General features: G+C 68.5%; 37 protein-coding genes (1 of these 37 only partly in view). 17 read left to right on the top strand and 20 right to left on the bottom strand.

Annotated elements, in window-relative coordinates; translation table 11 throughout:
• Positions 1 to 235: the 3' portion of an FAD-dependent oxidoreductase gene (locus tag BLU09_RS34665; RefSeq protein ID WP_090495347.1), read on the top strand. It extends 1,283 nt beyond the left edge of the window; the window shows 235 of its 1,518 coding nt (coding positions 1,284-1,518); its start codon lies beyond the left edge, outside the window; the stop codon is at positions 233 to 235.
• Positions 236 to 584: 349 nt separating this feature from the next.
• Positions 585 to 1,379: a trypsin-like serine peptidase gene (locus tag BLU09_RS34670; RefSeq protein WP_090495349.1), complete on the top strand. Its 795-nt coding sequence runs from the start codon at positions 585 to 587 to the stop codon at positions 1,377 to 1,379.
• A 15-nt stretch (positions 1,380 to 1,394) separates the two neighbouring features.
• Here the strand turns inward: BLU09_RS34670 and BLU09_RS34675 are convergent, their stop codons facing one another.
• The gene (locus BLU09_RS34675; RefSeq protein WP_090495351.1) at positions 1,395 to 2,255 is read right to left on the bottom strand and encodes an SDR family NAD(P)-dependent oxidoreductase; all 861 of its coding nucleotides are present in this window, start codon (positions 2,253 to 2,255) and stop codon (positions 1,395 to 1,397) included.
• Between the two features lie 155 nt (positions 2,256 to 2,410).
• Between BLU09_RS34675 and BLU09_RS34680 the strand changes: the two genes are divergently transcribed.
• On the top strand, positions 2,411 to 2,872 hold the full coding sequence (locus BLU09_RS34680) for a universal stress protein (protein ID WP_090495356.1): 462 nt from the start codon (positions 2,411 to 2,413) through the stop codon (positions 2,870 to 2,872).
• Between the two features lie 12 nt (positions 2,873 to 2,884).
• Here the strand turns inward: BLU09_RS34680 and BLU09_RS34685 are convergent, their stop codons facing one another.
• Complete coding sequence (locus BLU09_RS34685; protein ID WP_244172288.1) at positions 2,885 to 4,030, bottom strand: hypothetical protein; 1,146 nt, start codon at positions 4,028 to 4,030, stop codon at positions 2,885 to 2,887.
• A 59-nt stretch (positions 4,031 to 4,089) separates the two neighbouring features.
• Here BLU09_RS34685 and BLU09_RS34690 point away from each other — a divergent pair, with 59 nt between their 5' ends.
• The gene (locus tag BLU09_RS34690) at positions 4,090 to 4,614 is read left to right on the top strand and encodes a hypothetical protein (RefSeq protein WP_090495359.1); all 525 of its coding nucleotides are present in this window, start codon (positions 4,090 to 4,092) and stop codon (positions 4,612 to 4,614) included.
• 1 nt (position 4,615) lies between these two features.
• Here the strand turns inward: BLU09_RS34690 and BLU09_RS34695 are convergent, their stop codons facing one another.
• The 4 genes from BLU09_RS34695 to BLU09_RS34710 all read right to left on the bottom strand — a co-directional run bounded on the left by BLU09_RS34695 (position 4,616) and on the right by BLU09_RS34710 (position 9,106).
• Complete coding sequence (locus tag BLU09_RS34695; protein ID WP_186817926.1) at positions 4,616 to 5,398, bottom strand: lysophospholipid acyltransferase family protein; 783 nt, start codon at positions 5,396 to 5,398, stop codon at positions 4,616 to 4,618.
• 18 nt (positions 5,399 to 5,416) lie between these two features.
• Entirely contained in the window at positions 5,417 to 6,199 is a 783-nt protein-coding gene (locus BLU09_RS34700; protein ID WP_090495363.1) for an exodeoxyribonuclease III, read from the bottom strand.
• Between the two features lie 81 nt (positions 6,200 to 6,280).
• The gene (locus BLU09_RS34705; RefSeq protein WP_090495366.1) at positions 6,281 to 8,005 is read right to left on the bottom strand and encodes a lamin tail domain-containing protein; all 1,725 of its coding nucleotides are present in this window, start codon (positions 8,003 to 8,005) and stop codon (positions 6,281 to 6,283) included.
• A 132-nt stretch (positions 8,006 to 8,137) separates the two neighbouring features.
• Positions 8,138 to 9,106 carry an alpha/beta fold hydrolase gene (locus tag BLU09_RS34710; RefSeq protein WP_090495370.1) on the bottom strand — a complete coding sequence of 323 codons (969 nt, stop codon included), beginning with the start codon at positions 9,104 to 9,106 and terminating at the stop codon, positions 8,138 to 8,140.
• A gap of 87 nt (positions 9,107 to 9,193) precedes the next feature.
• Between BLU09_RS34710 and BLU09_RS34715 the strand changes: the two genes are divergently transcribed.
• Complete coding sequence (locus BLU09_RS34715) at positions 9,194 to 9,976, top strand: phytanoyl-CoA dioxygenase family protein (RefSeq protein ID WP_090495374.1); 783 nt, start codon at positions 9,194 to 9,196, stop codon at positions 9,974 to 9,976.
• A gap of 2 nt (positions 9,977 to 9,978) precedes the next feature.
• On the opposite strand, the gene BLU09_RS34720 is transcribed toward BLU09_RS34715, so the two are convergent.
• Positions 9,979 to 12,051: an ATP-binding protein gene (locus BLU09_RS34720; RefSeq protein WP_244172289.1), complete on the bottom strand. Its 2,073-nt coding sequence runs from the start codon at positions 12,049 to 12,051 to the stop codon at positions 9,979 to 9,981.
• 186 nt (positions 12,052 to 12,237) lie between these two features.
• Between BLU09_RS34720 and BLU09_RS34725 the strand changes: the two genes are divergently transcribed.
• Positions 12,238 to 13,026 (top strand): WbqC family protein, encoded by a 789-nt coding sequence (locus BLU09_RS34725; RefSeq protein WP_244172295.1) that lies wholly within the window; start codon positions 12,238 to 12,240, stop codon positions 13,024 to 13,026.
• 7 nt (positions 13,027 to 13,033) lie between these two features.
• On the opposite strand, the gene BLU09_RS34730 is transcribed toward BLU09_RS34725, so the two are convergent.
• Entirely contained in the window at positions 13,034 to 14,797 is a 1,764-nt protein-coding gene (locus BLU09_RS34730; protein ID WP_090495384.1) for an ATP-binding protein, read from the bottom strand.
• A 193-nt stretch (positions 14,798 to 14,990) separates the two neighbouring features.
• On the opposite strand from BLU09_RS34730, the gene BLU09_RS34735 reads away from it, so the two are divergent.
• From BLU09_RS34735 to BLU09_RS34750, 4 genes are all read left to right on the top strand, one after another.
• Positions 14,991 to 15,767, top strand: a complete 777-nt coding sequence (locus BLU09_RS34735) for a DUF6209 family protein (protein WP_244172290.1) — start codon at positions 14,991 to 14,993, stop codon at positions 15,765 to 15,767.
• Positions 15,768 to 15,857: 90 nt separating this feature from the next.
• Positions 15,858 to 17,519 carry an acyl-CoA dehydrogenase family protein gene (locus BLU09_RS34740; RefSeq protein WP_090495386.1) on the top strand — a complete coding sequence of 554 codons (1,662 nt, stop codon included), beginning with the start codon at positions 15,858 to 15,860 and terminating at the stop codon, positions 17,517 to 17,519.
• Positions 17,520 to 17,825: 306 nt separating this feature from the next.
• Positions 17,826 to 18,584 (top strand): hypothetical protein, encoded by a 759-nt coding sequence (locus tag BLU09_RS34745; protein ID WP_090495389.1) that lies wholly within the window; start codon positions 17,826 to 17,828, stop codon positions 18,582 to 18,584.
• Positions 18,577 to 19,626 carry a GNAT family N-acetyltransferase gene (locus BLU09_RS34750; RefSeq protein WP_090495391.1) on the top strand — a complete coding sequence of 350 codons (1,050 nt, stop codon included), beginning with the start codon at positions 18,577 to 18,579 and terminating at the stop codon, positions 19,624 to 19,626. The genes BLU09_RS34745 and BLU09_RS34750 overlap by 8 nt, the downstream gene beginning before the upstream one ends.
• A 31-nt stretch (positions 19,627 to 19,657) precedes the next feature.
• Here BLU09_RS34750 and BLU09_RS34755 read toward each other — a convergent pair whose 3' ends face one another.
• On the bottom strand, positions 19,658 to 20,422 hold the full coding sequence (locus BLU09_RS34755; RefSeq protein WP_090495394.1) for a DUF4336 domain-containing protein: 765 nt from the start codon (positions 20,420 to 20,422) through the stop codon (positions 19,658 to 19,660).
• Positions 20,419 to 23,463 (bottom strand): error-prone DNA polymerase, encoded by a 3,045-nt coding sequence (locus tag BLU09_RS34760; RefSeq protein WP_090495397.1) that lies wholly within the window; start codon positions 23,461 to 23,463, stop codon positions 20,419 to 20,421. The genes BLU09_RS34755 and BLU09_RS34760 overlap by 4 nt, the downstream gene beginning before the upstream one ends.
• 372 nt (positions 23,464 to 23,835) lie before the next feature.
• Between BLU09_RS34760 and BLU09_RS34765 the strand changes: the two genes are divergently transcribed.
• From BLU09_RS34765 to BLU09_RS34780, 4 genes are all read left to right on the top strand, one after another.
• Entirely contained in the window at positions 23,836 to 24,318 is a 483-nt protein-coding gene (locus tag BLU09_RS34765; RefSeq protein ID WP_090495399.1) for an NfeD family protein, read from the top strand.
• A gap of 5 nt (positions 24,319 to 24,323) precedes the next feature.
• Positions 24,324 to 25,430 (top strand): SPFH domain-containing protein, encoded by a 1,107-nt coding sequence (locus BLU09_RS34770; RefSeq protein WP_090495401.1) that lies wholly within the window; start codon positions 24,324 to 24,326, stop codon positions 25,428 to 25,430.
• A 214-nt stretch (positions 25,431 to 25,644) separates the two neighbouring features.
• Entirely contained in the window at positions 25,645 to 26,019 is a 375-nt protein-coding gene (locus BLU09_RS34775; protein WP_228565250.1) for a hypothetical protein, read from the top strand.
• A gap of 239 nt (positions 26,020 to 26,258) precedes the next feature.
• The gene (locus tag BLU09_RS34780) at positions 26,259 to 27,761 is read left to right on the top strand and encodes an ATP-binding cassette domain-containing protein (protein WP_090495403.1); all 1,503 of its coding nucleotides are present in this window, start codon (positions 26,259 to 26,261) and stop codon (positions 27,759 to 27,761) included.
• Between the two features lie 63 nt (positions 27,762 to 27,824).
• Here the strand turns inward: BLU09_RS34780 and BLU09_RS34785 are convergent, their stop codons facing one another.
• Positions 27,825 to 28,799, bottom strand: a complete 975-nt coding sequence (locus tag BLU09_RS34785) for an NAD-dependent epimerase/dehydratase family protein (protein ID WP_090495406.1) — start codon at positions 28,797 to 28,799, stop codon at positions 27,825 to 27,827.
• 100 nt (positions 28,800 to 28,899) lie between these two features.
• On the opposite strand from BLU09_RS34785, the gene BLU09_RS34790 reads away from it, so the two are divergent.
• Complete coding sequence (locus BLU09_RS34790) at positions 28,900 to 29,430, top strand: FHA domain-containing protein (RefSeq protein WP_186817925.1); 531 nt, start codon at positions 28,900 to 28,902, stop codon at positions 29,428 to 29,430.
• 19 nt (positions 29,431 to 29,449) lie between these two features.
• On the opposite strand, the gene BLU09_RS34795 is transcribed toward BLU09_RS34790, so the two are convergent.
• From BLU09_RS34795 to BLU09_RS34810, 4 genes are all read right to left on the bottom strand, one after another.
• Positions 29,450 to 29,980, bottom strand: coding sequence for a hypothetical protein (locus tag BLU09_RS34795; protein WP_228558444.1), 531 nt, complete (start codon positions 29,978 to 29,980; stop codon positions 29,450 to 29,452).
• Positions 29,981 to 30,032: 52 nt separating this feature from the next.
• Positions 30,033 to 31,544, bottom strand: coding sequence for a Y-family DNA polymerase (locus BLU09_RS34800; protein ID WP_090495414.1), 1,512 nt, complete (start codon positions 31,542 to 31,544; stop codon positions 30,033 to 30,035).
• Positions 31,545 to 31,552: 8 nt separating this feature from the next.
• The gene (locus tag BLU09_RS34805) at positions 31,553 to 32,425 is read right to left on the bottom strand and encodes an ImuA family protein (protein WP_090495417.1); all 873 of its coding nucleotides are present in this window, start codon (positions 32,423 to 32,425) and stop codon (positions 31,553 to 31,555) included.
• A 142-nt stretch (positions 32,426 to 32,567) separates the two neighbouring features.
• Positions 32,568 to 33,782, bottom strand: a complete 1,215-nt coding sequence (locus BLU09_RS34810; protein ID WP_167371223.1) for a vWA domain-containing protein — start codon at positions 33,780 to 33,782, stop codon at positions 32,568 to 32,570.
• A 236-nt stretch (positions 33,783 to 34,018) separates the two neighbouring features.
• Between BLU09_RS34810 and lon the strand changes: the two genes are divergently transcribed.
• The gene (gene lon, locus BLU09_RS34815; RefSeq protein ID WP_090495423.1) at positions 34,019 to 36,502 is read left to right on the top strand and encodes an endopeptidase La; all 2,484 of its coding nucleotides are present in this window, start codon (positions 34,019 to 34,021) and stop codon (positions 36,500 to 36,502) included.
• An 87-nt stretch (positions 36,503 to 36,589) separates the two neighbouring features.
• Here the strand turns inward: lon and BLU09_RS34820 are convergent, their stop codons facing one another.
• From BLU09_RS34820 to BLU09_RS34835, 4 genes are all read right to left on the bottom strand, one after another.
• Positions 36,590 to 37,528 (bottom strand): LysM peptidoglycan-binding domain-containing protein, encoded by a 939-nt coding sequence (locus BLU09_RS34820; protein WP_244172292.1) that lies wholly within the window; start codon positions 37,526 to 37,528, stop codon positions 36,590 to 36,592.
• 53 nt (positions 37,529 to 37,581) lie between these two features.
• Positions 37,582 to 40,131 carry a hypothetical protein gene (locus tag BLU09_RS34825; RefSeq protein WP_090495430.1) on the bottom strand — a complete coding sequence of 850 codons (2,550 nt, stop codon included), beginning with the start codon at positions 40,129 to 40,131 and terminating at the stop codon, positions 37,582 to 37,584.
• Complete coding sequence (locus BLU09_RS34830; RefSeq protein WP_244172293.1) at positions 40,131 to 44,804, bottom strand: hypothetical protein; 4,674 nt, start codon at positions 44,802 to 44,804, stop codon at positions 40,131 to 40,133. The genes BLU09_RS34825 and BLU09_RS34830 overlap by 1 nt, the downstream gene beginning before the upstream one ends.
• A 275-nt stretch (positions 44,805 to 45,079) precedes the next feature.
• A complete protein-coding gene (locus BLU09_RS34835) occupies positions 45,080 to 46,231 on the bottom strand; it encodes an SH3 domain-containing protein (protein WP_244172294.1) in 1,152 nt (383 codons plus the stop codon).
• 171 nt (positions 46,232 to 46,402) lie between these two features.
• Between BLU09_RS34835 and BLU09_RS34840 the strand changes: the two genes are divergently transcribed.
• Positions 46,403 to 47,266, top strand: a complete 864-nt coding sequence (locus BLU09_RS34840; protein WP_090495436.1) for an N-acetylmuramoyl-L-alanine amidase family protein — start codon at positions 46,403 to 46,405, stop codon at positions 47,264 to 47,266.
• A 118-nt stretch (positions 47,267 to 47,384) separates the two neighbouring features.
• Here BLU09_RS34840 and BLU09_RS39965 read toward each other — a convergent pair.
• A partial coding sequence (locus tag BLU09_RS39965) for a non-ribosomal peptide synthetase (RefSeq protein WP_143043252.1) occupies positions 47,385 to 49,925 on the bottom strand: 2,541 nt, incomplete at its 5' end.

The following is a 49,925-nucleotide window of genomic DNA, read 5'->3' on the forward strand; positions in this document are numbered from 1 at the left end:
CCCGATTCTGGGACGCACCCCGGGCCTGGACAACCTGCTCCAGATGTCCGGCTTCGTGGGCCACGGCTTCATGATGGCCCCCGCCGTCGCGGAGCGGATGGCGAAGTGGATGGCCACCGGCGAGTCCGACGAGCTCTTCACCCGCTTCAACCTCCGGCGCTATTCTGACGCGGCGGGCCATTCGCGTGACTTCGGCACCGGAACGCTGGAGCGCGAGGACATGGTCATCGGCTGAGCCCCTGGCCGCGCCGCTCCCGGGCCGCGCCTGGACCCCGTCTCCACCGGGTCCGGACGCGGCCCTTGTATTTTTCCGGAGCCTGTCCTGACCGGAGACAACGGCCGGGGAGCGAATTGACCCGGAGCGCACCAGCTCAGGATAATCTCGCAAATCACGAAAACCACTGGCGACCGTCAGTGGAGTTGTGAAGCGCCTTTACATCAACAACTGAGTTACCTGGACAGGGACGCACCAGTCGCGCGTGTCGGCGCGGTGCCCGCTTCGAGTGGCGACGCTCGGAGTGGAGGCATGGCACGGCGCGTGCCTTGGCGCCTCGCCGCGCAATCCAGCGCGAGGAGGTGTTCCGATGTTCCCGAAGAGCGTTCGTGCGCTGTTCCTGGTGGGAGCCCTGTCTGCCTGCGGTACCGAAGCACCTCCCGACGTTCCCAACGCGGACGGCCAGGAGCCACTGCAGTCGCAGGAGTCCAACGTCATCGTGGGCTCGGTGAACTGGGTGAGCGCCACGACGCTGTCCGGCACGCAGCGCACGCGCTCGCGCGCGGTGGGCTACCTGTCCATTCCGGCGGTGGGCTCGCGTTGCACGGCGTGGCTGGTGTCGCGGGATGTCATCATCACCAACAACCACTGCGTCGGCAGCAGCTCCGAGGCCTCCGGTGCGCGCGTGTCCTTCAACTATGAGGACGGCGTCAGCTCCACCGCTCGCGTCTGGTACAACTGCGGCACGATGATCCGCACCTGGGCCAGCGACGACATGACGGCGCTGCGCTGCACGGCCACCAACGGCCAGCTCCCAGGTGACGTGTACGGCTGGCTGACGGTGGCCAGCGCCAACGCCGCCACCAACGCCAGCATCTACGTGGTCCACCAGAACTGCGACTACTACACGACGAGCGGCTGCACGCCGACGAAGAAGTCCTCGCCGGGCGTGGTGCGCAATGCCAACTACAGCACCACGGACCTGTCCTATGACGCGGACACGCTGGGCGGCTCGTCCGGCTCGCCCGTGCTGTCCTCGTCTTCGCACCAGGTGGTGGGCCTGCACCACATCGGCCTGGGCGGCAACTCGCAGGGCCGCGGCACGGCCAACACCGGCGTGAAGGCCACGCGCGTGAAGGCGCGCCTGGCCGAGATTGGCCTCTAGAGCCGAGCCTCCGCGTCACGCGGGTGATGGCTCGCCCGCCAGCGGCAGCGTCTGGGGGGCCTGCCGGGGAGGGAGCAGCAACGCCTCCCGCCGCAGGCCCCGCAGCGCCATCCGCCCCAGGCTCCGCTTGAGCCCGCGAGGCAGCAGTGGCAGCAGCCGCATCACCCACCGGTGCCCCAGGCCCGGGTACACCAGGGCCTGGCCGCGCTCGAAGCCGGCGAGCGCCTCGCGGGCGCAGCGCTCCAGCGACAGATGGAAGAAGGGCGCCAGCGACTCCGCGCCCTCCACCCCCGCCTCCCACAGCGGCCCCGGCGCCACGCGCGTCACCGTGACGCCCTGCCCCTCCACCTCCAGGCGCAGCGCCTCCGTGAAGCCGTCCAGGAAGCGCTGGGTGGCGGAGAAGGTGGCCGAGCCCGGCAGGATGAGCTGCGCCGCGCCGGAGCCGATGTTGAGGATGCCGCCCCGTCCACGCTCCAACATGGGCTTGAGCAGCCGGTGCGTCAGCAGCGCGGGCACCCAGACGTTGGCGCGCAACATGGCTTCCACACGCCCCCAGCCCTCCTGGGCATAGAGCGCCTGGTCGCCCTCCGCGGCGTTGTTCACCAACACGTCCACGCGGACGAACTGCGACTCCAGCGAAGCGAGCAGCGCGTCCACCTGCTGGGGATCGCACACGTCGCAGGATTCGACGAGCACGCCCAGCGTCGGGTAGTTCAGCAGGAGTTCCTCGCGCAGGGGCTCCAGGACCTGGGCCTGATGGTCCACGAGCACCAGGGTCCGAACGCGACGCGCAAGCAGCCGGGCAAGCTCCCGGCCAATCCCCCGGGCCGCGCCGATGATCAGCACGGTTCCTTGGTCGATGGGGAGAGGACGCATGACAAAATCCTCCGTTCGTTGAGGTGCCCATCGTGCGCATGCCTTGCGCGGTCTGCCGCTCCCCCCGCAGGGTTTGCACGCCTGGACAGCAGACGACCGGCGCGGCGCTGGCACGGCTCTTCCATCTGGGGCGTGCCATGCCCAGAAAAGAAGACATGGCGACTGTTTCCCGAATCCTCGTTCCCGTGGACCTGTCGGACGGCTCCCGGGAGGTCATCGACTACGCGGTGAAGCTCGCTCGGCCTTTCAAGGCATCGGTCGAGGTGGTCCACGCCTGGGAGCCCCCCCAGTACGTGGCGCCCGACCTGCTGGTGGCCGCGCCGGGGTGGAACTCCCAATCCCTGGAGCACGTCGCCGTGGAGGCAGCGACGAAGGAGCTGACGGCCCAGATGAACCAGGGGGAGCCCCCGGGCGTCCCGGTGAGCCAGAAAATCGTCGTGGGTGAGGCGGCGTCCACCATCCTCGACCTCGCCGAGCAGGACCAATGCGACCTCATCGTCATGGGCACTCACGGCCGGCGCGGCCTTCCCCGCCTGCTCCTGGGAAGCGTGGCGCAGAAGGTCGTCGCCCGCGCGTCCTGCCCGGTGCTCACCATCCACCTGTCCGAGCGGAAGTAGCGCGGACGCGCCTCACGGCCCTGGGGCGGGAGCCACCGGGGGAGCGGCCTGCTCCCCCGCTTTCCGCCGCGCGGCCAGCACCGTGGGCACGGCCAGCACCGCCATGGCGGCGACAACGAGCGCGGCGCCCACCAACTCCAGGGCCCCCGCGCCCGGCTGGCCCAGGGTGACGGACATCACTACGGTCGCGACCACTCCGGCGAGCACGCTGGACGCGCGATTCACCGGCACGCAGAAGGCATTCTCCCGCCCGTCCAGGAGGATGAGGCCGCCGAAGATGCCGGTGGCCTGCGACAGCAGTCCCACGGCGAGCTCGGAGACCAGGTGGCCTCGCGACAGGGCCCCGGTGAAGCCGTCGCGGATGTCACCGAGCACGCCCTCACCGCCGATGAGGGCCAGCACCGCCAGGGTGCCCACCAGCACGGGCGTGGCCACCATCTGCTCCTCCACGAAGTAGCGGATGGAGACCTCACGCGCGCCGGACTTGGCCAGCCGGCTCATTGCGCGCAGCCGGAAGAAATAGGCCGCCAGGTACACGCCCACGTCCACCGTGGCCAGGAGCGTCAGCGTGGGGCTGACCGACGAGCCCGCGGCCACCGCCACCGCCGAGAAGCTCAAGCCCAAGGCCACCCATGAGGGCCAGCGCACCCGCCGTCCACTGAGGACGTCCACCAGCGGCGCCAGGACGAGCACGCCGCCGCGCATCAACAGCATCATGAAGACGATGGACGCCCCCGGCAGGGTGTACGCCAGCGTCGTGGTGCCAATGATGGCCGCCGAGCAGAGCCCCGACAGCAGCGTCCATCGCCCTGGCGCCGGCACCTGGATGCCCCACACCTGGCGGTGCCCCGCGTAACGCCACCAGCGCATCCACGTGAGGAAGGCGAACATTCCCACCAGCGAGGCCGAGGTGCTCACCGGCAGGAGCGTGAAGCCGGAGATGCCCTCCCGCATGCCGGGCAAGGCGCCTCCGGACAGCGCCTTCGTCAGCGCGCTGTAGGGGGCATAGGCCACGAAGTAGCCCAGGGCGTACCCCCAGATGCTCAGGTCACGGACGTCATCATTTCGAAGGGGCGTGGCGGACAGGACGTGTTCCTGGGTGGGGTGTGGAGACAGGGTTGTGCAAGCCGCACGCCGGGGAGGTAACGGCGTGGGCACGCAATCGCCTCCGTGCAGGCGCGTATCCAGCGGTGTCACGGCTTTCACAGGAGCCTCGCATGCGCTCGTCCTCCATTGCCACTTTGGCCCTCGGGCTCGCCCTCGCCACCCCTGCCTTCGCCGAGGACGGCGCGAAGCCGCCCCAGAAGTGGAAGGTGGTGTGCGCCACGCAGTCGAAGGACGGAAGCCGCGCCGTCCAGGGCACGGACCTGATCATCGAAGCCGGTGAGAAGGTGAAGGACGGCGTCGCCGTGGAGGGCAACGTCATCATCCGCAAGGGCGCGGTGGTGGAGGACGTCGTCGCCATCCGGGGCCGCGTCATCGTCGAAGCCGGAGCCCGGGTGACGGGCAGCGCGGTGTCCCTGGGCGGAGAGGTCCGCGTCCACAAGGGCGCCGCTGTCGACGGGGACGCCATCGCCCTGGGAGGAAAGCTGAAGGTGGATCAGGACGAGGCGGTGAAGGGCGACAAGGTCAGCCTGTCCTTCGAGATTGGCGGCCGGGACATCGTACGCGGCTTCATTGAAGACGCGCTCGATGAGGAGACCGGCTGCCACATCGTCGACGAGAGCGACAAGGACGTCTGAGTCACGCGGCGCTGGCTGGCCCCGGCGGCACCGCCGGCTCGGTGCCGGTGCGCGTCAACGGCATCAGCGAAGCCCGCAGCGACAGGATCTGCTCGCGGGCCAGGTTCTTCAGCGTCTCCACGTCCGCCAGCGTCATCCCCTTGGTGGAGATGGGCGTGCCCACCGTCACCAAACCGCGCGAGGTGGCGAAGCGCCAGGAGTGCTTCGGCAGCGCCCGCCGCGTCCCGCTCACCGCCAGGGGCAGCACGTCCGCCTGCGCCTCGATGGCCAGCCGGAACGCGCCGTCCTTGAAGGGCAGCAGGTCATCCGTCTTCGAGCGCGTCCCTTCCGGGAAGATCATCACCGGCATGCCCTTGGCCAGCCACTGGCGGCACTTCGCCATGGCGCCCGTCGCCGAGTCGCGATCGCCGCGGTGCACGGGGACGTCCCCCGCCATCCACATGCTCCAGCCCACCACGGGAATCTTGAAGAGGCTGGCCTTGCCCAGCCACTTCATCTCCCACGGCAGGTGCGAGATGAGGAACGGGTCCGCGTTGGACTCGTGGTTGCTCACGACCACCGTGTTCGGCGCGAGCTTGTCCGGCACCGGGCCGTGCACGCCGAAGCGCCAGAACGGCGTCAGCTTCGCCGCGGTGACGCCGATGAGCCGGAAGCAGCGCCCCGTCACGTGACGCTTGCGGTCGAAGGCCCAGGTCAGGATGGCCAGCGACAGCTGCACACAGAAGCCAACCAGCGCCACCAGGCCAATCTCGATCCACGTCCAGATGGAGAGCAGTGCGTTCATGAGAGCCTCGAACAAGCGTCAGCGAACCGCGGGGTCCAGGTCCACGCTCACCGGACAGTGGTCCGAGCCGAGCACGTCCGGGTGGATGCCAGCCTTGCGCACGTAGGCCATGGCCGCTGGCGAAGCCAGGACATAGTCGATTCTCCAGCCGATATTCTTCTCCCGAACGCCGGCCCGCTGACTCCACCACGAATAGTTCCCCCCACCCTTGTTGAAGTGGCGGAAGGTGTCCACCCAGCCGGCGCGAATCCACCGGTCGAACTCCTCGCGCTCCTCGGGCCGGAAGCCGCTCGTCTCCCGGTTCTCCTTGGGCCGCGCCAGGTCGATGTCTTGATGCGCTGTGTTGAAGTCCCCCATCACCAGCACCCGGCCACCATCGCGCAGGGGCTTCTCCAGCCGCTCGAAGAGGCGCCGGTAGAAGGTCAGCTTGTAGGGGATGCGGCTCAGGTCCCGGTCCTTCCCGTTGCCGTTGGGAAAGTAGCCGTTCACCACGGTGAGCTTGCCGAAGCGGGCAATCTGCAGGCGCCCTTCGACGTCCAGCTCCCCCACGCCGAGCACCGTCACGACTTCATCGGGCTCCAGGCGGCTGTACAGTCCGACGCCGCTGTAGCCCGGCCGCTCCGCCGCCACGAAGTGCGTCTTCCACCGGGACGGTGAGCGCACCTCGTCGGGAAGCTGGTCGGCGCGCGCGCGGACCTCCTGCAGACCAACGACTTGCGCCCGGCACCCCGCGAGCCAGGGCAGGAAGCCCTTGCGGTGCACCGAGCGAAGTCCGTTCACGTTCCACGAAACGACTCGCACGGGGAAGGCTTATGGCCCGCCCCGTGCGGCATTACCAGCCCCTACCGCACACACGGGCGGTAGGGGCGAACAGGAGACCTGCTACGGCTCCGCCGCGCTCGACGCGTTCTGCGGCTGACGCGTCGGACGGAGGATGAAGTCCGCCGAGTTGTCGTTGGAGTCGTGACCGTTGCCCAGCAGCGCGTCCGCGCCGGTGGTCATGGACTCCACCGTCGACGCGGCCGAGGCCTTGCGCTCGTAGCTGCCCGCGACGGGCGGCACGGTGGCGATGCGCGTGCCCTCCGGCTGGTTGGCGTTGCTGCCGTAGCCCACCGTGTCCACCACCAGCGGCGAGGTGATGGCGTCGGTCAGCGCCATCTCCGGGTAGCCCAGGCGCACATGGCCCGCGGAGCCACCCATCTGGATGGTGCTCCCCCAGTTCGCGTTGCCCGTCACGGTGTTGCCCGACGTGCTCGCGTAGGCCGACGACACCGCCAGGAAGTAGCTGCGCGGCGCGATGACCGAGCCGGCGGGCAGCGCGTAGCTGCTGTTGTAGCCGGTGGTGCTCGTGGCGGACTTGTACTGGAGCTTCCAGCCAGAGATGTCCACCGCGCTCGACGTCGGGTTGTAGAGCTCAATGAACTCGTCGCCGGCGCCACCGGGGCCCGCGGGGGCGAACTCGCTGATGACGACGTGGCCCGTGCTGCTGCCCGCGGTCACCTGCACCGCCGCCGCGATGGACTGACCGTTCAGCGCGGCCACCAGCTGACCCTCGCCGCCCGTGCTGCCCGCGGTGAAGTCGAACTTGGCGGACAGGCTGTTGGCCGGCACCGTCACCGTCGCCGGCACCGTGCCGAGCGACGCGGGCTCCAGCGCGAGCTGGATGACCGTGTCCTGCGCCGGGGGAACGTCCAGCGCCACCGTGAAGCCCTGCGTCTGGCCAGCGCTCGCCGAGATGACCTCGGGCGACAGCGTGGCCAGCTCAGCGGCCTGATCCGCCGCCAGCACCCGGACCGTGGCCGCACGCGTGTCGTTGCCCAGCGTGGCCGTCAGCGTCGCCTTGTCCGTCTCCGGATCCGCCGCCAGGTTCGCCGTCACCTGCACCGTGGCGGAGCGCTCACCCGGGGCGATGCGCACCAGCCCCCCCTGCACGCTCAGCACGGCGCTGGACGAAGCAACCTCCACCCAGACCTCCGCCGGAGCGTCCTCACGCAGACGCACCGTCAGCGCCTCGGGGAACGTCGCCCCCGTGGTGCCGGTGCGCGCGAAGGTGCCCGTCGGACCGAAGCTGTCCAGCGAGACCTGGACCGTGCCCGCGTCGGTGCCGGCGTCGTCCTCGCCCGTGCCCGCGTCGGTGCCGGAATCCGGCTCGCCCGAACCACCGTCTTCATCCGAACCCGCGTCCGGCTCGCCCGAACCACCATCCTCGGCGGTTCCAGCGTCGTCCTCACCGGTGCCCGCGTCCTCGGTGGTGCCAGCGTCGTCCTCACCGGTGCCCGCGTCCTCGGTGGTGCCGGCGTCCTCTTCACCGGTGCCCGCGTCCTCGGTGGTGCCAGCGTCCTCTTCACCGGTGCCCGCATCCTCTTCACCGGTGCCGGCGTCGTCCTCGGTGCCGGCATCCTCCCCGGTGCCCGCATCGGGCGCGGGGCGACGGCAGCTGTTGTCACAGCTGTCGTTGTTGTTTCGATTGCCGTCGTCGCACGTCTCGCCAGCCTCGACGATGCCATTTCCGCAAACGGGCCTGACCTCAGGGTCATCGCCACATGCGGACATGAAAAGGAGCAGTGCGGACAGCGGCGCCAGCATCTGCCGGAAGGACCAGGGCATGGGTAAAGAGTCTCCGTTGAAACTTGAAGAACCCCCTGCATCCCATATCTGTCACCCACGACGCAATCCGGGCGGCAGTTTCCGATTTCACTGGACTCAAGCCCGGGCTTTGATCCTCCCCGGCCTCCCCTCTCAGGACGGAGGCACCGGAGCGTGCTCCCCGACCTCATGGGGCGGCTCCAGGCCATGGTCCACGAGGAAGACACGCACGGCCTCGGCGATCTCCGACCCGGCCTCCAGCAGGCCGGCGTGCCCCGCGTCATCCACCCGCATCCAATGTGCGTGCGGCATTGCGTCACGCATTCGTTCCATCTCCCTCAGCGGAACGAGCAAATCGTTGCTGGCGGCGACGATGAGCGTGGGCACCTGCACCGTCCTGGCCACGTCCCAGGCATGGCCCTCCACCATGCCCCGGAGGGTGTACCAGTAGGCCCTGGGGCTCATCCGGCGCAGGGCGAGCATGAACTCGTCGATGTCCGCCCGAGGCGCCCGGGCCCGGAGCGCCCCCACCATCCGCGCCAGGGGATAGGCGAAGCGGCTGGCCATCACCGCGTGCGCCATGGGCGCCGCCAGCGGCAGCGTGGGCGTGGCCAGCTTGAGCATGCCCCGGGTGGCGGACAGGAACGCGCGGGCCCCCGTCGAGTCCACCCCCGAGCCGAACGCCCCCGGCGCCCCGGCGATGAGCGTCATGGACGGAACCAGGTCCGGCCGCCGCCGATACAGGTCCAGCAGGACGCGCACGCCCATGGAGAACGCCACATGGTGCGGCGGGCGCCCATCCCCCCGGGCCATCACCGCCTCGGTGATGCGCTCCAGGTCATCCACGTGCACGCGAATCTGGTACCCGTCCCCCAGGGATTCATCGCTGCTGCCATGGCCCCGGTAGTTCCAGTGCACCACCCGGTGGTCCTGCTCCAGGTTTCCCACCAGGTAACGCCAGAAGTTCTCCGAGGAGCCAATCCCGTTCGTCAGCAGCACCGTGGGGCGGGCCACCAGCTCTGCGTCGGCGGTGGCCTCCCGGAGGTTGCCGAAGTGGGTATGCCAGGCGACCCGGGTACCATCCGGGGCAGTCACAAAGCGCGTGGTGCGACGGTAGGGCATGCCACTTCCCACGATGCGGCGCCCGGGCCGGGGGCGCAAGCATCAACCTGCCCTGACGGGCGCGTCCCGGGGTATGAGGGGGGCGCCATGCTTTGCGTCGACGTGGAACGGTTCGATATCCGCCCTGCCCTGGCCCACTACGCCGAGCACGGCTACGCGAAGCTGGGCCGGGTGCTGGGTGACGAGGGCCTGGACGCGCTCCGCGAGCGGGCCGACGACCTGATGCTGGGCCGGGTCGTCCACCCGGGCCTCTTCTTCCAGCCGGACGCCACCACCGGCCGCTACGAGGACGCCCCCCTCGGACTGGGCTGGCAGGGCCCCTCCCTGGACTACCGCAAGCTGGAGAAGCTGGAGAAGGACCCGCGCTTCCTGGCGTGGATGGAGAACCCGCTGTTCGAACGCATCGCCCGGGCGCTCATCCCCGGCGACATCGTCCTCTACCGCGCCATCCTCTTCCACAAGGGGCAGGCCGGCGGCAGCAACCTGCCCTGGCACCAGGATGGCGGCCGGCTGTGGGGGCTCACCCACGAACCGGAGCTGCAGATCTGGACCGCGCTGGATGACGCCCCCGAGGACGGCGGCTGTCTGGAAGTCGTCCCGGGCAGCCACCGCGGCGGCCTGGTGACGCCCCTGGGCGGGGTGATTCCTCCGGACGCGGTGGCGGCGGCCGACGCGGACTCCCGCGTCCTGTCCCTGCCGGCGCGCGCCGGCGAGGCCATCCTGGTCCACAACCACCTCTGGCACCGCTCCGGACGTGGGCGCCCCGGCCTGCGCCGCCGCGCCTTCTCCGCCTGCTACATGGACGCGGCCGTGCGCTGCCTGCGCAAGAAGAAGGCCCCCCGCGTCTTCCCGCCCATGTTCCGCCGCTGACCTCAGCCCACCAGGGGCATGCGCAGCGGCGGCTCCACCGGCTCCTTCGCGCGTCGCGCCACCGGCAGGGAGACGCGGAAGGTGCTGCCCCGTCCCTCCTCGCTCTCCACGGAGATGTCTCCACCGAAGCCGGTGACGATGCCGTGGCAGATGGACAGGCCCAGCCCCGTGCCCTCGCCCACCGGCTTGGTGGTGAAGAAGGGGTCGAAGATGCGGGCGCGCACCTCCGGCGGCATGCCCACGCCCGTGTCGCGCACCTCGATGATGACGCGGTCCCCGGTGCTCCGCAGGCTCAGCCGGACCTCGTGCTGCTCCGACTGGCCCATCGGAATGGCCTGCGCGGCGTTGATGAGCAGGTTGAGGAACACCTGTCCGAAGCGGCCCTCGTTGCCCTCCACCAGCGGCACCTCGCAGTAGTCGCGGACCAGCTGCGCGCGCAGCTTCAGCTCGCTGCGCGCCAGGGTGATGGCCGACTCGAGCACCGCCTGCACGTTGACGGCGGTGGCCACCTCGTCGTCGCCCCGGGAGAAGGTCCTCAAGTCCCGGACGATCTGCCGCACGCGGTGCGCGCCGTCGGTGGCCTCGCGCAGCACCTCCTCCAGCTCCGCCATGCGGCCCGACGGCAACTCCGGCGCCAGGGCGTGCAGTTCGCCCGCGAGGAACGACAGGTTGGAGAGGACGAAGGCCAGCGGGTTGTTGATTTCGTGTGCCACGCCCGCCGCCAGCGTCCCCACCGCCGCCAGCCGGTCCGACACCACGAGCTGCGCCTGCATGGCCTTGCGGTCGGTGATGTCCACCGCCACGCCCGCCAGCAGCCGCCGCCCCGAGCGCTCCCGCACGATGAAGCGGTAGGTGAGCCAGTGGCGCTCGGTGCCGTCGCGCGCGGGAACCATCATCTCGGTGATGCTCTGCTTGCCGGAGGTCAGCACCGCGTCGTCATCCCGGCGCGACTGCTCGGCGGAGGCCGCGGGCATCAACTCCACGTCGGCCACGTTGGACATGTCCGCGCCCACCGGGTAGCCGAAGAACCGGCTGTAGCGCGCGTTCACCCAGATGCGGCGGCCCCGCTCGTCCTTCATGAAGGCCACCGCGGGGATGTTGTCCATGAAGGACGCGAACAGCTCCTGCGACTCCTCCAGCGCGCCCATCGCCAGCGTGTTCTGCACCATCAACTCCTGACGCGCCTGGGCCTCGGCCGCGTTGCCCATGGCCGCGCCGAGCAGACCCGCCATCAGCTCCAGCGTGCGCACGTCCCGGTCCTCGAACGTGTTCGGCCGCCGGCTGGTGACGTTGAGCACGCCCACCGGGCGGCCCTCGCGCCACAGCGGCACACAAATCATCGACCGCGCGCCCACCTGGCGCAGCGCCGTCACGTTGACCCGGACGTCCGCCTCCGAGTCATCCGTGCGCATCACCTCGCCCCGCAGCAGGCTGGCGCCCGTGAGACTGCCCTCCACCTTCAGCCGGAAGCCAATGAAGGGCGTCAGGCTGCCGCTGGCCACCAGGTAGGTCACCTCCTCGTCGGTGTCCGCCCCCAGCAGCGCCACCGCCGCGCCGTCCGCGCCGCACAACACCCGCGAGCGCTCGCACAGCAGCCGCATCAGCTCGTCGAGCCCGTAGCCCGCCATCGCCACGTCCGACTGCATCTGGATGATGGAGGCCAGCCGCGCCACCTCGCCCCGCGCCTCCGCCTCGGACGTCCGCCGCTGGCGTCGCGCCGCCACCCGCCGCTCCAGCAACAACCGCCGTGAGCGCACCTGCACCGGGGTGAAGGGCTCCACCAGGAACTCGTCCACGCCCGCGGCCAGCAGCGGCTCGAGCGCCGCGTCGGTGTCGTCCCGCGCCAACCCCAGCACCAGCGGCTCCTCGGGACGCGCCCGCGTCCGCAGCGCGTCCAGCCAGCGCGCGTCCTCCACCAGGTCCGCCGCGTCCACCACCAGTACGTCCACGGGCCCGTGCCCCAGCGCCGCGCCGGCTTCCACCACGTCGGCGGTGCTGAACACGGCCTGGCCCTGGCGCCGCAGTTCCTCCGCCACGGGGTGCCGGTCATCAGAGGTGAGACACAGGAACTTCATCCAGTCGCCCTGCTCCGTGGCCCCAAACACACGGGGTGAAAAATACTATGATTCTGTAGCACGGCATTTCCAGCCAGGGGCGTCCTGACTGGCGGGGGTCAGGCGCACCCCATGTCCGGTGGAAACATACCGGCCGGAGGGCAAACGGGTGGCCACCGGGTGGCGCCAGGACGCTATCCTCCGCGCGTGCCGGGCATCCCTGGAGTCGTGGTCGCCGAGCAGCCGCACTACCTGCCGTGGGTGGACTTCCACGAGCAGCTGGCCCGCGCGGGGACCTTCGTCGTGCTGGACAACGTGCAGTGGCTGCGGCGCGGCTGGCAGCGGCGCACGCGGGTGGCCCTGCCCCACAACGTCCCCCAGCCCCCGCCCACGGAGCCCGGGTTCCAGTGGATGTCCATCCCCTTGGAGAACCCGCACCGGGACACCCTCATCAAGGACCTGGCGGTGGATGCCCGTCAGCCCTGGGCCCGCGAGCACCTGCGCACGCTGGTGTCGCTGTACGCGAAGCGGCCCTACTTCGCGTCGCAGGTATTGCCCCGGCTGGAGCCCTTCTATGACGCGGCGGCGCGCGAGTCGGGCCCGGGTTCGCTGCTGCGGGTGCTGCTGGCGAGCATGGCGCTCTTCAACGAGCCGCTGGGCCTGACGCCGAACCTGGTCCTGGCCTCCACCTTGGACAAGCAGGGCGAGGACAAGTCGGCCCGGTTGGTGGCGTACTGCCGGCAGCTGGGCGCGCACACGTACTACTCGGGGTTGGGCTCGTCCCTGTACCTCCAGGTGGGCCTGTTCCGGGACGTGGACGTGCGCGTGCTGTGGCAGCGCTTCCGCCACCCCGAATACGCACAGGGCCGCCCGGGCCGCTTCGTCCACGGCATGTCGCTGGTGGACGTGCTGGCCAACGTGCCGGTGGATGAGGTGCGCCAGTGGCTGGAGCCTTCGCCCTGGGGACCGTTCGCGCCCCGGCCCCCGGGCGGATGAGGGGGCCTCAGCCCGCGGAGGCGGACGTCCCCGCCGGCTTGTCCTTGTCGAAGCGCACGAAGTAGCCGCGCACGGCGGAGTCCAGGAGCTCGGTCGTCAGGCGCGGCTCCTGGCCCTGGTAGTGGGCCATGTCGATGACCTGATCCAACAAGTCACGCGGCTGACAGGCGGCGAACGGACGCCCCACCGGGCGGTAGTGCGCGTCGATGAGGTAGTCCACCGCCGCCGCGTTGTAGGGCACGCCGCGCTTGCGGCACATGACCTGGAAGATGTCGTGGAACTGCTCCTCGTCCGGGCGCTGCACCTCCAGCTTGTAGCGGACGCGGCGCAAGAAGGCGTCATCCACGAGGTCGCTGGGGTCCAGGTTGGTGGAGAAGGCGGCGAACACGTCGAAGGGCACCTGCAGCTTCTTGCCGGTGTGCAGGGTGAGCATGTCGACGTCGCTCTCCAGCGGGACGATCCACCGGTTGAGCAGGTCCTTGGGGGACACCTTCTGCCGGCCGAAGTCGTCGATGAGGAGCATGCCGTTGCTCGCCTTCATCTGGAACGGCGCCTCGTAGTACTTCACCTCCGGCGAGTACACGAGGTCCAGCATCTCCAGCGTCAGCTCACCGCCCACGACGACGAGCGGGCGCCGGCAGCGCACCCAGCGCCGGTCATACGGCGGCGCTCCGGGCTCGTCCTCCACCACCTTGTGGAGGTTGGCGTCGAAGATGCGCACCACGAAGTCGTCGATGAGGATGGCGTGGGGGATGAAGATGTCCCCGTCGAAGCAGTTCACCATGCCCTGGCAGATGGCCGTCTTGCCGTTGCCCGGGGGCCCGTAGAAGAAGATGGCGCGGCCGGAGTTCATCGCCGGACCGATGCCGTCGAAGATGTAGTCCTTGATGATGAGGTCGCCGAACTTGTCCTGCATGCGCGCGCGGGTGATGCGGTTGCCGCGCACGGTCTGCTTCTTCACGGCGGCCGCCCACTCCAGGAAGGGCACGGGCGCGGGGCCGTTGTAGCGGTTGCGGTCGAGCACCTGCCGCAGCACGTCCGTCACGAACGTGGTGAGCTGGTAGATCATCGTCGACTTGCCCACGCCCGAGCCGCCACCGCCGCGGATGTCGATGTACTTCTGGCGGCGCAGTCCTTCGATGACGTCGTCCACCAGCGTGGTGGGCAGCTGAAGGCGCGCGGCGATGTCCATGCCGCGCATCTCACCGGCGAAGAAGAGCGCCTTGAGGACCAGCTCTTCCACGAAGGTGGTGTTGAGGCCCGTCTCGCCCAGGGTGCGTGGCTGGGCGGGCCAGAAACGGTCGCCCGGGCCTGCGCCACCCTCCTCTCCCTGCCGCCGGGACGTCCGGCGCTCCGGGCCGTTGTACTGCGGACTGGCGGCGCTGCCTCGTCGGTCCGGGCCCGAGTACTGGGACGGCCCGGGCCCACGGCGCTCAGGCGGGGCGACGATGACGGACGGCAGCGTGGCCGGCGCCGGCGGCGGAGCACGGCGGTCCGGCGGCGAGGACGAGGCGCGACGCTCGGTGGGAAAGTCGGGCTCGTCCGGCTCCGGTGGCAGCGCGGGACGTGAGCCCGTGACGGCGCCCGGGGGACGCGGCGGGAGCGCGGCGGTCATCCCCGTGACACCGACGCGCGGGCGCGGAGGCCCCGACAGCACCGGCGTGGGCGCCGCGGGCGGCACCACGGCCGTTTCCACGGGGGTGACGCTGCGGCTGGACTCGTCGCTCGACGAGCCGGAGTCCGGGGATGGCGGTCGCCTGAACAGGGACATGCGGTGCTCGCTCCAGGGTGTTCGCGCCGGAGCCTACCGCATCGGTCCGGTTTGGACGAAACGGAGTTGCAGAACAAACAGAAAAGCACTGAACCCAAGTGTTCCTGTCAGCCTCCTCGTCGATAGTGCGCGCGCCTCCGCCCGCCTGCGCGGCGCGCGAAGCCCACCCCCATCATTCGCATTGGAGCTCTTCGTGAAGCGACTTCTGTCCGTCCTCGCCCTGCCCCTGCTCCTGCTCGGAACCTCCGCGGCGGCGCAGACGACGCCCACCCTCTCCTTCCACGGCAACTGGACCCTCCACCAGTCGGAGGTGCTGACCGAGGGGGGCCAGGTGCAGGTCGTCTACAGCACCGCGCGCCTGCCGCAGTGCCGCGTCAACAACCCCGACGGCAGCCCCGCGTGGAGCATCACCGGCCACTACCGCCTCAACGGCTCCGCGCCGGCCAGCTTCGATGTGGCGGGCGCGCCCGTCACCGGCAATGGACCGACGCTGGACCTGCAGGCGCAGGGCCTGCTGGAGCTGTGGTTCCTCGTGTCCAGCCCGGGCTGCGAGCACTACGACTCCAACTACGGCGGCAACTTCCAGTTCAACGTCCTGGAGGCCAGCGCCACGCCCACGGCGACGCTCGTGTTCCAGCAGGGCTGGGTGGAGCACGTGGTGGGCACGCCCCGCCAGGGCCAGCCCTTCGTCGTGGACTACGACATCGCGCGCCTGCCCGAGTGCCGGCTGCTCTACAACGGCGCGCCCACGTGGGACGTGGGTGTGCGCTGGCGCTTCAACAACGGGGTGATGGGCGAGCAGAGCGTCACCACCACCAGCGGCTATACGCGCACGGGCACGCCCGTCACCCTCATCCCGCCCGTCGGGGCCACCTCCGTGCAGCTCTGGTTCGAGAACTGGGACCGTGGCACCTGCCGCCGCTGGGACTCCGACTACGGGGCGAACTACACGTTCACCCTGCAGCCGTAGGCCGTCTGACAGCCTCACCCACGTTCTGGCCTGGATGCCCTCGCACCGCGAGACGCGCCCGGGCCGGAACATGGGTGCTACCCTTGGCGCATGAGTTTCTTCCAGGAACCGCCGAGGCTGGGCAATCAGTACGACGACGATGCGCTGCTCCAGAGCTACCTGGCCCGCACCCTCCCGGAGGACCTGCGGCACGCGCTGACGGATGAGTTCCGCGAGCTGGGAGCGCTGGGCGGGGATTACTTCTACCGCTTCCAGCTCCGCGATCGGCTGAACGAGCCGGAGCTGACCCAGTGGGATGCGTGGGGCCACCGCGTCGACCACATCGAGGTGTCGCCGCTGTGGAAGGAAGCCGAGGCCCTGGCCGCGCGGCGCGGACTGGTGGCCACGGCCTACGAGCAGAAGAACGCCGAGCTCAGCCGCGTCCACCAGTTCATCCTCAACTACCTCGTGCAGGCGTCGCTGGACGTGTACTCGTGCCCGCTGGCGATGACGGACGGCGCGGCGCGCTCGTTGCTCACGCTGGGCAACACGGCGCTCATCGACCGCGCCCTGCCCCACCTGACGTCCCGGGACCCGGCCACGGCGTGGACGTCCGGTCAGTGGATGACGGAGCGCACCGGCGGCTCGGACGTGGGCCTCACGCAGACAGTGGCCCGGCAGACCCCGGAGGGCTGGCGGCTGTCTGGAACGAAGTGGTTCACCTCCGCGACGACGGCGCAGATGGCGCTCACGCTGGCGCGTCCGGAAGGCAACGGCCCCGGCGGCAAGGGCCTGGCCCTGTTCTACGTGGAGACACGGGACGCGGCCGGAAGACTCAATGGCATCCAGATCAACCGGCTCAAAGACAAACTGGGAACGCGCAAGGTGCCCACGGCGGAGCTGACCTTGGATGGCGCGCTGGCCATTCCCGTGGCGGGGCTGACGGATGGCATCCGGAACATGGCGTGGATGCTGAATGTGACACGCACCTGGAACGCGGTGGGCTCCGCATGGGCCATGCGCCGGGCGCTGGCCCTGGCCCGGGACTACGCCCAGCGGCGGGTGCAGTTCGGCGCGAAGCTGGCGGACAAGCCGCTGCACATGGACACCCTGGCGGGGCTGGAGGCGGAGTTCCAGGCGGGGTTCCTGCTGGCCTTCCGCGCCGTGGAGCTGCTGGGCCGCATGGAGGCGAAGGCGGCCACCGAGCAGGAGCTGCTCCTGCAGCGGCTGGTGACGCCCCTGGCGAAGCTGACCACCGGTCGGCAGGTGGTGCACGTCACCTCCGAAGTCGCGGAGGCCTTCGGCGGCGCGGGCTACGTGGAAGACACGGGCATTCCGCGGCTCCAGGCCGACGCCCAGGTGCTGTCCATCTGGGAAGGCACCACGAACGTCCTCTCCCTGGACACCCTGCGCGCCCTGGCGAAGGAAGGCGCGCTGGAGGCGTTCTTCCACGAGGTGGAGGGCCGCCTGGGCCAGACCCGGGACGCGGGCCTGCGGCCCTGTGTCGACGCGGCCCAGGGCGCGCTGGAGCACGCGCGGGCCTGGGTGGCCGGTGCCATGGAGGACCCCGCAACCCTGGAGGCTGGCGCCCGGCGCTTCTCGCTGACGCTGGGACGGACGCTGGAGCTGGCCTTGCTCTGCGCCCATGCGCAGTGGTGCCTGGACCACGGCCACGGCCCCCGGAGCAAGGCGGCGGCACGGCGCTTCGCCTCGCACGGCGTGGACCTCATCCAACCGGCCGCGAGCCTGGAGGATGTCCGGCTCCTGGCCTGAGGTGCCGCGCCTGGCACCAGCCCGAAACAACACGACACATCCAGACAGCCTCAATCATTTACACGCAATTCCTATCCCAGGGGCAGACCTGCCCCTCCCTCCGGGGCGGGCACCCTTGAAGGCCTAGGGACGTCGGTTCGCAGACGGCGCCCCTCCCCTCAATCCGAGCCCGCACATCACCTGCCCATTCCCAAACGCGGCGCCTGTGTAACACATCACGCTTCAACGGGAGACCTGATCGGCCAAAGACATACCCACCAAGAGACAGAAAAAACCAGCTGCGCAATGCATCCACAATCTCGAATCATGCTCGCCATGCACACGATGCAATGGCGAAGCTTGGACGAGATGATGGGGGGGCTCAGACCACCCGAGAACTGCTGCCTGGAGCAGCTCTCGCGGGACTCCGTCGTTCAGGTCACGGCGCTTCTGGAGAAGTGGTACCCGGACATCCGGGTCGGCACGGAGAGCCGGCACCTGGAGCCCGCCTTCTATGAGCAGTGTGTCTGTATCCAAGGCGAGTCTCCGGATCGGCCGGTGTATGCGATTCTGGGAAGGGATCGGGACACCCAGGAAGTCATCGGGCTGCTGACGCTGGAGAAGAACGCTCGCGGCCTGCAGTTGTCTGCCGCGATGGGGGCCGTTGAACCCTCTCAGCGAGGCCTGGGCCTGGGCCAGTTCGGCATCTCCCTGCTGGAGCAGGTGGGCCGCAACATCGGCGCCGAGGTCGTCCTCTATTACTCCACCCTGAAGATGGCCCGGGCGCAGCGCAACGCCGAGCACCGCGGCTTCAAGCTGGTGGGACTGGTGCCCGCGTTCGATGTGGACGCCATCGCGCCCAACACGGTGAAGCGCGTCTACGAGGCCATCTACGCGAAAGTGCTCGTCGGTCCGGAGAAGATCCACCTCCCCGACTGGAATGCCCTCATCCCCACCACGCGCGCGCTGTACACGCATCTCTTTGGCCAGCACCCGGCCGCCGCCCCCCTGGAGCACATGAACGGCGTCTCCGTTCCTGCCTCGACACCGGCGCCCGTCTCCGCGCCTGAGGCCCTTCATGGTTGAGGTCCGCACCTTCGAGGGTGACGCGAAGGAAGCATCCCAGTTCATCAACAGCGTCTGGCAGCGCACCTACGGCGTGAAGATGGGACTGACAGTCTGGGACGAGCGCTTCTTCGACTGGCTGATCTTCAGCAATCCCCTAGCGGACCGGGACTATCTGCTGGGGGCGTATTCAAAGGGCAAGCTGGTGGGGGCCTTCCTGGCGGAGCCGGCGAAAATCCAGCTTGGCCCGCGGCAGGTGGATGGCACCTACGGGAGCTGGGTCAGCGTGGCGCCGGAGAGCCGGGGCCAGGGAATTGGCATCAAGCTGTCGGACACCATGCAGGCGCGCCACCGCGAGCGTGGCGCCGCGCTCACCTTGGGCTGCGTGGCTGGCGGCACCCTGGGCCAGGGCTTCTGGGGCCAGCGGAGCCACACGCGCTACCTCAACGACCTGGGCATGTGGCTGCACGTCTTCAACACGGAGAAGGCGGTCCGCTGGTCGCTGAGCGTCGCCGAGCGTGCGTTTCTCACCTTCACGCGTCCGCTCCACCACCGGGGCTTCCTGGCGGCGCGCGCCGACGGCATCCGGGCCTACCAACCCCGGGACCTGCCGCAGTGCATGACCCTGGTCCAGAAGATGATGCGGCCGGTGAACCTGGGCTACGCCTACACCTCGGAGCGCCTGGCCCACCAGCTCCAGTTCCGTGACATCCCGCGCACCTTCGTCCTGGAGCGAGATGGCGTCATCCAAGGCATGGTCAACTACTACACCCTCCAGATGACGGCCCGAGGCCTCCTGACGACAGGACTGGTGGACCTGCTCGCCTTCCAGGACGGGCTGCCCTTTTCGGAGCAACGGAGGCTGCTGTGGGTGGCCATGCAGGACATGGTAGCCCAGGGCGCCGACTGCGCGGCGATGCTGCGGACCCCGTGCACGCCGGCCCACCTGATGCTGCGCTCCGGGTGGTTGCCATTCCCCGGGGGCTCCCGGGTGACATGCCTGCTCACCACCCCCGACGTGGAGCTGCCTGCCTCACCCCGGGTGTTCATGCACCTGCGCTGACGCAGCGCGCGCGAAGCTGAAGCCCCGTGCTTCAGCGCAGCCAGGAGAAGGCGCGCTCGAGCGGGGCCATCCCCTCATCGAGATAGCAGCGGCCGTGCGCGAGGAGCACCCGACGAGGCTGCCATGCCATCATCCGCTGGTAGCAGGCGCGCGCCTGCGCGATCCGGCCCCAGGTCGTCCCCCGCACCTCGCGTGGCGTCTGCCCCGGCCACATCGTCCCGCCGAGCGTCAGCAGCCATCTCAGGCCAGGCCGGAGACGCTCTGGCTCCAACGCCATGACCAGGTCCGCGAGAATCAAGGTCGAGGACGCACCGTGGAAGAACACCACCTCTTCCACGAAGCGGCTGCCCCGGAAGATGAGCTGGCCCAACTCCGTGGACCAGGCCGAGGGCGCGGCGTCGTCGAGGTCGACATCGAATGGGACGCCAATCCGCTGGGAGCGCGCCCGCTCGCGAACGCCCGGAGATGCCCAGGCCGTCGCGCGCGGATAGCGTGCCTTCCAGGCCGGGATGCCCGCGTAGTGGAACCGGTTCGGAGAGACGAGATGTTCCACCGGGCCGAGTGCGTCGACCTGTTCGAACAACTCGGGCGTTGGAGCCGTGGGCGACCAGAGCCACAAGCCTCCCGAATTCAGGCGAACGATGACCATGCGCGTCGGGAACGGCAGGGAGACGGGGCCCACGCGCATCCTCGCCACCGGCCCGTCCACCCACCAGACGCCGTCCGCGACCGGCTTGAGGGTGGAAAGCGGCACATAGGGACGCACCCCATCGTTCCATTCGAGGTCGGCGGTCATCGCCCAGGCAGCGTACCCCGCTGTCCATGCAATGACGCCACTCGACTGGACTTCACGTTCGTCACCTTGCCGGAGCGCTCCAGGACGCCTTCTCCCACCAGGAAGAGCGCGCCATGGATGTCCTTCCGGCACCGCTCGTACACGTCCGGAGGCACCACCAGGTTCGCGATGCCCGTCTCGTCCTCCAGGGAGATGAAGCAGATACCCTTGGCCGTGGGTGGACGCTGGCGGCAGATGAGCATGCCTCCCACCGCCACCCTCCGCCCGTGGGCCACCTTCTTCAGTCCCTCCGCCGTCACCGCGCCTTGCTGCTTCAGCACCGGACGCAGCAGCTCCAGCGGATGCTTCTCCAGCGAGAGTCCCACCGTGTCGTAGTCCGCGCAGACCCGCTCCAGCACATCCATGGACGGCAGCTCCACCGCCGTTCCGTCCATGGCCATGCCGAAGAACAGGTCATCCGAGTCCAGCGGCCCCAGCGCCTGGAGTTCCCACAACGCCTGACGCCGGGAGCCACACAGCGATGACAGGGCGCCCGCCAGGGCCAACCGCGTCAGCTCGTGCCGGGGCGCCCGCGACCACCGCGCCAGGTCCCCCACGTCACGGAAGCCCTCGCGCCTCGCCGTCGCCACGCGCCGCCCCGCGGACTCGCCCAGGCCCTTCACCATCCGGAGCCCCAGCCGCAATGCAGCCCCGCCCTCCTCCAGCGTGCAGTCCCAGCTCGAGTGCCGCACGTCCACCGGCCGCACCTCCACGCCATGCCGCTGCGCGTCCGCCACCAACGTGTGCGGCGCATAGAAGCCCATGGGCTGTGAGTTCAACAGCGCCGCCGTGAAGGCCGCCGGGTAGTGGCACTTCAGCCAGCTGGACGCATACGCAATCAACGCGAAGCTCGCTGAATGACTCTCCGGGAAGCCGTAGTGCGCGAAGCCCCGGAAGTTGTCGAACCACTCCTCGGCTTGTTTGCGTGTGTACCCTCGCGACACGCAGCCCTCCACGAAGCGCCCCCGGTATTGCAGCAGCATGGATTCGGCGCGCTTGTGGCTCAGCACCCGCCGCAGTCCGTCCGCCTCGCCCGCGGTGAAGCCCGCCGCCACCATGGCCAGCTTCATCGCCTGTTCCTGGAAGAGCGGCACCCCCAGCGTCTTGCCGAGAATCGCCTTCACCGCCTCGCTCGGGTACTCCACCTGCTCCTGGCCGTTCCGCCGGCGCAGGAAGGGATGCACCATGTTGCCGACGATGGGCCCCGGGCGGATGAGCGCGATCTCCACCACCAGGTCGTAGAACGTCCTCGGTCGAAGCCTGGGCAGCATGTTCATCTGTGCCCGGCTCTCAATCTGGAACACGCCCACCGTGTCCGCCTCGCACAGCATGTCGTAGACCTTCGGGTCCTCGGCCGGCACCGTCGCCAGGGACAGCTCCCGCCCGTGGTGCTCGCGAATCAGCGCGAAGCACTTCGACAGCGCCGTCAGCATGCCCAGCGCCAGCAGGTCCACCTTCAGCAGCCCCACCGCGTTGATGTCGTCCTTCTCCCACTGGATGACGGTGCGGCCCGGCATCGCCGCGTTCTCCACCGGCACCAGCTCCGTCAGCGGCTCGCGTGTCATCACGAAGCCGCCCACGTGGATGGACAGGTGCCGGGGAAAGCCCTCCAGCTCCATGGCCAGCGCCAGCGTCTTCTGGACCCGGCCGTCCTCCGCGGACAGGCCCGCCTCGCGCAGCACGTCCGGCGTCACGTCGAAGCCGTTCGACGCGGACACCTTCGACAGCCGGTCCACCTGGTCCAACGACAGGCCCAGCGCCTTGCCCGTCTCACGCAGCGCCAGCCGGCCCCGGTAGCAGATGACCTCGCACACCATGCCCGCGTGCCGGCGCCCGTGCTTCTCGTAGACATACTGGAGGACCTCCTCGCGGCGCTCGTGCTCGAAGTCCACGTCGATGTCTGGCGGCTCCTTGCGCTCCATGCTCAGGAAGCGCTCGAACAACAGGCCCATCCGCACCGGGTCGATGGCGGTGATCTGCAGCGCGTAGCAGACCGCCGAGTTCGCCGCGCTCCCCCGCCCCTGGCAGAGAATCCCCCGGGCCCTGGCGAAGCGGACGATGTCCCACAGCGCCAGGAAGTAGCCGGCGAAGTCCAACGCGGCGATGAGCTTCAGCTCGTGTTCAATCTGCTTCACCACCGCCGGGGGCACCCCTTCCGGATAGCGGAACCGCAGTCCTTCGTATGTCAGCACGCGCAGGTGCGCGTCCGCGGTGCGACCTTCGGGCAGGTCCTCTTCCGGGAAGCGGTAGTGCAAGTCATCCAATGAGGCGTGGCAGCGCGAGGCCAGCTCCGCCGCGCGCGCCAGGGCCTCCGGCCGGTCCGCGAACAGGCGCGCCATGTCCCGTGGGGACTTCAGCGTCCGCTCCGCGTTGGGCAACAGCCGCGTCCCCGCCCGGTCCACCGACGTCCCGTGGCGGATGGACACCAGCACGTCCTGCAAGGCCTGCCGCCGGCGGTGGTGCGTGTGCACGTCGTTGTGCGCGACCAGCGGCACGCCGAGCTCCAGCGCCAGCCGCTCCGCCCGGGCCTCGCGTTCCGCGTCTCCCGCGGACAGGGTCCGGCAGATGCCGACGTGGAAGCGCTCCGGGAAGGCCTCCGCCAGCGAGACGACCTGCTCGAAGGGCGCGGGCGCGGGAAGGAGCGCGAGCAGCCCCGCGGACCGGTCCGCCACCGCGCGCCACGGCAGCCCGGCCTCGCCCTTGGGGTGGGTCATCCGGCTCTGGGACACCAGGGCGCACAGGTTCGAGTACCCCGTCCCATCCGCCGCGTACACCACCACCGGTGGGCCGTCCTCCAGCGTCAGCTCGGCGCCCAGGATGAGCCGCACCCCGTGCTCCTTCGCGGCCAGGTGCGCCTTCACCACGCCGTACAGGCCATCCGCGTCCGTCAGCGCGAGCGCACCCAGCCCGAGCCTCGCGGCCGTGGCCACCAGCTCTTCCGGATGCGAGGCCCCGCGAAGGAACGAGAAGTTGGAGCGGCAGACCAGCTCGGCGTAGTCCACGCCCGGATCTAGATACCGAACAGGCGTTCAGGCGCTAGATTGGATCTTCGCGGTGCGGGCAAGCGACTTCATGGGTTGACGCGGATGAGGGCGATCCGTGCGGGGGGCGACTGCTGATTGCCGGACAGAGCGGGCGACGCCCTCCTTCGGGCTCCCAACCGGGCCTGGCCAACGCGTCAGGCGCTGCCTCTGTCTCGTTACGCGATTCGTGAAGGTCGCATCCGCGCAGCAAGTCCTGCACACCCGCGAGGCTGCGGCAAACCTCAGGGAGTTAAGCGACCTGCGCTCCACCCAAAAGCCTGAGCTGTGATGTTTGAAGCTCGCGCCACCGCCGTTTGACAGGATGCCGATCCGACTGACAAACATGTCTTCATGGACCTCACTCCCACCGCGTGGCAGCTCTGGCTGATCGCGGCGCTCCTCCTGGGAGCGCTGGAGCTCCAGCTCACCAGCTTCATGGTCCTCTGGCTCGCCGTGGGGGCGCTGGCCTCCTCGATCGGGGCGGCATTGGGCCTGAGCCTCAACGGCCAGCTCTACCTGTTCACCGCCGTCTCCGTCGCCCTGTTCGCGGCCTCCCGCACCCTCTTCAAAAGCGTTTTCATGCGCGACGCCACGCATTTGAAGACAGGGATCGAGGCCATGCTCGGCCAGGAGGCGGTGGTGGTGGAGTCCCTGGGCGACCCGCTCGGGGGCACGGTGCGCATCAATGGCGAGCTGTGGACGGCGCGCTCCCTGTCGGGCCCGGTGCCCGAGGGCGAACTCGTCACGGTGGAGCAGGTGGAAGGTCTCAAACTCTGGGTGCGCCGACCGACGGCGTCGTTGCCGGTTCCCCCAGGGGACCCGAGGAAGGAGTAGGCGGAATGGAAATCGTGACGATTTTCGGCATCTTCGCGGTCATCCTGGTGGGCGTCGCCGCCACCGGCATCCGCATCGTTCCGCAGGCCAAGGTCATGGTCGTGGAGCGGCTGGGCAAGTTCTACAAGACGGCCAGCAGCGGCCTCAATTACCTCGTCCCCTTCGTGGATGCCCCCCGCGCCATCGAGATGCGCACGGGCAACCGCTTCATGCGCAGCAACCTCGTGGACCTGCGCGAGCAGGTCATGGGCTTCGACACCGTCCAGGTCATCACCCACGACAACGTCAACATGGAGGTCGGCTCGGTCATCTACTACCAGATCGTCGAGCCCGCGAAGGCGCTCTACCAGGTGGAGAACCTCGCGCTCGCCATCGAGCAGCTCACGATGACGAACCTGCGCAACATCATGGGCGGGCTGACGCTGGACCAGACGCTCACCAGCCGCGAGACGGTCAACACCAAGCTGCGCATCGTGCTGGACGAGGCCACCGAGAAGTGGGGCGTCAAGGTGACGCGCGTGGAGCTGCGCGAAATCGAGCCGCCCCAGGCCATCAAGGCCGCCATGGCCAAGCAGATGACCGCCGAGCGTGAGCGCCGCGCCGAGGTCACCAAGGCCGAGGGCGACAAGGCCGCCGCCATCCTCCAGGCCGAGGGCGAGAAGATCTCCCGCATCCTCCGCGCCGAGGCCGAACGCGACGCCGAGATTGCCCGCGCCGAAGGCCACAAGCGCGCCACCATGCTGCAGGCCGAAGGCAAGGCCGAGGCCACCCGGCTCGTCTTCGAGGCCATCCACAACGGCCGCGCCACTCCCGAGGTGCTCGCGCTGCGCTACATGGAGACCCTCCAGGAGCTGGGCAAGGGCGACAACAAGATCTTCGTCCCCTACGAGGCCACCGCCACCCTGGGCGCCGTCGCCACCCTCAAGGAGGTCTTCGCGCAGACGGGGGATGCCGCCAGGCCCGCCCCGGCGCCGGCCCGCTCCGCCGCGAGCCTGAGCCCCCAGGCCATTGCCCGGAACACGGTGGTCCCCGAACACGCCACCCTCCCCGGCAGCACGTCCGCCGTGGCCCCTCGGCGCCCGCGGCCCGCCCTGGACACGCAGGACGACTGAGCAGGCGTAGGCAGCCCCCGCGGGAGGAATGCGCCTCCCGCGGGCCCCTGAGCAGGGCTCGCGTTCGCGCATCCAGGACGACGGTCCATTGCGCCACCAGGGGCCGAGCAGACGGCGTGCCCTCCTGTACACCCCCAGCACGCGCCGTCACTTCGCGGGAACCTTCCCTGTGTCCGGCTGTCAGAGCCTCCGAACACACTCACCGGAGGGGAGCATGCAGAACATCTTCATCGCAGGAGGCTGGGGGATGTACCCCACGTTGCTCGCGGGAATCGCGCTCATCGCCACCTGCGTCCAGTACGCGCGCCGGCCCGCGCCGCGCTACGTACCGCTGATGCTGTCGCTTGGACTCTGCACCTTGATTGCCGGCACGCTCGGCTTCGCCACCGGCATCCTCTCCCTCCTGCAGGCCTATAGCGGCCCGCTGTGGGACCAGGGCCCGCGCGTGCTCTTCATCGGCACCTTCGAGGCGCTGCACAACGTGGCGCTCGCCTTGCTGCTTGCCATGCTGGGCGCCCTGCTGGCCTCCATCGGCGCGTGGCGACTCTCCCGCCACACGGGGAACTTCGCGGCGCCCGCGGCAGGTTGATGTGTGACCGCCGGACGCACTGCCGGAGGAGTGCCCCCTGCCTCCATGAAGGCGGGGGTTGCATTCCGGCGCGCGTCTGGACATAGATTGCAGCCATCCCCAGGAGGGATTGACGCCCCCTCCCAACGAGAGGTCAGACGCACCCTTGAGGACGCTTCGCTGAATTCCCAGGTCCGTTGACGTTCCCGCGCTGAGCCGCCTTCGGGCTGGCTTGCGCCCTGGATTCAGGAGCTTCCTTTATGTCTTCCGTGCGCGCGCACCGCGTTTCGTTCGCTTTTTCTGACGCCGTTCCCGTCCTCTCTGATGTCGACTTCCACCTGTCCCCTGGCTGGACGGGGCTCGTGGGTGCCAATGGCGCCGGCAAGTCCACCCTGCTCCGGCTGTTGGCGGGAGAGCTGACGCCTACCGAGGGGCACCTTCAGTTCGAGCCCTCCGCCCCCACCCTCCGCCTCTGCCGGCAGGAGGTGGAGGCGCTGACGCCCGACATCTCCGCCTTCGCGGAGTCGTGGGACTCCGTCGCGCGGCGGCTGCACGGCCAGCTGGGCCTGGACGTCACCGCGCTGGAGCGCTGGCCCACGCTGTCTCCGGGCGAGCGCAAGCGGTGGCAGGTGGGCGCCGCCCTGGCCGCGGAGCCCCATTTGCTGCTCCTGGACGAGCCCACCAACCACCTGGATGCGGAGGCCCGCACATGGCTGGTCTCCGCGCTGCGCCGCTTCCGGGGCCTGGGCATCGTGGTGTCACACGACCGTGACCTGCTGGAGTCCCTCACCACCTCCACGCTGCGCGTCCACCATGGCAGCGCGCGGCTGTGGCCCGGCGCATACACCGCCGCGCGGGCGCACTGGGAAGCCGAGCGTGAGGCTGAAATCGCCACCCACCAGCAAGCCCGCGCCGAACAACGCCGTGCGGCGCATCTGCTGGACCAGGCCCGGCGCGAGCAACAGTCCGCGGATGCCGCACGGCACACCCGCAAGCGACTGAAGAACAAATACGACAACGACGCCCGCTCCATGGGCGCCAAGGTCGTTGCCGGCTGGGCGGAAGCTGGGGCCGGACGGCGCGTGGGCAATGCACGGCGCGAGCTGGAGCGCGTCAGTGAGGCCGTGGGCGAGTTCACCGCGGACAAGACGGTGGGCCGCTCCGTCTTCCTGGACTACGTGCGCGCGCCGAACCCGTGGCTCTTCACGCTGGACGTGCCCGGCCTCCGCGCCGGTGACGTGGAGCTGCTGGGCCCCGTGAATCTCTCCGTGAGCCGCGAAGCCCGCGTGCGCATCGAAGGGCCCAACGGCGCCGGCAAGAGCACCCTGGTGCGCGCACTGCTGGAGAACGCGCGCATTCCGCTGGAGCGCGTGCTCTACCTGCCCCAGGACGTCAGCGCGGACGAGGCCCGGGCCACGCTGGACGCCGTGCGCGCACTGCCGCCCGAGGAACGCGGACGCGTGCTGTCACTCGTCGCGGCGCTCGGCGTGGACCCGGAGCGGCTGCTCGCCTCCGAGCAGCCCTCCCCCGGCGAGGTGCGCAAGCTCCTCATCGCCCGGGGACTGGGCCAACACGCCTGGGCCCTGGTGCTGGACGAGCCCACCAACCACCTGGACCTGCCGTCCATCGAACGGCTGGAGGCGGCGCTGCGCGAGTACCCCGGCGCGCTGATGCTCGTCACGCATGACACGTCCTTCGCCCAGGCCTGCACCTCCGAGGTGTGGCGCGTGGAGCATGGTCAGGTGACGGTGACGTCCGGGTAGCCGGCACGGAGGCCCCACCTCGAGGCACGTTGAAGACGCCCAGCCACGTCTCGTCGTTCTGCCTCAGGTGCCCGACTGTTCGTGGAACCACGCCACCAGCCGAGCCAGCCCCTCCTCCACGGAGACGCGCGGCCGGAATCCCGTCTCCCGCTCCAGCGCGGAAGGGTCCGCCCAGGTCGCGTCCATCTCCCCAGGCTGCGCGGGCGTGGGCTTCACCCGCGCCCGGGCGCCCAGGAGCCGCTCCAGGACGGAGAGGAAGGCCCGCACCGAAACAGGCTCGCCCCGGCCCACGTTGAGGACGCGATGGCGAGCCGCCCCTGGGGGCGGCCGGTCCAGCACGCGCACCACGGCCTCCGCCACGTCCTCCACGTAGGTGAAGTCGCGCTGCATCCGGCCGTCGCCATGCAGGGCCAGCTCGGTGCCGTCACGGATGGCCCGGAGAAAGCGCAGGGGGGCCATGTCGGGTCGTCCCCAGGGGCCGTACACCGTGAAGAAGCGCAGGCCACTGGTGGGGAGCCCGTGCAGATGGCTGTACGCGTGCGCCAGCAGTTCATCGGCGCGCTTTGTGGCCGCGTAGACGCTGAGCGGATGGTCCGCCGCGGCGCCTTCCTGGAACGGCGGCACCGAGCCCGCGCCATACACGGAGCTGGAGGACGCGTAGACCAGGTGCCGCACCCGGGCGGCACTGGCCTGCTCCAGCACCTGGAGGAACCCCGACACGTTGGCGTCCACGTATGCCTGCGCGGTGCCCGCTGGCGCCCGCACGCCCACACGCGCGGCCAGGTGCACCACGGCCTCGGGGCGCATCTCCTCGAAGAGCGCTCGCAGCGAGGCGCTGTCGTTAACGTCCACGGGACGGAAGGTGAAGCCCGTCGCCCCCGGCAGCGTGCCGAGCCGCGTCAGCCGGGCCTGCTTCAACGCCACGTCTCCGGACGGGTCCAGGTTGTCCACGCCGATGATGGCATCACCGCGCGCCAGCAGCCGCGCGCTGACGTGGTGGGCAATGAAGCCCGCAGCTCCCGTGACGAGTACCCGCATCCACCTCCACGCTCCCACGCCAGCCCCCAACACGCCACGGCGGAAGACGTGGACGCGGCGCTTCCCGTCCCCGCCACTTGCACGTAGGGTGGAGGCCCTCATGGTGTCCGTGAATCAGCTCCGCCCCTTCGCCGGTGCCTCGCTGGACGCGTTCCGGGCCGCGTCCGGCCCTGTGGCCCTCATCCAGCAGCCCGTGGAACTCGTCGGCCAGCACAGCCGGGGCTTGGCGGCACGCACCGTCGGCATGGCACACCGCGCGTACATGGACGAGCGGCTGCTCGCCATGCTCCGCGACTTCGACAACCTGGAGGTCCACTTCCTCCAGCCCTCCGTGGACGGCGAGGAGCTGACGGTCGGCCGCACCGAGGCGTGCGACCTGGTGGTGCCCGACCCGTCCGTCTCCCAACATCACGCCACGATGCGCTGGAACGCCGCCCGCGGCGGCTTCTCCGTGCGTGACGCCGAGTCCATGAACGGCACCTTCATCAACGGCGCCCCCCTGGGCTACCGCGCCCAGGTGCTGCTCCACGACGGGGACACCCTGGCCTTCGGCGACGCCCAGTTCCTCTACCTTCGCGCCGAAACCGTCTACGAACACCTGCGCCTGGCCAGCCCGAAGAAGGCCCCCTGAGCCGGCCCGAGCCCAAGGCTCACGGAATGGCCTGGATGGCCTCCACCACCGCCTTGCGCAGGTAGGAGCGGAAGTCCGTCTGCGCCTGGTACATGCCAATCGTGGAGACGGTGCGCGTGGGGTTGCTCCACCGCAGCTTGCCGTTGGGTCCCACCACCCCCGTCTCCAGCAGCACCTCCGCGCGGCCCATCAGCTGGGCGGACGTCACGTCCACCCAGTTCAGCACCACCACCACTCCGGCCTCGGCCTCGTTGTCCTGGATCATCGCCACCACCTCGTGGATGGTGGGTGACGGTGCCTGGGAGATGCGCGTCCCCACCACCTCGAAGCCCCGCTCACTCAGCGTGGCCTGGGCCTGGCTGACGAGCACCGAACGGGGATTGCCTTCCCCCATCATGTCCTGCCGGTACGTGAAGGTCGGCAGCGAATCCACCCGGGAGCCCACCACCACCACCACCTTGCGCAGGGCCCCCGGCGGGCGGACCTGACGCGGAGCGCACGAAGCGAGCAGGAGGCAAAGCAGGACGGCCGCGGGACGGAGGACGCGCATGACGGGGAACCTGGGAGACGGGGACGAGGCCACTATGCTGGGCCGCCGGGCCTCAGTCGAACAGTCCCTGGAGGTAGAAACGTCCATCCCGTCCGTCGCGGAACACCCAGGCGGGCCCCAGCCCCTCGAAGTGGACCCGGTAGTAGTCCCGTTGAAAGGGCGTCTCCGACCACCACTCCCCGCCCAGCCGCTCCGGCCCCGTGAGCGCCGTCACCCGGTGCCGCCGGCCCGCCATGCGCGCGGCCAGCAAGCGTCCAGACTCCGCCACTTCCGCGTCCAGACACGCCGGCTCCGCCAGCAGCCGGGAGGGACGCTCCCGTGAGGCCGCCGACACCGAGGCGCGCCGGGCGCCTGGCTCCAGCAACTCCGCCGACAGGCCCCGCCGCGCCTCCGGAGGCCGGAAGGCCCGTGTTCCATGGGCCGCCTCGGGCCGGTGGACCGCCTCCAGGCCCGCCGCGAAGAGCGACGCCTCCCCCAACGTGGACGCCAGCCGCGACAGCACGACTTCCAGCGCCGCGTCGCCCTCCGGCGCGTCCCCCAGCGCGAGCTGCTGTCCTCCGTCCTCGGAGTGCTCGTCCACCCGAGCGGACACCTCCGCCACCGGGTTCTCCAGCCGCAGCTCCTCCAGCCGGTGCCGCGCCAGCTCGTGCAACAGCTTCGCCCGCGCCGTGGGCCGCGCCAGCGTCAGCGTCACCTGCCGTTGCCCCGAGGGGTCCAGCTTCAGCGTGAAGGTGAGCCGCACCGCCGCCCGGCACCGTCCGGACAACCGTGCCCCCAGCCGGTCCGTCAACGTCTTGAGCGCGAAGCGCAGCGGCTCGAAGGACTCGGCCGGGAAGTCCAGCACCACGCGCTCCTCCAACACCGCTTCCAGCACCGCGGGGACGAAGGGCGTGTCGTCCTCTCCGCGGCACCTCGCATGAACCCGTGCGCCAGCCGCGCCGCCCCGGGCCGCCACGGCCCCCACGGGCAGCGCCGCCACCTCGCCCAGCGTGGTGAGGCCCAGCGCGGAGAACGCCGCCCCCTCGCGGCCTTCCAACGCGGACAGCGGCAACGGCGCCAGGGCCCGAGCACTATCCCCCGGAGCCACCACCTCCACCCGGCGCGCGCCATACCGAGCCACCGCGCGCGAGGTGAAGGCCTCCGAGGCCACCACCACGTGCGCCCGGTAACCCAGCTCGGCGCACAGCGACAGCATCCGCGTGCCCAGACCTTCCTCGCCGTCGCACAGGTGCGCGGCCCCCGCGTCCAGCCACAATCCATCCGGGGCGCAGAGCTGAAAACCCGGGGCCAGTGGCAGCAGCGCCTCGCCCAGCGCCGTCAGCGCGCGCAGTTCGTCCTCCGGGCGGTAGTCGAAGTGCCGCAGCCCTGGCTCCAGCGCGGTGGCCGCCGTCAGCGTCATCCCCGGGCGCACCCCCGCCTTCAGCGCCGAGGTGGAGGCGAAGGCCACGCGGCGCTGGCCACGCACCGCCTCGACCAGCGCGAAGGGACGGCCCGCGAGTTCCGGGGACTCCACCACCCGGCGCTGCACCGGGAAGCGGGTGAGGTGCAGATAGGCCCTGCGCATGTCGTGCCTCAGTGCGCCGGCAGGGCCGCGTCCAATCCCTGCCGCACGGGCGGCATGGGCGCGTCACGGCCGGGACGCTGCCCCAGGATGCCCAGCCCGTTGCGCAGCGCCCCGGACTGATCTCGCAGGAAGTCCGGCGTACCGTCCTCCGTGTCCTCGGCCACGTCGAGCAACCGGCCGCCTCCCTCCAACCCCAGCGCCGGGTACAGCGCGCTCCACGGCAGCTCCGCCCGCGCGCCCGTGCCCCCCTGCCGGCTGCGCACCACCTCGACCGACCAGCCGTCTCCGTCCCGGGCCTCCGTCCGCAGCCGGACCACGCCGTCCGCTGGGGACTCTGGCGAAGTCAGCAGCAGGAGCAGCCCGCCGCCGCGCGCCGCCGCGTCCGCCAGCTTGCGCGCCTCCGCCAGGGCCACCCGGCACGCGCGCCCGTCGGGATTCACGCCGCGCGTCAGGTCCAGCACCACGCAAGCGAAGGCCCCGCTCCGGGCCAGCTGCACCGCCGCCCAGATGCGCTGCTCAGGAGCCTGGGGCCGGACGATGAGCAGCCGCTCCAGGTCCACGCCCAGGGCCGCGGCCGAGGGCGAGTAGAGCTCCCGGGGGCCGTCCACCCAGGCGCACAGCCGCGCCTCCTGGTGCGCCGCGGCCACCGCGTGCAGCGCCAGGCTGGTGCGCCCCGAGGCCGCCTCACCGCACAGCTCCACCACCTGCCCCAGTGGCAGGCCCCCCGTCGGCAGCAGGGCGTCCACCGCCGACAGGCCCGTGCGGAGCACCGCCAGGTAGCGCCGGGGCGCCGCCTGCAACTGGCGGATCCGCTCCCGAAGCTGCTCCACGACCGAGCCCGTCCCCTGCCCCACTCCCACTCGCTGCTCCGCCGCGCTCATCTCGCCTCCTCGCCAGGCCCCTCCGGACCGGACGACCGGCGGGGCGGTCGTCCACTATCCTCGGAGGTCTGACATGCGCCTTCATGGGACGCATGGCGGTGGGTGCGTGGATCAGACTCGCTGGTGCGGGTTCACCCGGGCATCAGCCGGCGCAGAGGACCTTCACTTCCACCTTCTTGTCGTCCGCGCGGCGCAGGCAGCTCGACTGGAAGAACAGGCGGGCCGGGTACGTCTCCGTGGACGCCTCGTAGCGCAGGTCGCCCGCGGCCACCGAGCACCGCTCCACCTCGTCATTGGCGCGCGTCAGCTCCACCTGGACCAGCCGGGGGTCGGGCAGGTTCACCACCTCGATGCTCTGCGCCACCGTGGCCAGCTCCGCGATGCGCAGCAAGGTGTCGCGGTAGTTCTCCCGGCAGATGGAGTCGAGGTTGTCGAGCCCCTGGTCGAACGCCTCCGCCATGGCGCGCTGCCGATGACCAGGACCGTAGGAGGTCGGGCAGTCGACGTTGCGCACGAAGACACCGTCGGGTGTCGTGTCGCGGATCAGCTCCGCCCGCTTGTCGGACAGCGCCACCGGACCAATCGTGGCCCAGAGCACCTGACGCGAGGCCCCCGTTGAATCCCGAAGCTGCTGGAACGTGGCGAAGTACTCCTCCACCGGCGTCAGCAGATGGGACTGCTCACTGCAGTTGTCGATGGACGTGTCGTCGGACACCCACACCGGCGGAGGGCGCTGGATGGTGCTGCAGTCTTCCTCGTCGGTGACCACCGCCACCAGCAGCCGCGCGCCGTCGCGCAGGAACCCGGCGTTGCCGTTCTCCACCCCCGGCGTCGACACCAGCGGCTCCGTCACGGCCAGCCGGACCGCCTCGAAGGGCGTCTCCTGCCCGCTGCCATCCGTCCCCTGGATCACCAGCCGGCGGAACTTCTCCAGCACGTACGGATCCGCGCCGTCGATGAAGCGCTCGTCGGTGGGGTTGCCCGCCGCATCTGGCACACGCTGCAACCGGCCGGACTCCCTGGTGTACTCGCGGTACTGCTCCTGCCCCTGGAACATGGCCAGCCGGTACACGGACGTGGTGATCACGCCCACCCGGAAGTCCTGCGAGACGCCGCTGCCCTCCTTCAGCGCCTCCAGAAAGGCGGGCAGCTCGGTGGCGATGGCGTTCTGCTCCTCTTCCATGGATCCGGAGTTGTCGATGACGAAGAGGATGTCCGTCTTCTGCGGCGCGATGACGGGGGACTCGCTCTCGCACTTCCCGGGGAGATTGGAGCCCGGTTCGTCGACGGGCGACCGGCAGGACGTCCACAAGAGAGACGGCAGCAGAAGCAGGTGGGCGAAGGGTCGGAGCTTCATGGGGGGCCTCTCGAAGAGCTGCGCACCCCGGCGGGGCGCCGCGTCAGATGCTAGGGGGGCGATCATGCCCCACCCTACGTCCGGACGCGAGACTTCCGAGGAACCCTGGAGAGGTGACGGGTGACGGAAAAACGCACACCGCGTTTGCCATGTCCGTTTTGGTTGTTACGTTGGTTCATCCGCCGCAGAAAACCTGGAAATGTTCACTGGTTGTCGAAGGGAAAAGGCTGAATTTCATGTCCGATGAGAAGAAGAAGGGCTCCGCTGCGAGCGCTATGCCCACCGCGATGGCCCCTCCGGGGCTCATCAACAAGGAAGACATCCCGCAGGTGCTTCCCATCCTCCCCCTGCGCAACAGTGTCTTCTTCCCGGGCGGGGTGCTTCCGCTGGCCGTCGGCCGCCAGAAGACCATCGCCCTGATCAAGGACGCCGTGCGTGACGACCAGGTCATCGGTGTCGTCACCCAGCGCCGCGCCGAAGAAGAAGATCCGGGTGCCGCCGACCTCTACACCATGGGGACGGTCGCCCGCATCGTGAAGCTCCTGAAGATGGGCGAGGACAACTACTCGCTCGTCGTGCAGGGGCTCGCCCGCTTCCGCGTGGTGGAACTGGTCCAGGAAGCGCCCTACCTCAAGGCCCGCGTGGACGCCGTGGAGGACAAGACCTCTTCGGAGAACGTGGAAGTCGAGGCGCTGGGCATCAACCTCAAGAAGCTGGCGCGCGAGGTCATCGAGCTGATGCCCGAGCTGCCCGCCGCCGCCACCGAGTTGGTGGAGAGCATCACCCACCCCGGCCACCTGGCGGACCTGATCGCCGCCAACGTGGACGTCCCCATCGAGGAGAAGCAGGCCGTCCTGGAGACGGTGGACCTCAAGGCCCGGATGAAGCTCGTGCTGGAGCTGCTCAACCGGAAGCGGGAGATCCTCAAGCTCTCCAACAAGATCGACTCCGCCGTGAAGGGCGAGATGTCGAAGACCCAGCGCGAGTACTACCTGCGCCAGCAGCTCAAGGCCATCAAGGAAGAGCTGGGGGAGATGGGCGAGGAGGAAGAGGAGCTCGACGAGCTGCAGGAGCGCCTGAAGAAGGCCAGCCTGCCGCCCGACGTGGAGAAGGTCGCCAACAAGGAGCTCAACCGCCTGAAGACGATTCCGGCGGCCTCCAGTGAGTACACCGTCGCGCGCACCTACCTGGATTGGATCGCCGACCTGCCGTGGGCGAAGCTCTCCGAGGACAACCTCGACATCGAGAACGCGCGCCAGCAGCTGGACAAGGATCACTTCGGCATCAAGAAGGTGAAGAAGCGCATCCTGGAGTACCTGGCCGTCCGCAAGCTGAAGAACGACATGCGTGGCCCCATCCTGTGCCTCGTCGGTCCGCCGGGCGTCGGCAAGACGTCGCTGGGCCAGAGCGTGGCCAAGGCCACGGGCCGCAAGTTCGTGCGCCTGTCGCTGGGCGGCGTGCGTGACGAGGCGGAGATCCGCGGCCACCGCCGGACCTATGTGGGCGCCCTCCCCGGCCGCTTCATCCAGAGCATGAAGAAGGCCGGCACGAAGAACCCGGTCATGATGCTGGACGAAATTGACAAGCTCGGCGCCGACTTCCGTGGCGACCCGAGCGCGGCGCTCCTCGAGGTGCTGGACCCGGAGCAGAACAACACGTTCAGCGACCACTACCTCGACGTGCCCTTCGATTTGTCCAAGGTGATGTTCGTCGCCACGGCGAACCAGCTCGACCCCATCCCCGGTCCGCTGCGTGACCGCATGGAGATCATCGAGCTGACGGGCTACACCTTCGAGGAGAAGCAGAGCATCGCCCGCATCCACCTGGTTCCCAAGCAGCTCAAGGAGCACGGGCTGAACCCGGACCACATCGACATCACCGACGAGGCGCTGCTCACGCTGACCACCGCGTACACGCGCGAGGCCGGTGTGCGTAACCTGGAGCGCCGCATCGCGGACATCTGCCGCGCGGTGGCGGTGGAGGTGGCCGGCGGGAAGACGGAGAAGCAGACCATCAACGCCGACCGGGTGAAGGAGATCCTCGGGCCTGAGATGTTCTACTCCGAGGTCGCCGAGCGCACCGAGGTTCCGGGTGTGGCCACGGGCCTGGCCTGGACGGCGGCGGGTGGCGACCTGCTCTTCATCGAGGCGACGAAGATGGCGGGCAAGGGCGGCATGACGCTCACCGGCCAGCTGGGCGACGTGATGAAGGAGAGCGCCACGGCGGCGCTGAGCTACCTGCGCAGCAAGGCCGAGCAGCTCGGCATCAGCCCGAACTTCCTGGAGAAGACGGACCTGCACCTGCACTTCCCGGCGGGCTCCATTCCGAAGGACGGACCTTCCGCGGGCGTCACCATCCTGACGGCGCTCACCAGCCTCCTGACGGGCATCCGCGTGCGTCACGACACGGCGATGACGGGCGAGGCCACGCTGCGTGGCCTGGTGCTGCCGGTGGGTGGCATCAAGGAGAAGGTGCTGGCGGCGCACCGGGCGGGCATCAAGCGGGTCATCCTGCCCGAGCGGTGCCGCAAGGACCTGATCGACGTGCCGGACCAGGCGCGCAACGAGCTGGAGTTCATCTTCGTCACCCACATGGACGACGTCCTGAAGGCGGCGCTGGAGACGCCTCCCGTCGGCGTGGCGGGAACCCCGGGCGGTGAGCCGGGCAAGGAGGCTCCGCTGCCGAAGCCGGCCGAGTCCGCCCCCGAGGTCCGCGCCTAGCGCACGGCCTTCCGGCCGATAGGAAGTGACACGGGCAGGTTCCCTTCTTCCGGGGACCTGCCCGTTGTCTTTGCGGGCAGGTGGCGTTCAGAGTGAGAACAGGAAGTGTCGCGGCTCCGGGACGCGCTTCACCCGCAGGATGTGACTGTGCTCCACAGGCAGCCGGGAGACGGCCTCTGGGCGGGGAACGTAGAGGATGCCGGGGTCATCCTCTCGGGTGAAGACGTACTGTCCACGCGAGCCCCTGCGCGTGCAGCCCACATCGAGGATGAGGTGCCGCTCGATGTCCGCCGCGTCCGTGGTGTTCCAGTTGAAGCGGGTGAGCTCCTCCACCGTGAGGCCATACATCTCCGCCACGCTCTCCAGCGTCTCTCCGTCGATGACCCGGTGCTGGGTGACACGTGCGAGGAAGCGCGGCGCGCTGGCCACCCTCGCCCCCTGACCTCGCTTCGCGGGCTTTTGCTGGGACCAGGGGCCTCCCGTCCGCACCAGCGCCAACGTGTTGTCCAGGGTGGCCCCTTCGAGGTCGGACAGGACGTCGGCGCCCCCCTTCGGAACGCCTTTCAGGTCGATGCGGCCCTCTGAATCCGTCCGGGCCTGATGCTCGGACCGGTCGTCGAGTTGGATGCGCAGCTGGATGCCGGCAATGGGCACATCGGTGGTGTCGTCCACCACCTGGAGCCGTAGCCAGACCGGCTCCTCCACCGGAACAGGCACACACGCAGGCTGGGGAACGGAGAATGACGGCGAAACGGTGGCCTCGCGCGGGGGAGCCTGCGCCAGCCGAAGGACACCCGAGTCCAGAAGGAGCGCGGCCTGCCGCACGACTTCGTCCACCGGCAGCGGTGCGCGCATCCCGCTGCGGTGTCCATGGATGTAGACCAGTGATTGGAGCGTCCGCTGGTTGGATGAATCCTGCGCGAGCTGGCGCAATCTCCGCTCCAGCGCCCAGCCCCGCGCAGGCGTCACGAGCGTGTACCCGTTGGGCAGGCCCTCATGGAGCGCGAGGACAATGTACTCGCGCAACCCGTCTTTCAGACAAGGATGGAGAAACATGCTGTCACCTGAAGGAGACGTCTCTATTTGCGGAACTTCTGGCCTTCACGAAGGTGCCGCTCCACCGGAACCAAGATGTCTGCCTTGGTGATGAAGCCCTTGCCACCGCGGTCCAACCCCTTGTTGGGCTCGTAGCCCCTCGACCCCTTCGCGTAACAGACGAAGGACGCGTCCTTGCCGAGCGCTTCTGGACAGAGGATGCACGCGTAGACATCACCCAGATTGTCTAGAGGGAGCTTCGACCGCGCCTTCCACATGCGGAAGTACTTGGCGACGTAGTCGAGCTGCTCGACAGCGCTCATCCGCACCAGTGCGGACAGCTTGATGTCGAGCGCATCTTTTCCTTCGTTGATGGCCGTGAACTGAATGAGACCGAACGCCTGATGCCCAGCCCGGTTCGGTGTATCGGCCCGGAAGGCATTGCCTGTCTCAAAGGCCATGCACGCCATCAAATCATCGGCATTCATCTCCAACTGCTCGGCGATGATCAGCACCTTCCTCCGAAACGCCTCCGTCACATTCGGGTGGCTGCCGTAGATGAGCGTGCCTTCGATGCGGCGCGGTGTTCCCTCCAGGTCCAGGTGGATGGCAGGAAGCGCGCTGGAGTGGTTGGCATTCGCCCGCTCCACCAGACGCGCTTCAATCCGAAACCGGCCCTTGCGCCGCATCCGCTCGACGAGCGCCGGCTCCCGGAGACGCGCCACCACCCGTCCGCGAGCGTCGCATTGCCCCGCCGCCCCCTTCGCGACCTCATACCGGAAGGGCACGGCACCGAAGACAACGGGCTCCGCGACGTCAGCGAAGAACTCATACAGGCGGAATTCGATGACCTCCCCCTCCTTTCCATTGGGAATGTGGAGGGCCTGACAGCGGACTTCCAGGATGGACGTATCATCCGTGAGCTGGACGAACTCGGCGCGAAGTCCCTGGAGCTGGGGAACGCCTGGGTACTCCACGGAGAAGGCCGGTGGCGCGGCCACCCATTCGTCCCAGAGCCGCGCATCCGGCTTTGAGACTCGCCCCTGGATGAAGACCTTCTGGCGGATTCGAGGATCGTCGAATCGAACGAGCGCCTCGTAGTAACGAGGATTCCCATCAAGGGGCCGCGCCTCCAACCGAAGCACCTCGGTCTCCCGAGAGGCCGTTGGCTCCACGGGACGCAGGTCGTCGCAGATCGAAAAGACAGGCGAGGCCTCACGCCAGTAGTCGAGATCCCCGATGACCTTCACGGTGATGAGCAGGTGGTTGTCGCGAGCCCCCAGCCAGACGTCCCCGAAGCGAGGCATGCGCGAAGGCCGGACCGCCAGCTCCTTGGAGGCCAGTGCCGTCACCAGCTCCTGGCGCACTCGGTCCTGCTTCTGTCGCGCGGGCGCCCTGGCCGGCGTTGGGGCCTCCAGCCACAGGTCCTCGTCCTCGAACGCGAGGAACTGCGTCTCATCGAAGTCCAACACCGAGCGGATGGGCACGTATTCATCGGTCCCCGTCAACGAGCGCGGAATCCGCAACAAGGCGAAGCTCTTCCGGCGCAGCCAGTCCTCGGCGTCGAGGAACTGCCGTAGGAACAGGCCCCTCTCGTTGGCGTTCACCAACACCGGCCGCGAGACGGGGTCCATCAGGGTGAAGGACAGGGCCTCTCCTCGCGTCTGAGCCTCGTACCGCCAGTGGGTCAGCTCCAGGGGGAGCTCGAAATCCGGATCCAGATGCTCCACCGTCGCGGTGACTGCGTGGTGCTTGAATTCGAACCCGGTCAACTTCGGCTTCGGGCACACGCATGCCCTGGGCTGCTCCCACACCACGTAGGGCCGCGTCTCCCCCTCGAGGTCTCGGAGCACTTCGAGCCGCAGGTCGAAGGCGTACTCGCCCTGAATGGGCTCACGCCATGGCAATCGGAGACCGTCCCCACTCCAGGCGCAGCCAACTCGCCAGTCCTTCGCGCCCAAGTCGGAAGCGCTCCATTCCAGCGCGGCATAGCGCTGCTCCTCTGAAGCCATCCTCGGCGCCACGCCACGCTTCGGCTCCACGGAGTGGTAGATGGAGAGCCGAAGCGTCGCGCCGGTGAAACGTGCATCCATGTCCGGCTTCAAGTGGAACCGTCGGCCAAACAGGACAGGGACGCTCAGGTCGAGTCCCCTGAGCCCCAGGGGGATGTCGAACTCGAAGGGCTTTTCGAGGCAGCATTCCTGCGCGAAGGGGAAGTCAGGGACGACGGTCATCTCCGCGTGGCCCCGGCCGAAGAAGCTCGCCTCGTAGATGTCCGCCTCGAACTCCAACGTGCATGACCTGCCATTGACACGCAGCGGGACGTTGACCAGCGTGTACTCCCGCGCTGGCATCCCACGCGCGTGCGTCTTGATCAGAACACTGCAGACCGTGTCCGCCGGCAGGTTCTTGTGCGTTCCCTCCAGGATGAAGGCAATCCTGTCCTGAACGGCCCGGTGGCTCCGCAGGGAGAGCTTGAGCTCCGTGGGGGCCACCGCGACGAGATAGAAGACGCCCTCGGCTCCCGGTTCACGCCGAAGCTCGAAGCGCTCGCCGCCAGCATGTGACTGTGAAGCAACGGCTGTTTCCGCCATCACCCTTCCCCCTTCATGGGCACGGCCCCCAGGTCGTCTGACCACCACCACAGATTGGGGCGAATCCGCACGTCGTCGTGTACTCGGGGCACGATCCGCTCGGGCAACGAGAGCTTCAGCTCCCGAGCAAGATCCGCGTCGTTCTGATGAATCGGGACGACACGGAGCACGTATTCCCTGGCGCCCTCCAACGCGGCCTCGACGTCATTGAGATCCACGTCCGCATGCAGCGCCCCTTCCACGTCCGTCAGACCTTGCCCTTGGCGTTCTGGTTTGTAGACAACGCTGCCCTTCTTGAGCTTCAGCGGAAGCCCGGGCGGGCCCCCTGGCAGCGACGGACTGGCGAGTTCCAATCGGAAGGGCCTGCTCACCGGGACGGCCTCCGTCATGACGGCGACCTTCAGGCTGAAGGCATCATGGTAGTGAGACCGAGCTTCGAGCCTGGCGTTGCGCTGCATGGTGTAAGCACGGCCCTTCGCGGGCTGGACGTCGATCCGTTCGTGCCCCAGGGGCACATGCTTGTTCACCACCTCGGCGGTCGGAATGAGAATTCGCTCCTGAACCTGCGCATCCTCGAACCCAAAGGTCCGCACCACGCACCCATTCTGGATGACGGACTGACGTGCGGCGGCTTCATCGAGGGAACTGTGGCCCACCTTGATGATGGGTCGAGCCTTCTCCCAGAAGGTCCGATTCCCACCCAGCAACCGCGAGGAAAGCTGAATCCCCCGGGCGGTGACGAAGACCTTGGGCGCTTCGAGCGAAGGGATGTGAAGGACCTCCGACACCTCGGTGGACCACACCTCCAGCGCCCCCGCTTTGGCGCCGCTCCGCAGCGCGTCGAGCGTCACAGGTTCCCACCGGCTCCCCAGCGTATCCGCCGTCGCCAGACGCGAGTCCCACGCGCTTCCCCCGTTCGGGAAGAACGCGCCGAACTTCACATGGACCTCATGGGTACCTGGGATGCCCTTCCGCAGCTCCGAAAAAGCAGCGCTGGCGTCGAACCGGATGACAAGTTCGCCAGGATGATGTCCCTCCGCTGGCGCTGGGACTCGGACGCGAATCGCCCCCTTGGCCGCGTCCTCCAAGGCGGTGAACCAGCCATCCTCTCGAACCTTCTCAGCGGCATCCTTCAAACGCCGGGCATTCGTGGCCGTGAGCACGATGGACAATCCGTCCTCGGCCAGCGCGGACAACACCAGCAACTGCTTCTCTGAATACGCGCACTGGACACGCTCCACCGCCTCCACGAGCGCCCAAGCCAACGGAGGCTCTGCCTTGGAAGCAGCGGCCTTCAAGAAGGCGCGGTAGGTGAAGTGCCGCGTCACATACGTTTCCAGCTTCTTGAGCGCCCCTTTCTGAATGAAGCCGTCAACGACGCGGAGTCCGGAGGACTCATTGAACGCCGAGTCCTCCCGTCCCTGTACGGGGATGGCCACACGGGCCAGTTCGAACGCAGGTGCCTCCGGGTGCAGCCCTTCCTGTTTCGTGGCCTTCGCCCATGCGCTCAGAAGCACCCAACCCCGAAGAAGCTTTGGGCAGTTCTCCCTGAAGGGAATACGCCAGGAGAACGTTCCATCCTTGTGAGACTCGGGAGCGTAACGAGCCGAGGAAACGACCTGGCTCCCAGGAACCTCCGCCGACTCGCGCCCACCCAGCAACACCGGCGGGAGCACTTCCAATGTCGCCGTTCCCACGAGCCGGGCACCCGGCATGTCGAGCGTGCAGGCCCCCCAACCCGGCAACTCCACCTGTGCGAAGAAAGCACCCTCGGTGCAACTTCCGCTCGCGAGGAAGCAGCGTGTGCCCTCATGCAGCATCTGCAGTTCCACCTCGTCGTCTCCGCTCCCGCGCACCACGGCCCCCACGTCCAGGAGCTCCCCCACCCGGTATGCGACATGAGCGCTTCGTGCTGGGAGCCACCCCACCGCGAGCACGTCCTTCGAGTTGCTCGGGCGCCAGGCCGGCAGGTCCGAGAACCGGACGAGGCCATGCCGGACCATGAGCATCAGGAGCCAGGCGAAGGTGACTGGGTGCGGGTTGTCGACCAGCCCCTTCGCGGGCAATTGGTCGACGTCAGGCGCCGCTGCGAAGAGCGCCTTCTTGCCACCGTTGTCCCCCACGGGCCCGAGGAAGGGCACTTCCTCCGGGTGGGCCCAGAATCCGACTGCCTCCGCGTAGCGTCCCAGCAGCCTCTTGGCCTCGTCCGGCTGCTGGATGTCGGCGATCTGGCTCCCCATTCGAAGCTGACCGTGAATCTCCAGATGCTTCATCACCTGAACGACGATGCTCTCCGGCAACCACTCGTTCAGATGCCTGAGCACCACGTTTCGCCAACGGACGGATGCCAGCCTCTTGAAGTGCTGAAGCTCCTGCTCGAGTGCATCCTGAGCACCGCCGCCCACCTGCAGCAGAAAGCCGGAGCGGTCGGCCGGCTCCACGAAGATTCGTCGAGCCCCAGCCGGCAAGCGCACGTTGAGACGGCTCTGTTTTCCATCGTAAGCGACGTACCGCTCGCCCAAGGGAGGCTCGAAGGTCAGCTTGAGCCAGTAGGTCCCTTCAGGGAGCGCGTCCTTGTAGTTGGTGATGACAAGCTCCGCGGGAAACGAAGGCTCGCCGGCATCACCAGGCGCATCATCGGACGAGAACGCGAGCGCCCGAGGTGATCGAAGAATCTCCTTGAGCGCGCCGTGGTGATACGTCTGCTCGAAGCGGGAGAGACACTCCTCTTCGGGGTTCCCCGCAGCGTGAATCGACTTGGGCGCCAGCCTCATCAGCGCGTCGAGTTCTCCCTTCGACGGGTCGAAGAAGTTGTTCTGGTCCGCCTCCTCGAAGACCTTGAAGAAGTCGCCCAGCCCCAGCGTGTCCTTCGCGAAGTCGAGGAAGTCCTTGAGTTGCCCTGGCTCGGAGGGCGCCAGGATTTCCCAGTGGACGAAGCCATCTCCAATGGCCTTGCTCCGGCTGTCGACGTAGCCAAGGACCGCGCCAGCCTCCAGCTTGAGCAAGGGGTGGCGCAGCGTCACCATCCGCCCCTCGCGCAGTGCTTCATGAATCCCCGTCAGGTCCTGGTCCGCCGGCCTCCAGAGCGCCCGGACATCATCCCCCGGTGCCTCTCCCAGGCGCAGTGTCTCGGGCACGCCCAATCCCGTCCCCACGACGGAGTAGCTTCCCCCCTTCTTCTCGAAGACGTCCGCTCCCGCCTCCGGCAGGGCCTCCTGCAACCACCGTGTCTGGCGAAACGCCTCATGCGCCGGATCAATCACCGTCACCGCTCCGTGGCGCCGCACGAGCAGCTTCAACCAGTCCACGTTCCGGTATGTGTCCGGGTCCTTCCAGTCCGGAGGAACGAGGTGCATGTAGAGGCTGTAGAACGTAAAACGCCGCGGCGGCTGGCCCTCCGTCTTCGCTGCCTCCTCGACATCGTGCCGGACGAGGACGAAGGAGTTGTGGTTGCCCGTGAATTCCCGGGCCAACTCGTGCGCCTCGGGTCCCTCCTCGACACGCTCCTTTTCTTCGAGGGGAGCAGGCAGACCATGGGCCAACCGGACGGCCACCACGTAACCTGGGGCAAAGCAGCGAACCTCTCGCACGCCGGACCCGGCTGCGGAGTTCGCCGTCCCCTCCCGCGCCGAGAAATGCGACGCAGGCAGATGGATTCCTGAATGAAGGTTCCGCCGCATTCCCAATGGGAAGAGCCCACCGGGCGGCATCTCCGTCTCCGTGAGGGCATAGCAGTTGATAGGCCGGAAGCGAGTATCCCCGTGATCGAACGGATATGCGACCGTGCGCATCACGTTGGTTTCGAGAAAACCAGACGGGACGACGGTGGGACGGAGCGAGTAGAGAAAGGCTCCGCCCTTGTGCTCGTCGTGGCGGTAGTCCATGAACAAGTCGTCAGGCACCGCGCTATAGGTGTTCTCCTCGAACAGCTTGCGGGCACGAATCAGGACTACGGGCGCCTGCGCATTCTCCCAGTCGCCTCTGCGTACCCGGATGAGATCGTGCTCACCCGTGACCTGCTTCTTGGCGATTGCATTCAGATCCGTTCCATCCCTCGATCCCGATTCTGGAGGGAAGAAGAGACCGCTTCCTTTCTTGTCACCAATCTTGTTGTTCTGTGTCGCCGGATCAGCAACCACCAGCCAGAGATGACGTCCGGAAGCATCCACCAGCCAAGCGAATCCGACAATCAGAACAAGATGAATGGGCTCAGTCTTATTCGCAGAGAATCCCGAATAAAAGATGACCGGGTTATTGGCGGCAAGCGCCTGGAGAATCAGCGATAATTCCCCCTCAATCAAATTCGGATCGTTCGCAATTCTCGCCGCCTTCCTGCGCCGGTCATCAAGTGAGCATGGCAGAACATGGCCGTATGCAAACCCAAGCACCTTGGAGGCACTGTAATCACCCGCCTCGAACGCATGCTTGTCCTCCATTCCGAACTGCGGAGGAGACACACTCGAGATAGGAACAGGAACAGGGCTGCGATTCGAGACCGAATACCCACCCAGATTGGCATTGAAGGGTGGGGCTGTGGGCTTCGTATGGAACGCTCGCTGCCCACCCGGATATCGCAGATCCACAAACTGCCCCGGCTTGCCTCCGTCCCAGTGCGTCACGAAGCGAGAAGTAAAATCGCCCCCTTGAACCACTTGGTAGTAGTTATAGGCCATTGCACTGGCTGTCCGCCCACACCAATCCCCCGGCCCTTTCGGGTAATGCTGCCCGAGCAATGGGACCTTCAAGATATGATATTCGTCCAGCGCAGACAAAAGCCGCCCTGGGAACTCATAGTCCCACAAGGCCGGATATCGATTTTTCCGAGACACAACGCGCTCCCCCATGAGTGCGTTCACTCAATCCATCTCTGTGCACTCCCCCAGTGCGCCAGATCAATTCCTTGCTTCAAACATCTCGACGGCGGCTCAAAGCCTTGACCAACCCTGCGTCAGGGACCACCTTCCCGACACTCCCCTCCCGTATCGGGATACTTCGAAAGCGCATATGTATAAGCGGCCTTTCCCAAGAACGCGATGTCCGCTCCGGGCTCCGGCAGTTTGAAGCGCTCTTGACGCGCGTGCCGCCCGTAAAAGTCTTCGAGCGTCAGGTCGAGGCTGCTCTCACTCTTCGATGCAGCCGTCACCCAATACCGCTCCAAGCCGCCACCCGGTCCCTCGATGACGACGAGCACCCGCCCATGAATGTCACGCCTCAACAACAGCTTGTAGGGTCTCTTGAGGCAAGCGTTCCATCGCATCCTGGGAACGCCATCCTCACTCTCCAATGACAGCAACGCCCACTCAGAGGAAATTTCCGCAACGCCCTGTGCCGCAGCCTCGCTCAACACATATCGCCCGAAGGCTGGCCACAACTCGTTCTTCGAAGGCATTGCGGCCTCGGAGAAGAGAGCCCTATCGAGGGAATGGGTGATTGCGGAGGTGTTCTCCTCCAGAACCTCACCCTGAACATGAACCTCCTGAGTCCTCTCGAAGTGCTTGTTGTCGAATCGGAACCGACCCCGGTAGACCGTCAAGGTCTCCGCCGTGCCAAACGCGATGACAAACAGATTCTTCTTCGTCTCGGCCCGAACCTTGACGCCGTCGACGAAGAGCGCGCTCGTACCCCCGAGGCACCGAGCCGGATCATCCACCGTGCAGTCGAACTCGAACGGCCTCCGCAGGCTCGGTTTCTTCAGCCGCGCGACGGCCTCCAGATTGCGCTCGAAGAACAACGTCGCCAGCGCTTTCTGGAGGCCGGCGTCCTCTGGAGCCAGCGTGGCGGCACGCAGGGCGCTCTCCTCTCGCTGTAGCAACGTCCGCTTCGGGTCCTTGGCCTCCGCGGCGAGCTTCTCCACCGAGGGCTTCTCGGGGCCCAGAAACGCCCCCACCACGAAGCCTTCCGCCTCTCCGCAGCGCACCCGGGCCCAGCCCCCCTTGAGGGACTCCAGCGTTCGGCACTCCGTCCCGATGGGCAGCTTCTGGAGGATCTCCGCCGTCTTGCCGGCTTCCTTCCGCAGATTCACCGAGGAACCCAGCACGTATGCCGGCGGCGGCTCTCCCCCAGCGGCGGCCACCAGCAGACCTAGCAGCATCGTCTTCATGCCCTGTACCCTTCCCCCTCGGTTGAAGACACTCGCATGCCAGTCCGACGCAGATTCATGAGGAGTTGTTCTACTCAGTGAGTCGAATAAGACCGCGACGTGGGCTTCCACACCACCCCATCAACAAGGGAGACTACGCAGCGACGCTCCTTTCTTGGCAATTCAAGCACCATGCCGAAGACCTTTCTGCTGCTGGGACTGGGACTCGCCCTGTGGGCAAGGCCCGCTGCCTCTTCCGAGCCCACCCCTGCCGCCCCCTCTCCCACATGGCCCGCTCCGGGCGCGCCCCTCACCGTTTCCGAGGTCCGCTTCCCCAAGGACTTTGGAAAGCGACGCATCTACCTGGACGCGGGGCACGGCGAGGAGGGGAACACCGGCAACAAAGGCGTCACCTGCGAGGACGAGGAGACCTTTACCCTCCGAGTGGCGGAAGACCTGGCGAAGCGGCTGGAGGCAACCGGCCACTTCCAGGCGCGCCTGAGTCGCAGGCCGGGCGAGCGCGTCCCCTATCCCACCCGCGTCACCGCCGCCGAGCGGTGGCGCGCCCATGCCATGCTCAGCCTGCACTCCGACTCGCGTGGCACCGCCACGCCCTGGTCTCCAAATCCGGACCAGGAGTGCAACCGGCAGGACTCCGCCCCTGGCTTCACCGTGCTCTGGTCCGAGTCCGCGGAAGCCACCGCGCTCCTCCAGACTGGACGCGCGGGACTGGCCCGCGCCCTGGCGCGCAGGCTGGGCCAGGCGGGCTTCCCGCCCTATGACGGCGTGGACTACGAGGGGCTCTACGCCATCGACACCGCCCAGCCTGGCGTCTTCGTGGCCCGAGAGCCCACGCACAGGCAGATCTTCGTCCTGCGAAAGCCGCGCATCCCTTCCGTCATCATCGAGACCCACCATGCGCTCGACTTCGAGGAAGTCGCACGGTGGCGCGAGCAGCGGACGCTGGAAGCCTTCGCCGCCGCCGTGGCCCAGGGGCTCGTGGATGCGCTCGCGCCCGAAGCATCCCCCAAGCCACGCACAACCCGCCCCCGCTGAACCCGAGCCGCAGCGCCCCGTGACATGCCCCAGGCCATCCACCGGACCTCGTGGTGGATGGCCCGCCATTCATGGGTGAGCGGGCATCATGGCGCTGCCATTCAGGCGGAGTCCTCGCTCACCCCTCGCCTTGCTGTCCCGCCGCCTCGTGCCGCCCAGTGGCGGCGCCGACGTGTTCGACCAGGCGGCGCGCCAGCGTCTCCACCCGCGGCTCCCTGAGCACACTGTAGTGGTCCCCCGGAACGTCCTCCACGGTGAGGCCCGATAGCCCCCAGCGTGCCCACCCGTGGGACGGCTCCACCGCCTGGGAGCGTTGCGCATCCTTCGCACGCAGCAGCAGCACGGGGCACTGAACGGGACCGGGACGGTAGGCCGCCAACGCCCTCAGGTTCGCGCGAGTCACATCACGCCAGGCGCGGAGCGTTGACGCCTCGACCTCGGGAGGCAGCCACCCTGCCTGTCGCGCATGCTCGACGACGGCGGTGAATTGCGCCTCTTCGGTCAGGCCCGAGAGTGCCTCCGGACGCAGGGTGGACTCGGCACCTGCCGTCCGTGCCAGGTCCATGGCCATTCCCGCGAGCAACAACGCCGCATCGGGTTCCCGCGAGGGCGCATTCTCGCCGGGAGCGAAGCTGTCCAGCAGGACCAGGAGCGCCACGGACTGCCCCTGACGCTCCAGCTCTCGCGCCATCTCGAACGCCACCACCCCACCCAGGGACCAACCCCCCAGCACATAGGGGCCCTTGGGCTGACGCTCGCGCATTGCGTCAACGTAGCGGCGGGCGAGCGCCTCCACCTGTTCCAGTGGAGGCTCGCGTCCATCGAGCCCCGCGGCCTGGAATCCGTAGAGGGGCCGCTCGCGCCCCATGCTCCGAGCCAGCGCACGGTACGGCCCCACGGCGCCGCCAACGGCATGCACGAGGAACACAGGCGTGCCGGCACCTTCAGGCTGCAATGCCACACAGTCACGCGCGCCTGCTTCCGTGTCCGAACTCAGCAACCAGACCGCGAGCCGCAACACTGTCGGCGCCTCGAAGAGCGCGCGCAGCGGCATGTCCACGCCCAGCTCCGTGCGGACACGCGCCACGACTTGGGTTGCCAACAACGAATGGCCTCCCAGTTCGAAGAAGTCGTCATGAAGACCGACACGTGGCACGCCCAGCACCTCCGAGAAGATGCCCGCCAACACGCGCTCTGCGTCCGTGCGCGGCGTGACGAAGGTCTCGGCGGCAACGCGCGACCGCAGGTCTGTAGCAGCCAATGCCTTGCGGTCGACCTTGCCGTTGGGCGTCAGCGGCAGTGCCTCCAGCACCACCACCACCGACGGCACCATGTACTCCGGCAGCTTCTGCCTCACGTACTCCTTCAGCGCCCCTCCCTCTCCCCCCGGCGCCACCACGTACGCCTCCACCCGCTTCTCCTGCCCCTCTCCCCTCACCACCGCTGCCGCTTCCTTCACCTGCGCGTGCTGCTTCAGCGCCTCCTCCACCTCCCCCAACTCAATCCGGTAACCCCTCACCTTCACCTGCGCGTCCCGGCGCCCCAGAAACTCCAGCACCCCACCCTCCTGCCACCTCACCTCATCCCCCGTCCGGTACACCCGCTCCCCCTCCCCAAACGGCGACGGCACGAAGCGCTCCGCCGTCCACTCCGGCCTCCCCACGTACCCCTCCGCCAGCCCCTCCCCTCCCACGTACAACTCGCCCCTCACCCCCACCGGCACCGGACGCATTCCCTCGTCCAGCACGTACACCCGCGTATTCCCCACCGGCTTCCCAATGGGCACCGTCAACCCCACGTCCTCCTCTGCTACCCGGTGCACTGTCGTGAATGTCGTCCCCTCCGTCGGCCCGTACCCGTTGAGGAGGATGCCCCCTCTCCTCACCCGCTCCCTCACACGCCCCACCGACAGCACGTCTCCTCCCGCCAGCACCTGCCTCACTCCACTCAGCGCTTCCGGCTGGTACGCCTGCATCTGCTCGAAGAGCGCCGCCGTCAGCCACAGCGACGTCACCCCTGCCTCCTTCAGCCTCCGCCCCACCGCCTCCAACTCCAGCGGCCCCTCCGGGTACACCACCAGCTTCCCCCCGTGCAGCAGCGCGCCCCATACCTCCAACGTCGACGCGTCGAAGCCCGTCGGCGCCAGTTGCAGCCACACCTCCTCCGGACCGAAGTCCGCCACGCCGCTTCCCTTCACCAGCCGCGTCACCGCTCGCTGCGGCACCGCCACACCCTTCGGCTTCCCCGTGCTTCCCGACGTAAACATCACGTACGCCAGGTTGCCCCCTCCCACTCGCGCCTCCGGGTTTGTCTCCGGCTGCCTGGCAATCTGCGTGGCCCACTCCGTGTCCACGCTCACCACCAGCTCTCCACCCGCAGCCACCTCGTCCGCCAGCTTCTCCTGCGCCACCAGCAGCGCCACCCCCGCCTCCCGCTTCATCCACCCCAGCCGCTCCAGCGGGTAGCTCGCGTCCAGCGGCACGTACACCCCACCCGCCTTCAGAATCCCCAGCGCGCTCACCACCCACTCCAACGAGCGCTCCACGCACAACCCCACTCGTACCTCGGGCCCCACTCCCATTCCCCTCAGGTGGTGCGCCAACTGGTTTGCTCGGCGATTCAACGCCTCGTAACTCACCTGCTGCCCTGCCCACTCCAC

Origin of the sequence: Myxococcus virescens, from assembly GCF_900101905.1 — a bacterium.
Lineage (GTDB): Bacteria > Myxococcota > Myxococcia > Myxococcales > Myxococcaceae > Myxococcus > Myxococcus virescens.

Bases quoted from the DNA above. Each gene is read 5' to 3' on its own strand.
- BLU09_RS34670 (WP_090495349.1), top strand. From the start codon at position 585: ATGTTCCCGAAGAGCGTTCGTGCGCTGTTCCTGGTGGGAGCCCTGTCT.
- BLU09_RS34675 (WP_090495351.1), bottom strand. From the start codon at position 2,255: ATGCGTCCTCTCCCCATCGACCAAGGAACCGTGCTGATCATCGGCGCG.
- BLU09_RS34680 (WP_090495356.1), top strand. From the start codon at position 2,411: ATGGCGACTGTTTCCCGAATCCTCGTTCCCGTGGACCTGTCGGACGGC.
- BLU09_RS34690 (WP_090495359.1), top strand. From the start codon at position 4,090: ATGCGCTCGTCCTCCATTGCCACTTTGGCCCTCGGGCTCGCCCTCGCC.
- BLU09_RS34695 (WP_186817926.1), bottom strand. From the start codon at position 5,398: ATGAACGCACTGCTCTCCATCTGGACGTGGATCGAGATTGGCCTGGTG.
- BLU09_RS34705 (WP_090495366.1), bottom strand. From the start codon at position 8,005: ATGCCCTGGTCCTTCCGGCAGATGCTGGCGCCGCTGTCCGCACTGCTC.
- BLU09_RS34710 (WP_090495370.1), bottom strand. From the start codon at position 9,106: ATGCCCTACCGTCGCACCACGCGCTTTGTGACTGCCCCGGATGGTACC.
- BLU09_RS34715 (WP_090495374.1), top strand. From the start codon at position 9,194: ATGCTTTGCGTCGACGTGGAACGGTTCGATATCCGCCCTGCCCTGGCC.
- BLU09_RS34720 (WP_244172289.1), bottom strand. From the start codon at position 12,051: ATGAAGTTCCTGTGTCTCACCTCTGATGACCGGCACCCCGTGGCGGAG.
- BLU09_RS34730 (WP_090495384.1), bottom strand. From the start codon at position 14,797: ATGTCCCTGTTCAGGCGACCGCCATCCCCGGACTCCGGCTCGTCGAGC.
- BLU09_RS34740 (WP_090495386.1), top strand. From the start codon at position 15,858: ATGAGTTTCTTCCAGGAACCGCCGAGGCTGGGCAATCAGTACGACGAC.
- BLU09_RS34745 (WP_090495389.1), top strand. From the start codon at position 17,826: ATGCTCGCCATGCACACGATGCAATGGCGAAGCTTGGACGAGATGATG.
- BLU09_RS34750 (WP_090495391.1), top strand. From the start codon at position 18,577: ATGGTTGAGGTCCGCACCTTCGAGGGTGACGCGAAGGAAGCATCCCAG.
- BLU09_RS34755 (WP_090495394.1), bottom strand. From the start codon at position 20,422: ATGACCGCCGACCTCGAATGGAACGATGGGGTGCGTCCCTATGTGCCG.
- BLU09_RS34765 (WP_090495399.1), top strand. From the start codon at position 23,836: ATGGACCTCACTCCCACCGCGTGGCAGCTCTGGCTGATCGCGGCGCTC.
- BLU09_RS34770 (WP_090495401.1), top strand. From the start codon at position 24,324: ATGGAAATCGTGACGATTTTCGGCATCTTCGCGGTCATCCTGGTGGGC.
- BLU09_RS34775 (WP_228565250.1), top strand. From the start codon at position 25,645: ATGCAGAACATCTTCATCGCAGGAGGCTGGGGGATGTACCCCACGTTG.
- BLU09_RS34780 (WP_090495403.1), top strand. From the start codon at position 26,259: ATGTCTTCCGTGCGCGCGCACCGCGTTTCGTTCGCTTTTTCTGACGCC.
- BLU09_RS34785 (WP_090495406.1), bottom strand. From the start codon at position 28,799: ATGCGGGTACTCGTCACGGGAGCTGCGGGCTTCATTGCCCACCACGTC.
- BLU09_RS34790 (WP_186817925.1), top strand. From the start codon at position 28,900: ATGGTGTCCGTGAATCAGCTCCGCCCCTTCGCCGGTGCCTCGCTGGAC.
- BLU09_RS34795 (WP_228558444.1), bottom strand. From the start codon at position 29,980: ATGCGCGTCCTCCGTCCCGCGGCCGTCCTGCTTTGCCTCCTGCTCGCT.
- BLU09_RS34800 (WP_090495414.1), bottom strand. From the start codon at position 31,544: ATGCGCAGGGCCTATCTGCACCTCACCCGCTTCCCGGTGCAGCGCCGG.
- BLU09_RS34805 (WP_090495417.1), bottom strand. From the start codon at position 32,425: ATGAGCGCGGCGGAGCAGCGAGTGGGAGTGGGGCAGGGGACGGGCTCG.
- BLU09_RS34810 (WP_167371223.1), bottom strand. From the start codon at position 33,782: ATGAAGCTCCGACCCTTCGCCCACCTGCTTCTGCTGCCGTCTCTCTTG.
- lon (WP_090495423.1), top strand. From the start codon at position 34,019: ATGTCCGATGAGAAGAAGAAGGGCTCCGCTGCGAGCGCTATGCCCACC.
- BLU09_RS34825 (WP_090495430.1), bottom strand. From the start codon at position 40,131: ATGGCGGAAACAGCCGTTGCTTCACAGTCACATGCTGGCGGCGAGCGC.
- BLU09_RS34830 (WP_244172293.1), bottom strand. From the start codon at position 44,804: ATGGCCTATAACTACTACCAAGTGGTTCAAGGGGGCGATTTTACTTCT.
- BLU09_RS34835 (WP_244172294.1), bottom strand. From the start codon at position 46,231: ATGAAGACGATGCTGCTAGGTCTGCTGGTGGCCGCCGCTGGGGGAGAG.
- BLU09_RS34840 (WP_090495436.1), top strand. From the start codon at position 46,403: ATGCCGAAGACCTTTCTGCTGCTGGGACTGGGACTCGCCCTGTGGGCA.